The 56,412-nt window shown below is 70.9% G+C and carries 53 protein-coding genes and 2 tRNA genes (2 of these 55 running past the window's edge); 20 read left to right on the top strand and 35 right to left on the bottom strand.

All coding sequences use genetic code 11. The features are described 5' to 3' along the window. Positions 1-217, bottom strand: the 5' end (the start) of a protein-coding gene (locus tag BLR91_RS05355) for a TetR/AcrR family transcriptional regulator (protein WP_231918825.1). It extends 431 nt beyond the left edge of the window; the window shows 217 of its 648 coding nt (coding positions 1-217); it begins with the start codon at positions 215-217; its stop codon lies off the left edge, out of view. Positions 218-381: 164 nt separating this feature from the next. Here BLR91_RS05355 and BLR91_RS05350 point away from each other — a divergent pair, with 164 nt between their 5' ends. Together BLR91_RS05350 and BLR91_RS05345 are read left to right on the top strand one after the other, a co-directional pair. Beyond that, the gene (locus tag BLR91_RS05350; RefSeq protein WP_018191575.1) at positions 382-948 is read left to right on the top strand and encodes a LemA family protein; all 567 of its coding nucleotides are present in this window, start codon (positions 382-384) and stop codon (positions 946-948) included. 7 nt (positions 949-955) lie between these two features. Continuing rightward, positions 956-1,840 carry a M48 family metalloprotease gene (locus BLR91_RS05345; protein WP_089876569.1) on the top strand — a complete coding sequence of 295 codons (885 nt, stop codon included), beginning with the start codon at positions 956-958 and terminating at the stop codon, positions 1,838-1,840. 71 nt (positions 1,841-1,911) lie between these two features. Here BLR91_RS05345 and BLR91_RS05340 read toward each other — a convergent pair whose 3' ends face one another. From BLR91_RS05340 to BLR91_RS05325, 4 genes are read right to left on the bottom strand one after another with little or no spacing between them, the layout of a single operon-like run. Next, positions 1,912-3,225: a D-arabinono-1,4-lactone oxidase gene (locus tag BLR91_RS05340; protein WP_089876571.1), complete on the bottom strand. Its 1,314-nt coding sequence runs from the start codon at positions 3,223-3,225 to the stop codon at positions 1,912-1,914. Further along, entirely contained in the window at positions 3,222-4,514 is a 1,293-nt protein-coding gene (locus BLR91_RS05335) for an amino acid deaminase/aldolase (RefSeq protein WP_089876573.1), read from the bottom strand. The genes BLR91_RS05340 and BLR91_RS05335 overlap by 4 nt, the downstream gene beginning before the upstream one ends. Then, positions 4,514-5,770 (bottom strand): MFS transporter, encoded by a 1,257-nt coding sequence (locus tag BLR91_RS05330; protein ID WP_020077215.1) that lies wholly within the window; start codon positions 5,768-5,770, stop codon positions 4,514-4,516. The genes BLR91_RS05335 and BLR91_RS05330 overlap by 1 nt, the downstream gene beginning before the upstream one ends. Beyond that, positions 5,767-6,435: a TetR/AcrR family transcriptional regulator gene (locus BLR91_RS05325; RefSeq protein WP_089876575.1), complete on the bottom strand. Its 669-nt coding sequence runs from the start codon at positions 6,433-6,435 to the stop codon at positions 5,767-5,769. The genes BLR91_RS05330 and BLR91_RS05325 overlap by 4 nt, the downstream gene beginning before the upstream one ends. A gap of 194 nt (positions 6,436-6,629) precedes the next feature. On the opposite strand from BLR91_RS05325, the gene BLR91_RS05320 reads away from it, so the two are divergent. After that, entirely contained in the window at positions 6,630-8,939 is a 2,310-nt protein-coding gene (locus BLR91_RS05320; protein WP_089876577.1) for an Ig-like domain-containing protein, read from the top strand. Between the two features lie 6 nt (positions 8,940-8,945). Here the strand turns inward: BLR91_RS05320 and BLR91_RS05315 are convergent, their stop codons facing one another. Continuing rightward, positions 8,946-9,323, bottom strand: a complete 378-nt coding sequence (locus BLR91_RS05315; protein WP_089876579.1) for a YchJ family protein — start codon at positions 9,321-9,323, stop codon at positions 8,946-8,948. 364 nt (positions 9,324-9,687) lie between these two features. Between BLR91_RS05315 and BLR91_RS05310 the strand changes: the two genes are divergently transcribed. Then, positions 9,688-9,761, top strand: a tRNA-Leu gene (locus BLR91_RS05310). A 19-nt stretch (positions 9,762-9,780) separates the two neighbouring features. Here the strand turns inward: BLR91_RS05310 and BLR91_RS05305 are convergent. The 8 genes from BLR91_RS05305 to hisS form a co-directional block, all read right to left on the bottom strand. Beyond that, a complete protein-coding gene (locus BLR91_RS05305; RefSeq protein ID WP_089876581.1) occupies positions 9,781-10,554 on the bottom strand; it encodes an MmpS family transport accessory protein in 774 nt (257 codons plus the stop codon). 137 nt (positions 10,555-10,691) lie between these two features. Then, entirely contained in the window at positions 10,692-12,107 is a 1,416-nt protein-coding gene (locus BLR91_RS05300; RefSeq protein WP_018191586.1) for an NAD(P)/FAD-dependent oxidoreductase, read from the bottom strand. Between the two features lie 40 nt (positions 12,108-12,147). Next, complete coding sequence (locus tag BLR91_RS05295) at positions 12,148-13,533, bottom strand: S8 family peptidase (protein ID WP_231918824.1); 1,386 nt, start codon at positions 13,531-13,533, stop codon at positions 12,148-12,150. 8 nt (positions 13,534-13,541) lie between these two features. Next, the gene (locus BLR91_RS05290; protein ID WP_089876587.1) at positions 13,542-14,057 is read right to left on the bottom strand and encodes a DUF501 domain-containing protein; all 516 of its coding nucleotides are present in this window, start codon (positions 14,055-14,057) and stop codon (positions 13,542-13,544) included. 4 nt (positions 14,058-14,061) lie between these two features. After that, entirely contained in the window at positions 14,062-14,595 is a 534-nt protein-coding gene (locus BLR91_RS05285; protein WP_089876589.1) for an FtsB family cell division protein, read from the bottom strand. A gap of 109 nt (positions 14,596-14,704) precedes the next feature. Then, positions 14,705-14,950, bottom strand: a complete 246-nt coding sequence (locus BLR91_RS05280) for a hypothetical protein (protein WP_089876591.1) — start codon at positions 14,948-14,950, stop codon at positions 14,705-14,707. Between the two features lie 153 nt (positions 14,951-15,103). Further along, positions 15,104-16,384, bottom strand: coding sequence for a phosphopyruvate hydratase (gene eno, locus BLR91_RS05275; protein ID WP_026307240.1), 1,281 nt, complete (start codon positions 16,382-16,384; stop codon positions 15,104-15,106). 66 nt (positions 16,385-16,450) lie between these two features. After that, a complete protein-coding gene (gene hisS, locus BLR91_RS05270) occupies positions 16,451-17,743 on the bottom strand; it encodes a histidine--tRNA ligase (RefSeq protein WP_089876593.1) in 1,293 nt (430 codons plus the stop codon). A 442-nt stretch (positions 17,744-18,185) separates the two neighbouring features. Between hisS and BLR91_RS05265 the strand changes: the two genes are divergently transcribed. Genes BLR91_RS05265 through BLR91_RS05245 form a run of 5 tightly spaced genes read left to right on the top strand, consistent with a single transcriptional unit; the run spans position 18,186 to position 22,758 of the window. Further along, a complete protein-coding gene (locus tag BLR91_RS05265; RefSeq protein ID WP_020077195.1) occupies positions 18,186-19,241 on the top strand; it encodes an iron-siderophore ABC transporter substrate-binding protein in 1,056 nt (351 codons plus the stop codon). Positions 19,242-19,246: 5 nt separating this feature from the next. Continuing rightward, positions 19,247-20,320: a FecCD family ABC transporter permease gene (locus tag BLR91_RS05260; RefSeq protein ID WP_018191595.1), complete on the top strand. Its 1,074-nt coding sequence runs from the start codon at positions 19,247-19,249 to the stop codon at positions 20,318-20,320. Further along, positions 20,317-21,414 carry a FecCD family ABC transporter permease gene (locus BLR91_RS05255; RefSeq protein ID WP_231918823.1) on the top strand — a complete coding sequence of 366 codons (1,098 nt, stop codon included), beginning with the start codon at positions 20,317-20,319 and terminating at the stop codon, positions 21,412-21,414. The genes BLR91_RS05260 and BLR91_RS05255 overlap by 4 nt, the downstream gene beginning before the upstream one ends. A gap of 1 nt (position 21,415) precedes the next feature. Continuing rightward, positions 21,416-22,231: an ABC transporter ATP-binding protein gene (locus tag BLR91_RS05250; RefSeq protein ID WP_089876595.1), complete on the top strand. Its 816-nt coding sequence runs from the start codon at positions 21,416-21,418 to the stop codon at positions 22,229-22,231. Positions 22,232-22,290: 59 nt separating this feature from the next. Then, positions 22,291-22,758, top strand: coding sequence for a heme-degrading domain-containing protein (locus BLR91_RS05245; RefSeq protein WP_089876597.1), 468 nt, complete (start codon positions 22,291-22,293; stop codon positions 22,756-22,758). A gap of 14 nt (positions 22,759-22,772) precedes the next feature. Here the strand turns inward: BLR91_RS05245 and BLR91_RS05240 are convergent, their stop codons facing one another. Continuing rightward, positions 22,773-23,480, bottom strand: a complete 708-nt coding sequence (locus tag BLR91_RS05240; RefSeq protein ID WP_089876599.1) for a MazG family protein — start codon at positions 23,478-23,480, stop codon at positions 22,773-22,775. Positions 23,481-23,593: 113 nt separating this feature from the next. Here BLR91_RS05240 and nhaA point away from each other — a divergent pair, with 113 nt between their 5' ends. Then, entirely contained in the window at positions 23,594-24,787 is a 1,194-nt protein-coding gene (gene nhaA, locus BLR91_RS05235; RefSeq protein ID WP_089876601.1) for a Na+/H+ antiporter NhaA, read from the top strand. Positions 24,788-24,874: 87 nt separating this feature from the next. Here the strand turns inward: nhaA and mfd are convergent, their stop codons facing one another. Together mfd and BLR91_RS05225 are read right to left on the bottom strand one after the other, a co-directional pair. Beyond that, a complete protein-coding gene (gene mfd, locus BLR91_RS05230; RefSeq protein ID WP_089876603.1) occupies positions 24,875-28,495 on the bottom strand; it encodes a transcription-repair coupling factor in 3,621 nt (1,206 codons plus the stop codon). Positions 28,496-28,552: 57 nt separating this feature from the next. Then, positions 28,553-29,257, bottom strand: coding sequence for an alpha/beta fold hydrolase (locus BLR91_RS05225; protein ID WP_089876605.1), 705 nt, complete (start codon positions 29,255-29,257; stop codon positions 28,553-28,555). Between the two features lie 99 nt (positions 29,258-29,356). On the opposite strand from BLR91_RS05225, the gene BLR91_RS05220 reads away from it, so the two are divergent. Beyond that, positions 29,357-29,827: a hypothetical protein gene (locus BLR91_RS05220; RefSeq protein WP_089938075.1), complete on the top strand. Its 471-nt coding sequence runs from the start codon at positions 29,357-29,359 to the stop codon at positions 29,825-29,827. A 218-nt stretch (positions 29,828-30,045) separates the two neighbouring features. Here BLR91_RS05220 and pth read toward each other — a convergent pair whose 3' ends face one another. Together pth and BLR91_RS05210 are read right to left on the bottom strand one after the other, a co-directional pair. After that, complete coding sequence (gene pth, locus BLR91_RS05215; RefSeq protein WP_020077187.1) at positions 30,046-30,660, bottom strand: aminoacyl-tRNA hydrolase; 615 nt, start codon at positions 30,658-30,660, stop codon at positions 30,046-30,048. A 9-nt stretch (positions 30,661-30,669) separates the two neighbouring features. Continuing rightward, positions 30,670-31,287: a 50S ribosomal protein L25/general stress protein Ctc gene (locus BLR91_RS05210; protein ID WP_018191605.1), complete on the bottom strand. Its 618-nt coding sequence runs from the start codon at positions 31,285-31,287 to the stop codon at positions 30,670-30,672. A gap of 229 nt (positions 31,288-31,516) precedes the next feature. Here BLR91_RS05210 and BLR91_RS05205 point away from each other — a divergent pair, with 229 nt between their 5' ends. Together BLR91_RS05205 and BLR91_RS05200 are read left to right on the top strand one after the other, a co-directional pair. Beyond that, the gene (locus BLR91_RS05205) at positions 31,517-31,951 is read left to right on the top strand and encodes an SRPBCC family protein (RefSeq protein WP_089876609.1); all 435 of its coding nucleotides are present in this window, start codon (positions 31,517-31,519) and stop codon (positions 31,949-31,951) included. Next, positions 31,944-32,408: a MarR family winged helix-turn-helix transcriptional regulator gene (locus BLR91_RS05200; protein ID WP_089876612.1), complete on the top strand. Its 465-nt coding sequence runs from the start codon at positions 31,944-31,946 to the stop codon at positions 32,406-32,408. The genes BLR91_RS05205 and BLR91_RS05200 overlap by 8 nt, the downstream gene beginning before the upstream one ends. A gap of 80 nt (positions 32,409-32,488) precedes the next feature. Here the strand turns inward: BLR91_RS05200 and BLR91_RS05195 are convergent, their stop codons facing one another. From BLR91_RS05195 to BLR91_RS05155, 9 genes are read right to left on the bottom strand one after another with little or no spacing between them, the layout of a single operon-like run. Then, entirely contained in the window at positions 32,489-32,992 is a 504-nt protein-coding gene (locus BLR91_RS05195; RefSeq protein WP_089876614.1) for a gluconokinase, read from the bottom strand. Positions 32,993-33,017: 25 nt separating this feature from the next. Beyond that, positions 33,018-34,277: a D-mannonate dehydratase ManD gene (manD, locus tag BLR91_RS05190; protein WP_089876616.1), complete on the bottom strand. Its 1,260-nt coding sequence runs from the start codon at positions 34,275-34,277 to the stop codon at positions 33,018-33,020. Further along, complete coding sequence (locus tag BLR91_RS05185; protein WP_089876618.1) at positions 34,274-35,566, bottom strand: mannitol dehydrogenase family protein; 1,293 nt, start codon at positions 35,564-35,566, stop codon at positions 34,274-34,276. Before BLR91_RS05185 ends, manD begins: the two co-directional genes overlap by 4 nt. Next, positions 35,563-36,426 (bottom strand): sugar phosphate isomerase/epimerase family protein, encoded by an 864-nt coding sequence (locus tag BLR91_RS05180; RefSeq protein ID WP_089876620.1) that lies wholly within the window; start codon positions 36,424-36,426, stop codon positions 35,563-35,565. The genes BLR91_RS05185 and BLR91_RS05180 overlap by 4 nt, the downstream gene beginning before the upstream one ends. Continuing rightward, positions 36,423-37,568 (bottom strand): Gfo/Idh/MocA family protein, encoded by a 1,146-nt coding sequence (locus BLR91_RS05175; RefSeq protein ID WP_089876622.1) that lies wholly within the window; start codon positions 37,566-37,568, stop codon positions 36,423-36,425. Before BLR91_RS05175 ends, BLR91_RS05180 begins: the two co-directional genes overlap by 4 nt. Further along, a complete protein-coding gene (locus BLR91_RS05170; protein ID WP_172823187.1) occupies positions 37,565-38,410 on the bottom strand; it encodes a sugar phosphate isomerase/epimerase family protein in 846 nt (281 codons plus the stop codon). Before BLR91_RS05170 ends, BLR91_RS05175 begins: the two co-directional genes overlap by 4 nt. 27 nt (positions 38,411-38,437) lie before the next feature. Beyond that, positions 38,438-39,310, bottom strand: coding sequence for a carbohydrate ABC transporter permease (locus tag BLR91_RS05165; protein WP_089876624.1), 873 nt, complete (start codon positions 39,308-39,310; stop codon positions 38,438-38,440). Then, on the bottom strand, positions 39,307-40,338 hold the full coding sequence (locus BLR91_RS05160; RefSeq protein WP_089876626.1) for a carbohydrate ABC transporter permease: 1,032 nt from the start codon (positions 40,336-40,338) through the stop codon (positions 39,307-39,309). The genes BLR91_RS05165 and BLR91_RS05160 overlap by 4 nt, the downstream gene beginning before the upstream one ends. Before the next feature lie 8 nt (positions 40,339-40,346). Further along, positions 40,347-41,708 (bottom strand): ABC transporter substrate-binding protein, encoded by a 1,362-nt coding sequence (locus BLR91_RS05155; RefSeq protein ID WP_231918822.1) that lies wholly within the window; start codon positions 41,706-41,708, stop codon positions 40,347-40,349. A 135-nt stretch (positions 41,709-41,843) separates the two neighbouring features. Here BLR91_RS05155 and BLR91_RS05150 point away from each other — a divergent pair, with 135 nt between their 5' ends. From BLR91_RS05150 to BLR91_RS05135, 4 genes are all read left to right on the top strand, one after another. Continuing rightward, positions 41,844-42,896 (top strand): LacI family DNA-binding transcriptional regulator, encoded by a 1,053-nt coding sequence (locus BLR91_RS05150; RefSeq protein ID WP_018191617.1) that lies wholly within the window; start codon positions 41,844-41,846, stop codon positions 42,894-42,896. Continuing rightward, entirely contained in the window at positions 42,893-44,308 is a 1,416-nt protein-coding gene (gene uxaC, locus BLR91_RS05145) for a glucuronate isomerase (protein WP_089876628.1), read from the top strand. The genes BLR91_RS05150 and uxaC overlap by 4 nt, the downstream gene beginning before the upstream one ends. A gap of 125 nt (positions 44,309-44,433) precedes the next feature. Beyond that, positions 44,434-45,891 (top strand): NADP-dependent phosphogluconate dehydrogenase, encoded by a 1,458-nt coding sequence (gene gndA, locus BLR91_RS05140; protein ID WP_018191619.1) that lies wholly within the window; start codon positions 44,434-44,436, stop codon positions 45,889-45,891. Between the two features lie 109 nt (positions 45,892-46,000). Continuing rightward, on the top strand, positions 46,001-46,351 hold the full coding sequence (locus BLR91_RS05135; RefSeq protein WP_018191620.1) for a hypothetical protein: 351 nt from the start codon (positions 46,001-46,003) through the stop codon (positions 46,349-46,351). A gap of 220 nt (positions 46,352-46,571) precedes the next feature. On the opposite strand, the gene BLR91_RS05130 is transcribed toward BLR91_RS05135, so the two are convergent. Continuing rightward, the gene (locus BLR91_RS05130; protein WP_089876630.1) at positions 46,572-47,237 is read right to left on the bottom strand and encodes a TetR/AcrR family transcriptional regulator; all 666 of its coding nucleotides are present in this window, start codon (positions 47,235-47,237) and stop codon (positions 46,572-46,574) included. A gap of 73 nt (positions 47,238-47,310) precedes the next feature. Here BLR91_RS05130 and BLR91_RS05125 point away from each other — a divergent pair, with 73 nt between their 5' ends. Continuing rightward, entirely contained in the window at positions 47,311-48,654 is a 1,344-nt protein-coding gene (locus BLR91_RS05125; RefSeq protein WP_089876632.1) for a nucleotide disphospho-sugar-binding domain-containing protein, read from the top strand. Here BLR91_RS05125 and BLR91_RS05120 read toward each other — a convergent pair. The 3 genes from BLR91_RS05120 to BLR91_RS05110 all read right to left on the bottom strand — a co-directional run bounded on the left by BLR91_RS05120 (position 48,611) and on the right by BLR91_RS05110 (position 51,133). After that, positions 48,611-49,588 carry a ribose-phosphate diphosphokinase gene (locus tag BLR91_RS05120; RefSeq protein ID WP_018191623.1) on the bottom strand — a complete coding sequence of 326 codons (978 nt, stop codon included), beginning with the start codon at positions 49,586-49,588 and terminating at the stop codon, positions 48,611-48,613. The two genes, BLR91_RS05125 and BLR91_RS05120, sit on opposite strands and share 44 nt — an antisense overlap. Then, complete coding sequence (glmU, locus tag BLR91_RS05115; RefSeq protein ID WP_089876634.1) at positions 49,589-51,031, bottom strand: bifunctional UDP-N-acetylglucosamine diphosphorylase/glucosamine-1-phosphate N-acetyltransferase GlmU; 1,443 nt, start codon at positions 51,029-51,031, stop codon at positions 49,589-49,591. It abuts the gene before it with no gap. Positions 51,032-51,061: 30 nt separating this feature from the next. Then, positions 51,062-51,133 (bottom strand) — tRNA-Gln (locus BLR91_RS05110). A gap of 67 nt (positions 51,134-51,200) precedes the next feature. Between BLR91_RS05110 and BLR91_RS05105 the strand changes: the two genes are divergently transcribed. Further along, complete coding sequence (locus tag BLR91_RS05105; RefSeq protein ID WP_018191625.1) at positions 51,201-51,704, top strand: MarR family winged helix-turn-helix transcriptional regulator; 504 nt, start codon at positions 51,201-51,203, stop codon at positions 51,702-51,704. A gap of 30 nt (positions 51,705-51,734) precedes the next feature. On the opposite strand, the gene BLR91_RS05100 is transcribed toward BLR91_RS05105, so the two are convergent. Both BLR91_RS05100 and BLR91_RS05095 read right to left on the bottom strand, forming a co-directional pair. Continuing rightward, positions 51,735-52,823: a zinc-binding dehydrogenase gene (locus tag BLR91_RS05100; RefSeq protein WP_089876636.1), complete on the bottom strand. Its 1,089-nt coding sequence runs from the start codon at positions 52,821-52,823 to the stop codon at positions 51,735-51,737. Next, a complete protein-coding gene (locus tag BLR91_RS05095) occupies positions 52,820-53,494 on the bottom strand; it encodes a TetR/AcrR family transcriptional regulator (RefSeq protein ID WP_089876638.1) in 675 nt (224 codons plus the stop codon). The genes BLR91_RS05100 and BLR91_RS05095 overlap by 4 nt, the downstream gene beginning before the upstream one ends. Positions 53,495-53,640: 146 nt before the next feature. Between BLR91_RS05095 and BLR91_RS05090 the strand changes: the two genes are divergently transcribed. Then, positions 53,641-56,139, top strand: a complete 2,499-nt coding sequence (locus BLR91_RS05090; protein ID WP_089876639.1) for a glycosyltransferase — start codon at positions 53,641-53,643, stop codon at positions 56,137-56,139. Positions 56,140-56,154: 15 nt separating this feature from the next. On the opposite strand, the gene BLR91_RS05085 is transcribed toward BLR91_RS05090, so the two are convergent. Further along, a protein-coding gene (locus BLR91_RS05085) for a ricin-type beta-trefoil lectin domain protein (protein ID WP_089876641.1) crosses the window boundary here: on the bottom strand, positions 56,155-56,412 show its 3' end. 3,009 nt of this gene lie beyond the right edge of the window; the window shows 258 of its 3,267 coding nt (coding positions 3,010-3,267); its start codon lies off the right edge, out of view; its stop codon occupies positions 56,155-56,157.

Raw genomic sequence — 56,412 nt, 5'->3', positions numbered from 1 at the left:
GCGTCGCGGTGAACAGGTCGGCCTTGTCGTCGAAGTAGTGGTGGACGAGCGCCGGGTCGACGCCCGCACGTCGGGCGACCGCCCGCAGCGACGCCGCCTCGTACCCGCGCTCGGCGAACTCCTCCGCCGCTGCACGCATGATCGACGCCCGCGCGGACCCGGCCCCGCGTTCCTTCCGCGGCCGTCCGGGACGTCGCCGCGTCGCTGCTTCGCTCACGGCCCCATTCTGCACGCCGCGGCGCAGATCGAGGGTGCTGTCCACAGCCGATGCGCTTGCTTCGAGTGTGATGAGAACGCGGTGAGAGCGCGCTTCGCCGAAGCTAGGATGAGGTCTGCGCATCTGCTCGACCCGGCGCCTGGCACACAAGGAGTTCTGCGAACATGGAATGGCTCATTCCGGTCATCATCGTCGTCGTGATCGTCGCGATCATCGGGATCTACCTGTGGGCCACCTACAACTCGCTGGTCACCCTGAAGGTCCGGGTGGACGAGGCGTGGAGCGACATCACGGTCCAGCTGAAGCGCCGTGCCGACCTCATCCCGAACCTGATCGAAACGGTCAAGGGATACGCCGCGCACGAGCGAGGCGTCTTCGAGTCCGTGACGCAGGCGCGCGCCGAGACGCTCTCCGCGCAGACGCCGGGTGAGGCGTCCGTCGCCGAGAACCACATGCAGACCGCGCTGAAGAGCATCTTCGCGGTGGCCGAGGCGTACCCGCAGCTGCAGGCGAGCCAGAACTTCCTGCGCCTGCAGGCCGACCTGGTCGACACCGAGGACAAGATCCAGGCGTCGCGCCGGTTCTACAACGGCGGGGTGCGCGAGTTCAACACCAAGATCAAGGTGTTCCCCAACAACCTGTTCGCCCGACGCCTGGGCTTCACCGAGCGCGAGTTCTTCGAGGTCGACAACCTCGCCGCGATCGCCGAGCCCCCGCGCGTCCAGTTCTAGGGCGTAGATGTACAGGGCGATCGCCAGGAACAAGCGCAACACCGTCTTCATCATCCTGCTGTTCCTGGTCCTCATCGGTGCGCTCGGATGGCTGGCGGCCTACATCTACCAGAGCTACACGATCCTCGTCGTGGTGCTCGTCGGAGCGGTGCTGTACGCGCTCTTCCAGTACTACCTGGCCAGCAGCCAGGCGCTGAGCATGTCGGGCGCGATCCCGATCCAGAAGGCGGACAACCCACGACTGTGGAACGTCGTCGAGAACCTGTCCATCGCGACGGGGACGCCGATGCCGGCCGTCTACATCGTCAACGATCCGGCACCCAACGCGTTCGCGACCGGCCGCGACCCGGAGCACGCCTCCGTCGCCGCGACCACGGGACTGCTCGACATCATGACCGACGCCGAGCTCGAGGGCGTCATGGCGCATGAGCTCGGGCACGTCCGCAACTACGACATCCGGCTCGGGATGATCGTCTTCGGCCTGACCGTGGCGATCGGCTTCATCGCCGACATCTTCCTCCGCATGGCGTTCTTCGGCGGCAACCGCAACAACAACAACGGCGGCGGCAACCCGGTCGTGCTGGTGTTCGGGCTGATCGCCGCGATCGTCGCGCCCCTGGTGGCGACGCTCGTACAGCTGGCCGTGTCGCGTCAGCGCGAATACCTCGCAGACGCCACCGGTGCAATGACGACCCGCCATCCAGACGCCCTGGCCAGCGCGCTGCTGAAGCTGGAGGCCTACGGCCGTCCGATGCAGAAGCAGAACTCGTCCATGGCCCACCTGTGGATCAACGACCCGCTGAAGCCGGGCCTCATGGCGCGCCTGTTCTCCACCCACCCGCCGATCCCTCAGCGCGTCGAGCGCCTGGAGGAGATGGGCGGCAGCTTCTAGCTTCTAGCGCCGAAGTGCACCTTGTGGCTGCTATTCCGGCGATTAAGCGACCACGACGTGCACCTCGGCGGTCAGGGGCCGAGGACGCGGCGCAGGTAGGCGTTCTCGAAGCGCCGCTCGGGGTCGAGGCGGTCGCGGACCGCGAGGAAGTCGTCGAAGCGCGGGTAGGTTGCACGCAGCGCGTCCGCATCCCGGCTGTGCAGCTTGCCCCAGTGCGGGCGCCCGTCGTGGGCGACCATGATCTCCTCGACCGCGGCGAAGTACTCGCGCTGATCCTCCCGGTAGTACCGGTGCACGGCGATGTAGCCCGTCTCGCGCCCGTACGCCGTCGACAGCCAGTTGTCGTCGGCCGCGGCGCTCCGCACCTCGATCGGGAACGAGATGCGCCATCCCTTCCGCTCGATGAGCGCCTTCACCTCGGCGAGCGCCTCGGGCACGACCTCCCGCGACAGGGCATACTCCATCTCCCGGAACCGCACCGTGCGGTTCGTGACGTACACCCGCGGCGCGTGGTCGGTGAAGTCGCGGTTGCCGGTGAGGCGCTGCGCGAGCCGGCTGAACGGCGGGATGACGGCGGGCGCGGCCGTACCGAGCGCGCATACTCCCCGATAGAGGCCGTTGGCGAGCAGTTCGTCGTCCACCCACCGGCCGACCCGCGGGAGCGGCTTCCGTTCGGCCGTCAGGGGCAGGCGCGTGTTCGTCTTGGTGAGGGCCGTCTCGGTGTGCGGGAACCAGTAGAACTCGAAGTGGTCCTCCCCCGCCGACCGCTCCAGGTACGACTCCATGGTCGCCTGCAGCGGTTCGGGCCGCTCGACCGCCTGCAGCAGGTAGGCGGGCACGCACTGCAGGGTGATGTCCACGATGACGCCGAGCGCGCCGAGCCCCAGGCGCGCAGCAGGGAGCAGCTCGGCGTTCTCCGTCTCGTCGATGTGCAGCAGCTCCCCCGTGCCGGTGACCAGGGTGAGCCCGACGATCTGCGTCGCCAGGCCGCCGAACGATCCGCCCGTGCCGTGTGTGCCGGTGGAGGTCGCCCCGGCGATCGTCTGCCGGTCGATGTCCCCCATGTTCTCGAGCCCCAGGCCGTGCGGCCGCAGCAGCCGCGGCAGCTGGTGGAGGTGCGTGCCGGCCGCGAGCGTCACGCGCCCGCGTTCGAGGTCGACGTCGCGGATGCCGTTCAGATCTTCGAGGTCGAGCTGCACACCCGGTGCCACGGCGATGCCTGTGAAGCTGTGCCCTGCGCCGACCGCTTTGACGCGCATCCCGGTCCGGTTCGCCGCCTGCACAGCGCGCTGCACGGCCTCCGCCGTCGCCGGGCGCTCCACGCGCTGCGGGCGCACCGCCTCGGTCCGACCCCAGGTGCGCCACAGGCCGCCGACCGCCGTCACAGGAAGACCTTCCCGTCGCCGCGGTACGTGGATGCCTCGCCGACGACGCGCGCCCGCCCGTCTACGGTGTCCACCAGCTGGAAGGCGTCGACGTGCTCGCTGAGCTCGCCGGACTTGGTGTGCCGCAGCCAGACGCGGTCGCCGATGCGCAGCACGCCGGCCGCGGCGCCGGTGAGCGGAGTCTGCACCTCGCCGGCCATCTCGCGCGCGACCATGCTCAGCCCGGTCGGCCACTCGACCTTCGGCATCCGGTCGGGCCCGGGAGGGCCGGAGGCGATCCAGCCGCCGCCGAGCAGGGTCGCGGTCTCGGGATTCGGCCGGCGCACCACCGAGAGGGCGAAGGATGCGGCCGGCGCCGGATGGAACGCCCGGTAGGTGTCGAACAGGTGGCCGCCGAACAGCCCGCTGCCGGCGGCGATCTCGGTGACCGACTCGTCGGAGGCGGTGAATTCGATGGAGCCCGTCCCGCCGCCGTTCACGAACTCCAGGTCGGCGATCTGCCGTACCGCGGCGACGGCCTCACCCCGGCGGCCGAGGAGCTCGTCGCGGGAGTTCTTCTGCATCCACCGCAGCGTCGCACCCCAGGCCGGCTTGCCGGGCGGGTTGTCGCCCTGGCCGGCGATCTGCGCTTCGTACCCCATCATCCCGACGAGCGCGAAGCCCGGGCGCCGCACGATCTCCTCGGCGACCGTGCGCACCGACGCCGCCGAGTGCAGCGGCGACCGGAACACGCCGACGTGACCGAGCACCGGCGCGAACCAGGAGGAGTCGAGCTCGAGGCACAGCCGGATGGTCTCCCGCTGCGCCGGCGGAACCACCGCGTCGATGAAGTCCAGGTGGGCGATCGAGTCGACCATGAGCGTGACGCGCGCGGCGAGCTCGGGTGACGCGGCGAGGCGGGCGATCGCGGCGCGGTCGGCGGTCGGGTAGCCGACGACGACATCCTCGATCGGCGGGTGCTCCGCGTCGCCCTCCGCGAGCCACAACGCCTCCGGAAGCGTGTAGGCAAGCACGCCCGCGTATCCCGGGAGGGCGAGCACCGCATCCATCACCGAGCGCACCCGCACCGACTTGGAGGCGACCCGGATGGCCTTCGCCGACCGGTCGGACGGCCCGGCCGCCCGACGCAGCAGGTCGTGGACGTTGTGCCGGAGCGCGGGCAGGTGGAGCACCGCGAGCGGAGGGTCGAGCCGCGCGGTCGCCGCGGAGAGCGACGGCCAGAAGACGTCGGGCGTCGTCCACGTCCGCTCGGACGGAGCCGGCGGAGTGGACAGGTCGAGGTCGCTCATCAGCGCACCGCTTTCACTCGGGCGACCGCGAGCGCTCCCGCGAACGCGAACACGGCCGACAGGACGAACAGACCGGCGAAGCCGCCCAGAGCCGCCACGATCATCGCGCCGAACAGGGGCGCGACCGCCTGCGGAACGGCCAGGGCGATGTTCATGATGCCGAGGTCCTTCCCGCGGCTCTCCGGGTCGGGCAGCACCTGGGTGGCGAGCGCCTGATCCACCGACAGGAAGCAGCCGTAGCCGATGCCGAGGAGCGCGGCGGCGACGATGGCGACCGACAGCTGCGGGACGAACGCGAGCAGCAGCGCTGCGACGCCCTGCACGGCGGAGGACGCGAACACGAACGCCTTGCGGCGGCCAAGACGGTCGGACAGCCGGCCGAGCACGAGCGAGGCCACGATCACGAACACCATGTAGACGAGGATGAGGATGAGCAGATCGTCGTCGGCGTTGGGGTCGCGCAGCCCGAACTCGAGGAAGTAGAGCAGCAGCGACGTGCCGAACGCGTTGCCGAAGTTGACCAGCACGCGGCTGAGCAGCGTCCAGCCGAAGTCGGGATGCTCGCGCGGGCTGATCCACAGGCCCTCGATCACGCCGCGGAACGACATCCGCTCGCGCAGCTCCACCGGCAGCACCGCGTCCGGCAGGAATAGGAACGGCAGCACGAGCACCACCAGCAGCACCGCCATGGCCGTGTAGCCGACGAACGCGCCGACGAAGACATAGGTGACCAGGGCGACGCCGAGGATGATGCCGATCGCCTGGGGTGCACTGATCCAGCCGCTCACGTAGCCGCGCTGGTCCACTGGCACCTGGTCGCTGATCGTGGCAGTCAGCGCGGCGGTGAGGATGCAGAAGCCGGTCAGCGCGAGCGACCAGAACACGCCCATCCCGACCATGGTGGTCTGCAGCCCGAGCAGCACCAGCGAGACGGCGAAGACCACGGCTCCGGCGGCGATCCACGGACGGCGGCGGCCGAAGCGGCTCGTCGTGCGGTCGGAGAGAGCCCCGGTCAGCGGGTAGGCGACGATGGCGCACACGCCCGAGATGCCCGAGATGACCCCGAAGGCGATCACGTTGTCCACCCACCAGTCGGAGTGCAGCTGCGCCTGCACCTGGTCGGGCAGGAGCTTCTGGATGGGCGCGAGCTGCGCCATCCACACGCCCAGCCAGGCGACGGCGAAGGCGGCGATCCACCGTCCGGGGACCTTGCGCACCGGCTCGGCGAAGACCGCCGGCGTCGTCGTGTTCGTCATCGTGCACCTGCGTTCGTCGAGGGGGCGGGGGTGTGGTGCGTGGTGCGGTGGTGCGGTTCGGAGGCCGGGACGGCGAGCGCGGCGAGCGCGTCGGCCGCCACATCCATCACGGCGGCGGCTGCCGCGTCGTCGCGGGTGACCAGCCAGCCGACGGTGAGCCCGTCGGTGAAGGAGACGAGGATGCGGGCGATCTCGTCGAGCGGACGCGTCCACTCGTGACCGGCGAGACGCGCGGTCTCGGCGGCGGCCTGCGCCGCGACCTCGTGGTAGCGCGCGTACTGCCGGCGCGCGAGCGGTTCGAATCCGGGCTCGCGGAGTGCCCATTGGGTCAGCTCGAACATGGCCTTCTCGCGGCCGGGATCGGCGCGGACGCCGTCGAAGTAGTGCTGAAGGCCCGCGCGAACGGCGTCGCGCATCCCTCCCCCGCCTGCGTCGGCGGTGAGCGCGGGCGCGAGGTCGGTCTGCTCGCTGCCGACGGCCGCCTCGATCAGCTCGGCCATCAGCTCGTCGCGCGAGGCGAAGACGTAGTGGAAGCTGGCGAGCGGCATGCGGGCCTCGGCGACGATCCGGCGGGTCGTCGCGGCGGCGACACCGTCGCGGGCGATCACGCGCAGGGCGGCCTGGACCAGGGCGGTGCGACGGTCTGCGACCGGGATGCGCGTCATCCGGACTCCTCGGGCTCCACCCGGGCTCCGTCGCACGGGAAGAAAAGTGGGACAGTTGACCCAGATCACAGTATGCCGCAAATCCGGGCGATTCGTTTGACACCGGCCACCCGTACCCCCTGGAATGGGGTGGAATGCGGGGATTTACGAGCGACGTGTCACCACCAGTCCGGCCACGGGGGTCGCGCCGACTGGTGTCGGTCGCTGCCGTCGCAGCGCTCGCCGTCCTCCTGCTCAGCGCGGCCGGCCTGATCGGCGCCGCTCCCCCGGCGACCGCGTCGCCGCCCCCACCCGGCGCATCGGCGTCCGCATTCGCAGCATCCGGTTCCACCGCAGCATCCGGCTCCACCGCAGTCCACTCCTCCGCAGCCTCGTCCGCTGCAGCCTCCTTCTCTTCCGGCTCCGGCTCATCGCCGGCGTCCGCTGCTGCGCGCCCGGCGGCCGTTCCGACGCCGTCGGCCGTCTCGCCGACGGACACCTCGTCACCGTCCGACACCCCGACCCCGACGCCGACGCCCAGCCCCGTGAGCATCGACCGCCTCCCGGACCTGGTGCGCAGCTTCCCGCTGGCGGTCTCGGGCACGGCGACGCCGACCGACACGATCTCCGTCTCGGCCGGCTCCTCCCCCGGAAGCGCGCAGAGCTGCACCGCCACGGTGGATGACGATGGCGACTGGCGCTGCACCCTCGCCTCGCTGCCCGATGGTCCCGGCGTCTCCGTCCGCGCCGAGTCCACCCTCAGCGGGTCCGACAGCGCCCGGGTGGATGTGCTGCACCCGCCCGTGATCGCCGGGACCGGCGTCGTCTCGACCGGCGGCAGTGTGCGCGGGACGGCCTACCCCGGCGCGAGCGTCACGGTCACTGCCGATACCGGCGCGAGCTGCACCTTCCCCGTCGACGCGAACGGCGGCTGGGCGTGCGTGCTCAGCGGCTCGTTGCCCGACGGACGCCACACCGTGACGGCGACGCAGACGGCTCCGTTCTCGTCGCAGTCGTCGGCGGCCAGCGGGCGGGTCACGATCGATGTGGACCGCACGGCTCCCGCCGCCCCGGGCATCACCTCCCCACCCAGCGGCACCTCTGTGCTCGCCGGCACGGCAGTAGCATTCGGTGGCACGGGCGAGACCGGCGCGCACGTGACCCTCTACGCGACCACCGCCCAGGGCACGACCGTGGTCTGCACCGCGGACGTCGCCGCCGGCGCATGGTCGTGCCAGGGCGCCCTCCCCGAGGGCGCGTACACGCTCTCCGCCCTGCAGCGGGATGCCGCGGGGAACGTGAGCGCTGGGAGCAACGCCGTCACCCTCGGCGTCACGGCGGCCACCACGCCGTCCACACCGTCGCCGACGCGCACGCCGACCCCGACGCCGACCCCCGCGGTGCCGGTGCCGCCCGCCGCCGGTGGCGGGACGGGTGCCGGACCACTCCATCCCGACACCCGCGGGTGGATCGCGACGCCCTTCTCCAACGCCTCCGCACCGGTCGTGACGGCGGCCTCCCTGCCCGGGTGGATGCGCTCGGTCGGTCTCGCCGTCGCCGCACTTCTCCTGCTGGTCCTGCCGGCGCGGCTGCTGACCGCAGCGCTCGCCCGTGGTCGCGCAGCCCGCGCGGATCGGGAGCGCCGCCGCGTGTCCGTGTTCGGGCGCAACCGGCCGCGTTCCGACGTCGCGGAGGCCTCGGCGCTGTTCGGGGCGGCGGCGCGATCGGAACGCGCTCGGACGGGTCACAACGGGGACGCCGTGCCCTCGTCGCCGTCCGTGCGGGCTCAGCCGCGCTGGCTCGTGCCCGTGGTGGGGATCGCCGCGGCGGTGCTGGTGACCCTCTCGACGCCGCTCTCCGACCCGGGAGCGTATCTGCGGGTGCTGCTCGCGATCGGGATCGCCGTCGCCGCCGTCAACGCGGTCTGGGTGCTCGCCGGTCGCGCCCTGGCGCCGCATTTCGGCCTCCCCGTGCCGCGGATCACTGTGCGGCCGGAGCTGCTCGTCGTGGTCGCGGTCGCGGCGTTCGGCTCCCGCCTGCTCGGACTGTCGCCCGCTCTGCTGTTCGCCCTCGTGCTCGGGCTCTCGATGGCGCCGCACGCCGGCCGCGCGCGCCGCGGCCGGATCGCGGCCGTGCAGATCTCGGCCGTCGCAGCACTGGGCGTGCTCGCCTGGCTCGCGGTGGGGCTGCTCCCCACGCCCACCGGGGCGTTCACCGCCTTCCTGGTCGAACTCGTCAACGCACTCGCCCTGATCGGCATCGGCTCGGCCTCCGTCATGCTGCTCCCCCTCGGCGGGCTCGCGGGCCGTGCCGTCGCCCAGTGGTCGCGCTGGCTCTGGGGCGGGCTGAGCCTCGTCGTGTACACCGTCCTGTTCGCCCTGCTCCTGCCCGTGGCATCCCTCGTCGAACGGGGTGTCGGCGTGATCGTCATCGTCGGTGTTGCGGCCGGCTTCGCGGCGGCCAGCGTCGCGGTGTGGCTGTGGGAGCGCTACGTCGCGCCGGCCCTCGACCGCACGGTGCCGTAACCGGCGTCAGGATGCGCTGAGCGCATCCACGTAGAACCAGTCGCGCCCCTCGCGCGCGAACCGCGAGACCTCGTGGAGACTCCCCCGCTCGCTGCCCTTGAAGTACGCGACGAACTCGACCACGCCGTCCCGGTCGAACGGACCTCCGCGCTCGGTGCGCTCGATGTCGAGGCGGTACCAGCGGAGCCCGGGGTCGAGCTCCAGCTCGTCGGGTCGCGTGGACGGATGCCAGCTGCGGAGCAGATACGCGGCGTCGCCGAGGGCGAAGGCACTGAACCGGGACCGCATCAGCCGCTCCGCGGTCGGGGCCGGCTCGCCGCGGTGCAGCGGACCGCAGCAGGCGTCGTACGTCTCGCCGCTCAGGCAGGGGCACCGGGTGGTCACGCATCGAGCCTAACCGGCCGCGCTGAGCGTGGTGGAGGCCCGGCCGGAGCCCGCGTCGGGGGATCCCGGGCACCGGCCGGACCGAGGACACCTCACCAGAAAGGGTGTCTGCGACGAGTGTGCCGCAGAACCTTGGAGAAGGACTCCGGAACGGCTGAAGGAGTTCGCAGACGCGGCGTGAGGCGGCGACGGTGTAGCGTTGATCGCATGGAAGGTCTGCTCATCGGATTCATCTGGCTCGTCGTGATCGTCGGCGGCGGGATCGCCGCAGCCGCGATCGTCCAGATGGTCAAGTCGCCCTACCGCGACCGCTAGACCGCGACCGGCGGCCGTCCGCGCCGCCCGTCGGCCCGCTGCACCACCGGCCCCCATAGCCCAATCGGTAGAGGCAGGCGACTTAAACTCGCCCGAGTGTGGGTTCGAGTCCCACTGGGGGTACTCGACCGCTCTGTGTGCCTCAGAATGACGAGTGAGAGCAGGTCACTATTGTGTAGGGGCCCGTCGAGGTCTGTTGGTCGACGATCTTCCCATTGATCGTGATGGCACACGAGATCGAGTCGCCGTCGCCCGCTTGAGCAAGCACTACGTACGCGTTGTACCTTCCCGTGATCGGGAGGGTGACGCTCCACGGGATGCTGGCGCCTGCGACCTGCGACTGGGAGAAGGCTCCGTTCGGGATGCTGTAAGTCACACTCGAGGCCGAGGTTCCGCTTCCCCAGACCGAGTACTGCACGGTATCCACGGGAGGCGGAGCGGGAGCCGGGACGGGTGTCGGCGTCGGCGTCGGCGTCGGCGTTGCGGCCGAGAACCTCAGGGAGACGATCTCGCCGACTTCGGCTTCCGCCGACGCTCCCGGGTCCTGCCCGATGACGACGTCGTCCTCGCCTCCGGGGACGCTGCCGTCGACGACGGCGAACCCGTTGCGCTGAAGCAGCGCGCGCGCATTGGCTCGAGTCATCCCGACAACGTTGGGAACAGCTGCCGTTTCAGCTTCCTCGACCGGAGTTGTGGGTTCACTGGATGGTGCAGCCGCAGCAACGCTATGTTGTCGCGGTGGTGGATTGAATGCCGCACGAGCGGTGGCGATCGACACGGGAACACCGAGGGCGACGATCAGCAAAGCAATAAGCGCGGCGGCGACGACGACGATGGTATTTGCCCGCTTTCGACTGGCGTCACGATCCCGGGGGCGTCGTGGCGGCCTAAAGGGAATCAAGCCATCGCCGCTCATGCGCACACTCTATCGACGCAAGTCGAGAGATCCTCAGTCCCAAGATGGGGGGTGGCATAGGACATCTGATGGGCCCAAACGCCGAAGGCCCGGTCCCCTGAGGGGACCGGGCCTTCGTGCGGTGTTCGCTCCGCGAACTACTTCGCGGTGACCTCCGCCGGCTGCTTCTCGGCAGCGGGCTTCTTGCGGGCCGGAGCCTTCTTCGCCGGCTCCTCCGGAGCGGCCTCGACGGCCGGCTTCGGGCGGGCGGCGAACTCCTCGAAACCGGCGCGCGGGTGCTGCACGGCCTCGAGGGAGACGATGTCGCGTCCGAGCCAGAAGTTGTTCCACCAGCCCCAGATGACGCGCCACTTGCGCTCCCACGACGGCATGGCCAGGCCGTGGTAGCCGCGGTGCGCGAGCCAGCCGATGACGCCCTTCATGGCGATCTTGCCGGACTGGAGCACGCCGACGCCGACGCCGAGGCCCGCGACCGCGCCGAGGCTCTTGTGGTAGTACTGGCGCGGCAGCTCACCGCGCAGCGACGCCACGATGTTCTTCGCGAGCAGCTTGCCCTGGCGCACCGCGTGCTGGGCGTTCGGCACGCAGTAGCCGCCGACACCCGCACCGGTCAGGTCGGGGACGGCCGAGACATCGCCGGCGCCCCAGGCGTCCTCGACGATCTCCTCGTCGGTGCCCACGCGGAGGTCGGCACGGACGCGGAGGCGGCCGCGCTCCTCGATCGGGAGGTCGGTGTGACGCACGATCGTCGGGTTCGCCATGACACCGGCGGTCCAGACGATGAGGTCGGTCTCGAAGCTCTCGCCGGTCGACAGCTGGATGACGCCGTCCACCGCGCTGGTGAGCTGCGTCTCCAGGTGGATCTGCGCCCCCCGCTCCGCGAGGTTCTTGATCACCCAGTGGCTGGTCTTGAGCGACACCTCCGGCATGATCCGGCCCATGGCCTCGATCAGGTGGAAGTGCGTGTCCTCGAACGACAGCTCCGGGTAGCGCTTCAGCAGCGTGCTGGCGAAGGAGCGCAGCTCGGCGAAGATCTCGATGCCGGCGAAGCCACCGCCGACGACCACGACGGTGAGGAGGCGGTCGCGCTCCGGGCCGGCCGGCATCCCGGCGGCCTTGTCGAAGTTGGTGAGGAGCTGGTCGCGGATGTACACGGCCTCCTCGATGTTCTTCAGGCCGACCGCCTGGTCCGCGACACCCGGGATCGGGAACGTGCGCGACACGGCACCCGCCGTGACCACGACGATGTCGTACTCGAACTCGTACGCCTCGCCGACGGGCGGCTGGATGGTCGCCACCTTGCGTGCGTGGTCGACGTACGTGACCTTCGCGGTGATGATGTTCGTGGTCTTGAGGTGGCGGCGGTGCGCGACGACCGCGTGACGCGGCTCGATCGAACCCGCGGCGACCTCCGGGAGGAACGGCTGGTACGTCATGTACGGCAGCGGGTCGACCATGGTGACCTCGGCCTCGCCCGGGCGGAGCTGTTTCTCGAGCTTCCACGCGGTGTAGAAGCCGGCGTATCCGCCGCCGACGATCAGGATTTTGGGCACAGTGAAGCGTCTCCTCTAACCGATAAGTTTGGGCCTTACATTACTCCTTGCTGCGCATCCGCCTGAAATGCGACCAGACGCCGACGCCGCCGAGGGCGACGAGAGCGAGAAAGCCGGCAATCAGACCGAACGGCAGCCAGAATGCGGTGAGGACGCTCCATTGCGGCCAGAAGAACCGATTCCATGGTAGCGCGCGCTCGGGGGTCAGTTTCGCCGGGACGGGCGCGGCCTGCGGATCGCCGCCCGGAGCGGGGGTCGACGGCGCAGGCGTCGAGGGCGATTCCGCCCGTCGGTGGATGCGGATCCAATCGCCGAGATCGCCCATCGGATTCGCGGTGACATGCGAGACGGAGGCCGTGACCGCGGCCGCCGCATCCAGCAGTCCGTAGCCGTAGATCGGGCTCGGCACGGTGCCGCCTGCGGGTTTCGCTGTGCGAATGATCCGCTCGATCACATCCGGGGCCTTCAGCTCGGGATGCGCGGCGCGCACGAGCGCGACAGCGCCCGACACGAGCGGCGCGGCGCCGCTGGTGCCCGCCCACTGCACGTACCCTCCGCCCGGGTTCGCGCCGACGAGCTGCTCGCTCGGCGCCGAGACGCCGATCGTGATGCCCTGGGCGGACGCGTCGAAGCTGGCCTTGCCCGCCCGGTCGACCCCGGCGACGGTGAGCACGCCGGGGATGGTCGCCGGCGCCCCGACCTCGCTGGTGCCGCTCCCCCGGTTGCCCGCCGCGGCCACGATGACCACGTCGTGCGAGAAGGCGTACTGGAACGCCTCATCCCAGCTGGTCGGCCAGTCGAGCGTGTTGCGGGTCAGCGACATGTTGATCACCGACGCGCCGTTGTCGACCGCCCAGCGGACGGCCTCGGCGATCTGCTCGTCGCTGCCGACCGGTCCCATCGCCTTGCCCAAAGCGACGGACGCGCTGAGGATGGTGGCGTCCGGCGCCGCGCCCAGCACGCCGCTGTCCGGCCCGGTCCCCCGGCCAGCCAGCAGGGAGGCGACCCAGGTGCCGTGGTTGGCGCTCTCCGCGTCGCCGAGCGGCTTCTGGCCGGAGGCGGCGCCCACCCCGGAGACATCCGTACCGCCGACGACAGCGCCGGCGAGGTCGGGCACGGAGCCGTCGACGCCGGTGTCGATGACGGCGACCTTCACTCCCGCGCCGCGGGTCGTGTTCCAGGCCTGGGCGAAGCCGTAGTCGTTCAGCCAGTACTCGAGGTCGCGCACCTGGTCGGCGCGGGCGGCCGTGGCGGGGACGAGGGTGGATGCGATGGCGAGCGCGGCCGCGGCGATGGAGGCGAGGCCGCGGGCCGGGTGGGTGCGGGCCGTCCGGGTGCGAGCGCCGCGCGGGCGGACCGAAGCCGCCGGGCCGCCTGCGGCGACTCGGGGCTCACGTGCGGCCGACCGCCGCATCCGGTCCCCCACCAGGCGTCCTAGCCGGCGACGTCGATGCGGCACTCGCACACCGCGGGCGACCAGTCGCCGCGGGCGAGCGCCAGGTCGCCGATCGGGTTGACTCCTGGGCCGGCGGCGAGGGCGTGTGCGGCGAGGGCGTGCAGGCACTTCACGCGGGAGGGCATGCCGCCCGCCGAGATGCCGGCGATCTCCTCCACCACGGCGATGGACTCGCGGTCGGCCAAATACTGCTCGTGCGCCGCGCGGTAGGCGGTCGCGACGTCGTCGGCCTCCGCGAGGAGGTCGTTGTACTCGGCCATGACCTGGGTCGCCTCGAGCGCCGACATGGCCGCGGTCGCGGCGGGATGCGTCAGATAGTAGAACGTCGGGAACGGCGTCCCGTCGTCCAGGCGGGGCGCCGTGGAGACCACCGTCGGGCGGCCGCACACGCAGCGCGCGGCGATGCCGACGACGTTGCGGGCGGAACGGCCCAGCTGCTCGGAGACGACGGCGATGTCCTCGTCGGTCACGGGGTCGAACGGGGGTCTGGTCATGGCGTTACTTCTTCGGGGTGGGCGACCCGGTGGCGGGAGCCGTCGGGTCGGGAGCCGGGGTTCCGCTCAGCTGCTGCGGGGTCGCCTGCGTCAGTCCGGCGCCCATGAAGGAGCCGAACAGCGAGCCGACCCAGTCGGTCTGCGTCTTCACCAGCTTGGAGCTGACGGGGGTCGTATCCTGCTTCGCCGCCGGCGGACGGTCGTCGATGACGAGGTAGCTGACCTCGCCGGGCATGACGTAGTACAGCCGGTCGCGGGCCTGGGCGCGCAGGTAGCTGGGGTCGTTCCAGCGCGCGCGCTGGTCCTTGAGGGTGTTGACCTGAGCGGCGAGCTGGTCGACCGCGTGCTGCTGGTCGGCGATCTGCTGCCGCTGCGACAGGAACGCCTGGACGGTCGGCGCCAGGATGAGCACCGCGAGCACGAGGACGCCCATCATCACGAGCGAGAACGCCGAGAAATGCAGCTGGCGCAGCCAGCGGCCGGTACCGGTCGGGCGTGACATGCGCACCGGGACGCGTTGCGTGCGCGGCTTCGGCATGGGCCCTCCGGTTCGGGATGCTGGTGGCGGATCGGGACCGGGCGGCCCCCTCCCATCGTAGGCGATGACGTCACTTCGACCCGTGGCGGCACGGGGTGTCGGGATGCGCTCAGCCGGCGGCCAGGATGCCCACGAGACGCACAGCGCCGAGCGCGACCAGCGCCCCGCCGCCGACGAGGAAGACCAGGCCGAGCGCCCGCGCGTCGCGTGCCCGGAAGCGGCGGTGCGAATCCTCCTCGGAGAAGAACTCGGCGCTTCGGTCAGGACGCAGCAGGAGGAACAGCCCGAGGAGGGCGAACAGCGCCGCGAGCGCGAGGAACAGGACGAGCGGGACGACCTCCGACTCCGTGGTCACCCCAGCACCCTACCGTCGGGCGCCCTCCCGCGGCCTCGAGGTGCACGTAGTTGCGCGCGACACGCCGTGCGGAGGCGCAACTACGTGCACCTCACGCAGCCGGAGACGCGGACGGCCCCCGGGGGAACCCCGGGGGCCGCGCGGTGGGTGCGGTTACGCGGTGAAGCGCGGGAAGGCGCTGCGGCCGGCGTAGACGGCGGCGTCGCCCAGCTCCTCCTCGATGCGGAGCAGCTGGTTGTACTTCGCGACGCGCTCGGAGCGGGCCGGGGCGCCGGTCTTGATCTGGCCGGCGTTGGTGGCGACGGCGAGGTCGGCGATCGTGGTGTCCTCGGTCTCGCCGGAGCGGTGCGAGAGCACCGCGGTCATGCCGCTGCGCTGGGCGAGCGACACGGCGTCGAGCGTCTCGGTCAGGGTGCCGATCTGGTTGACCTTGACGAGGATGCTGTTGGCCGCGTGCTTGGTGATGCCCTCGGCGAGGCGCTTCGGGTTGGTGACGAACAGGTCGTCGCCGACGAGCTGCAGCTTGGTGCCGAGCTCGGCGGTGAGGTGCGCCCAGCCCTCCCAGTCGTCCTCCGCCAGCGGGTCCTCGATGGAGACGAGCGGGTAGTTCGCCGCGAGCTCCTGGTAGTAGGCGCTCATCTCGGCGGCGGTGCGCTCCTGACCCTCGAAGCGGTACACGCCGTTCTCGAAGAACTCGGTGGAGGCGACGTCGAGGCCGAGGGCGATGTCGCGGCCGACGGTGAAGCCGGCCTTCTCGATGGCTTCGGAGATCAGGTCGAGCGCCGCGCGGTTGTGCTCGAGCTCCGGGGCGAAGCCGCCCTCGTCGCCGAGGCCGGTGTTGAGGCCCTTCGACTTCAGCAGAGCCTTGAGCGAGTGGTAGGTCTCGACGCCCCAGCGGAGGCCCTCGGAGTAGGTCTCCGCGCCGAGCGGGAGGACCATGAACTCCTGGATGTCGACGCCGGTGTCCGCGTGCGCGCCGCCGTTGATGATGTTCATCATCGGGACGGGCAGGACGTGGGCGTTCGGTCCGCCGACGTAGCGGAACAGCGGCAGGTCGGCCGAGTCGGCCGCGGCCTTGGCGACGGCGAGGCTGACACCGAGGATGGCGTTGGCTCCGACGCGCTTCTTGTTGTCGGTGCCGTCGAGGTCGATCAGGGCCTCGTCGACCAGGCGCTGCTCGGAGGCCTCGAAGCCCTCGATCGCAGGTCCGAGCTCGTCGAGCACCGCATCCACGGCCTTGAGCACGCCCTTGCCCTGGTAGCGCTCCTTGTCGCCGTCTCGCAGCTCGTAGGCCTCGAACGCCCCGGTGGACGCGCCGGACGGGACGGCGGCACGGCTGACCGTGCCGTCCTCGAGGAGCACCTCGACCTCGACGGTCGGGTTGCCGCGCGAGTCCAAGATCTCGCGAGCGCCTACAGCTTCGATTGCAGCCACAACTGTCTCCTTGCGTGGTTTTTCGTGGGTTTTACGACGTCAGTCTAGTGATGCGAGGTGAGCCGCTCAGTTCAGCGGCTTGACCTCGAGGGCAGCCGCATCCGCCGTGTCCGCGTTGACGAACGCGAACGAGCGGAAGCCGGCGGAGGCCGCACGGTCGAGCACGGCCTTGAGGTTCTTCGCCCGCCGGTCGAGGCGGACACGCTGCCCGCGCGCGATCAGCTCCGACTTGATCGCGACGAGGCGGTCGAGCGGCACGGCGGGATCGTAGACGAGCACGACGGACTCCGCGGAGGCGTCCTCAGGCAGCTCGATGAGGTCGACGACCCGCTCGAAGCCGATCGAGAAACCGGCGGCGGGCACGTCGGTCCCGAGGAAGCGGCCGATCATCCCGTCGTAGCGCCCGCCGCCGCCGACCGAGCTGCCGGAGCCGGGGTGCGCGATCTCGAAGATGGTGCCGGTGTAGTACCCCATGCCGCGCACGAGCGTCGGATCGAACCGCAGGGCGACGCCGGGCGGAAGCGTGTCGAGCGCGTGCGCGAGCGCCTCCAGGTCGGCGACGGCGTCGGTGTCCATCCCCTCGGGGAGGATGCCGGTGATCGCCTCGACGGTGAGTGCGACGCCGCCGTCGGCGAGGTGCGGCTCCAGGTCGGCGAGGATGCCGCCGAGCACGGCCGCGGAGTCCGCCCCGCCCTCGGCGAGCTCGGCGACCACGCCCTCCGCGCCGATCTTGTCCAGCTTGTCGATGGAGATGAGCACCTGCGGCCACCGCGTCTCGTCGAAGCCGCAGTACTCGAGCAGCCCGTTCAGGATGCGCCGGTCGTTGATGCGGATCGTGCAGTCGCTGAGGCCCAGCGCTTCGAGCGCCGCAGCGGTCGCCGTGATCAGCTCCACCTCGGCCAGCTGGGTCGCCTCGCCGATGATGTCGATGTCGCACTGCACGAACTGGCGGTAACGGCCCTTCTGCGGACGCTCTGCCCGCCACACCGGCGCGATCTGGATGCTGCGGAACACCGGAGGGAGCTCGGCCCGGTGGGTGGCGTAGAAGCGGGCGAGCGGAACCGTCAGGTCGAACCGGAGCCCGAGGTCGGCGAGGCTCAGCAGGTCGCCCGAGTCGATGGCGGCGGTGAGGTCGTCGCCGTCGAGCCCGCGTTTCAGGATGCTGAACGACAGCTTCTCGTTGTCGCCGCCGAGTCCCGAGTGCAGGCGCTCGATGTCTTCGACGACCGGGGTCTCGATCTCGTCGAACCCGTGCGCGGCGAAGCTGCGGCGGATCACCCCGAGAGCATGCTCGCGGCGGGCCTTCTCAGCGGGGAGGAAGTCGCGCATGCCGCGGGGCGGGGTGATCGGTGAGGCCATGCGTCGATTCTTCCATGAAGGCGGCCCGCGGCCGGTGCCGGAGGGTATGGTGCGCATCCACCCGCGGGCGTAAAATCCAGGCGTTGCCACCCTGAGGCTCCGCCATTGTGCGAGGCTCGGTGGCGTCCTCAATACAGGACCTGGCATGAGTCGCATCCGTCCGACCACGGCGCTTGCTCGCTGCCAGACACGGGCCGACAACGCGTCCGCCGAGACCAGGAGTGCGCCGCCGCGAGGCGCCGCCTCACCCGAATGGCGACCTGAACGGGCGGATGCGCTGCCGGCCATCCCTGGCGCTCCGCCGGTTACGTGCGCTCTCCGATCGACCGCGCGGGTCGATGGACGGGTCTTGGTCGCCCGCGATCCCTTAGGTTAGGCTTGCCTTACATCGCGCCGACCATGTCGTCGGCAGCCGCCCATCCCATCCCTCCCGAGGAGAACCATGCTGCCTGTCCCCCGCGCCGCCCGTCGCCGGTCGCGTCTCGCTGTGATCGCCACCGCGATCGTGGCCTCCGCCGCCCTCGCGCTCACCGGCTGCAGCGCCGGCGGATCCGCCGCGCAGAGCAGCTCGGACAGCGGCACCGGCGCCTTCCCCGTCACGGTGAAGAGCGCCCTCGGCGAGGCGAAGATCGACGAGAAGCCGAAGCGCATCGCGACCTGGGGATGGGGTGCGCAGGACATCGTCCTGGCTCTCGGCATCGTCCCGGTCGCCATGCCGGCGTTCGCCTACGGCGGCACCGCGGACGGCATCCTGCCGTGGGACGCCGATCGGATCAAGGAGCTCGGCGGGAAGACGCCGAAGATCATCCCCGCCGACACCGGAGAGGTGCCGTTCGAGGACTTCGTGACGGCCAAGCCGGACGTCATCCTCGCCCCGTACTCCGGGCTGACGCAGGCGGAGTACGACACGCTCAGCAAGATCGCCCCGGTCGTCGCCTACCCGGAGAAGCCGTGGTCCACCAGCTGGCGCGACCAGACCGAGATCGTCGGCAAGGCGCTCGGCATGACGAAGGAGACGGACGCCCTCGTCACGAAGACCGAGGACTCGGTGACCGCGCTCGCCGGGAAGTACCCGGTGCTCAAGGACAAGACCTTCTTCTACGCCGCCGCCAACGAGCCGGGCAAGCTCAACGTCTACCGCGCCGACGACCCGCGCGTGCAGCTGCTCAACGACCTGGGGCTCAAGAATTCCCCGAGCATCGCCTCCCTCGACTCCTCGAAGGGCGACGGCAGCTTCTTCTACCAGCTCAGCTACGAGAACCTGTCCAAGATCGACACCGACCTGCTGGTGATGTACTTCGAAGACCAGGCCGCGGTGGATGCGTTCACCTCCGACCCGCTCGTCGCCGCGATGCCGACGATCAAGGAGGGCCGTTTCGCCCCCATCATCGGACGGTCGTTCGTCGCCGCGACCAGCGCGCCCAGCGTGCTCAGCATCCCGTGGATGCTCGACCGCTACGTGCCGCAGCTGGCCAAGGCCGCCGACAAGGTCAAGTAGCGCGGATGTCCGCGAGCGTCGACGCGCCCGCCGCCGCCGGCGGGGCGGGTACCGGTCGCGCGGGGTCGTCCCCGCGCGCCCGGCGCCGCCGCCTGCTCGCGGGCTTCGCCGTCGCGGCCGTCCTGCTCGTGGTCGTCTCGGTGCTGAGCCTCATGGTCGGCGCGCGTACGATCGCCCCGGCCGACGTCGTGCACGCCCTGCTGCACTACTCGCGCAGCGACCCTGACTCCCTCGTGGTCGTGGACAGCCGCCTCCCCCGCACTCTGCTGGGGCTGGTCACCGGGCTCGCCCTGGGGCTCGCCGGCACGGTCATGCAAGGGCTGTCGCGCAACCCGCTGGCCGACCCCGGCATCCTCGGCGTCAACTTCGGGGCGTCGCTCGCCGTGGTCGTCGCCATCGCGTTCCTGGGCATCACCGCGCCGACGGGGTACCTGTGGTTCGCGTTCGCCGGCGCGGCGCTCGCCTCCGTGCTCGTCTACGCCGTCTCCTCCCTCGGGCGCGAAGGGGCGACGCCGGTCAAGCTGGCGCTCGCGGGAGCGGCCGTCTCGGCCGCCCTGGGTTCGCTGATCACCGCGGTGGAGCTGACCAGCCGCGCCTCGCTCGACGCCATGCGCTTCTGGCAGGTGGGATCGCTCGCCGGCCGCGGATTCGGGGTGCTGTGGCAGATCCTCCCGACGCTCACCGTCGGCGCGATCCTGGCGCTCGGGCTCGGGAGGCTGCTGAACGGCCTCGCGCTCGGCGACGACGTCGCCCGCGGTCTCGGACAGCGCGTGGGTGTGACGCGCGTGCTCTGCGGGGTGGCGATCGTCCTGCTCTGCGGCTCGGCCACCGCGGCGGTCGGGCCCATCGCGTTCCTCGGCCTGATCATCCCGCATATCGCCCGGCGCGTGGTCGGGGCGGACTACCGCTGGATCCTGGCGTACTCGGCGGTCGCCGCACCGACGCTGCTGCTCGCGTGCGACATCCTCGGCCGCGTCGTCGCCCCTCCCGGTGAGCTGCAGGTGGGCGTCGTGCTGGCGTTCGTGGGCGCGCCGGTGTTCATCGCGCTGGTGCGGCGCCGACGGCTGGTGAGCCTGTGAGCGCCGCACCGGTGTCCCCGCCGTCACGGGCCGGGGGCACGTCGGACGGGGGCACGTCGGCCGCCGGCACGGTGGATGCGGTGCGCGCCGACCGGCGCCACGGCCGTTCGCGCGCGCTCCGGGTTTCGATCGTGCTCGCCGTGCTCGTCCTCCTCGTCGCGGCCGTCTCCCTGACGCTCGGCGCTGTGGCGGTCTCGCCCGCGGACGTGCTGGCCGCACTGGTCGGCCGCGCCGACCGGCTGACGTCGTTCGTCATCCTCGAGCTGCGGCTGCCGCGGCTGATCGCGGGCGCCCTGGTCGGAGCGTGCCTCGGGCTCTCCGGTGCGCTCATCCAGTCGGTCGCCCGCAACCCGCTCGCGAGCCCCGACATCATCGGCATCACCGCGGCGGCGAGCGCGACAGGCTCCGTCGCCCTGATCTGGTTCGGGCTCACGGGTCTCGCACTCTCCGGCATCGTGCTCGCTGGGACGCTCGTCGCCGCCGCGGCCATCTACCTGCTGGCCTGGCGCCACGGTGTCAGCGGCTACCGCTTCGTGCTGGTCGGGATCGGGATCGCGGCCTTCTGCGCGGGCATCGTCTCGTACGTGCTCACCCGCGCCGACCTCTCCGACGTGCAGCAGGCGCTGGTGTGGATCACCGGGAGCCTCAACTCCGTCGACCCCACCTCGCTGCTGGTGCTCGGCATCGGGACGGTGCTGCTGGTGCCCTGCGCACTGCTGATCGGCCGTCCGCTCGGAGCCCTGTCCCTCGGCGACGACCTCGCCGCCGGGCTCGGTGTGCGGCCGGAGCGCACCCGCCTCCTGGTGGTCGCCGTGGCCGTCGCGCTCGCGGCTCTCGCCGTCGCCGTCGCCGGTCCGGTCTCCTTCGTCGCGTTTCTCGCCGCGCCGATCGCCCGGCGGCTGCTGGGCCGCGGGTCGCTCGCGCTCGTCCCGTCGGCGCTGCTCGGCGCGCTCATCCTCGTCGTCTCGGACATCGTCGCCCAGTTCGCGCTCCCGGGCGTCGTGCTGCCGGTCGGCGTCGTCACCGGGATCGTCGGCGCCCCCTACCTGCTCTGGCTGCTCGCCAGGACCAACCGCATCGGCCGTGGAGGCTGACATGACATACGAGACCCCTTCCGCCGTGCCGGAGCTGGCCGCCCGCGATCTGTCGCTCGCCTACGAGGGACGGGTGGTGGTCGACGGACTCGACCTCGACATACCGGCCGGCCGCGTGACCGCCATCGTCGGGCCGAACGCCTGCGGCAAGTCGACCCTGCTGCGCGGGCTGTCGCGGCTGCTCCCGCCGGCCTCCGGCAGCGTCCTGCTCGACGGCTCCGACATCCACTCGCTGCCGACCAAACAGGTGGCGCAGCGCCTCGGACTGCTGCCCCAGACGCCGACCGCGCCCGACGGCATCACCGTCGCGGACCTGGTCTCGCGCGGCCGCTACCCGCACCAGGGCTGGTTCCGGCGTTGGACGGCCGAGGACGACGAAGCGGTGGCCGAGGCCATGACGGCGACCGGGATCACCGACCTCGCCGACCGTCCAGTGGACGAGCTCTCCGGCGGTCAGCGGCAGCGCGTGTGGATCGCGATGGCGCTCGCCCAGCGCACCGACATCCTCCTGCTGGACGAGCCGACGACCTTCCTCGACCTCAGCCACCAGCTGGATGTGCTCGATCTCCTGCTCGACCTCAACGCCGCCCGTGGCACGACGGTCGTCATGGTGCTGCACGACCTCAATCTGGCCGCGCGGTATGCCGGACACCTCATCGCCATGCGCTCGGGGTCGGTCGTGGCGGCGGGAGACCCGGCCGCGGTGGTCACGGCGGAGCTCGTGCGCGACGTGTTCGGCGTCGAGTCGGTCATCGCCGACGACCCGGTGACCGGGACGCCGCTCGTTGTACCGCTCGGACGGCACCACACGGCGTAGGCCCACTCGGCTAGTGTCGGCGTGACGCGCCGTGCGGCGGCCCCGAGCGAAGGACCACGATGACCGACCTCTCGATCCCGTTTCTCGAGCAGCAGGAGCGGGAGCTCGTCCTGCCGTCGTTCGACCTCGCCGCAGCGTGGCGCCTGGGGAGCCTCATCATCGAGCGCGCGCTCGCGGCCGACGCCGGTGTGGCCGTCGACATCCGGCGCGGAGATCACATCCTGTTCCGCGCCATGCTGCCCGGAACGACGGTCGATCAGCAGGATTGGATCCGCAAGAAGGCTGCCGTCGTGCACCGGTTCGAGGCGAGCAGCGCCCTGGTGGCTCTCCGCCTGGCCGACGTGGATGTGGAGGGTCTCGGCTGGCTCGATGCACGCGACTACGCGCTCACCGGTGGCTCGTTCCCGATCCGGGTCACCGGCACCGGCGTCGTCGGAGCGGTCACCGCGTCGGGCCTCACCTCGGAGGAGGACCACCTGCTGGTGACGGACGGCATCCGCGAATACCTGGCTTCGCTCAGCGAGTGAGATAGCGGCGGGGCCTAGACGGCCTCCTGGTCGCGGATCTCGTCCTGCAGGTCGCGCAGGGTCGAGCGCAGCGCGCGCTCCGCATCCAGCCCCTGCGCCTTGGCCGACGCGACGATCGCGAGCAGCAGCGGCCCGAGTTCGTCCTCGCTGGCCACCTGCACGCCGCCCGACTCCTGCAGGTCGAGCAGACCGACCTTCTGCGCGCGGCCGAGCAGCTTGTCGGCCAGCGCGAGCGAGGGCATGCTCTGGGGGATGCCGTCGAGCACGCTCGTGCGGCCCGGCTTCTCCTGCTTCTTCAGCTCGTCCCAGAACCCGACCACGTCGTCCGCGGTCTCGGCCCGGCGGGCGTCGGCGGCGGTCCGGTCGCCGAAGACGTGCGGGTGGCGGCCGACCATCTTCGCAGTCATGTGCGCGGCGACATCCTGGATGTCGAAGTCCTCCCCCGGCGTGTGCGCCGCGATATCGGCGTGGAAGAGCACCTGGTACAGCACGTCGCCCAGCTCCTCGAGCAGCTCGTCGCGGTCACCGGTCTCGATGGCGTCGATGAGCTCGTAGGTCTCTTCGATCAGGTACTGCACCAGCGACTCGTGGGTCTGGTCGGCATCCCACGGGCACCCTCCCGGAGCGCGCAGGCGGGCCATCACGGCGACCAGCTCGTCGAGCTTCGTCGCGGCCTCCGGTACGACCACCGGACCCGGATCCTGACCCACTGCCTCGCCCATGCCGACCTCCTCGCTCTACGATTCATCCATCCTGCCACCGGGTAGAGTCATGAGCGGTGTGCCGGGAAGTCTGGTCGGCGTCGTTTCCGTGACCCCGCATGATTGGTGACCGCATGAGCATCATCCGATCCGAGCGCACCGCCGCCGGACTCCTCCTCGGAGCGGCCGCGCTCGGCCTCCTCCTCGCCAACACGGCCCTCGGCCCCGCGCTGCTCGACGTTCAGCACGCCCACCTCGGAGCCGGGCCGCTCGACCTGAGCGTCGGCCATTGGATCAGCGACGGCCTGCTCGCGATCTTCTTCTTCATCGTCGCGGTCGAGCTCAAGCACGAGCTCGTCGTGGGCGAGCTCAACAGTGTGCAGAAGGCCATCCATCCGGCGATCGCGGCGGTCGCCGGCGTGGTCGTGCCTGCGGGGATCTACCTGGCGCTGACCGCGGGCACCGGCGTGTCGCAGGGGTGGCCCATCCCGACCGCGACGGACATCGCCTTCGCGCTCGGCGTGCTCGCCGTCTTCGGCCGCGGGCTGCCGAACCGGCTGCGCGTCTTCCTGCTGGCCCTCGCGGTGCTCGACGACCTCATCGCGATCGTCATCATCGCCGTGTTCTTCACCACCGACCCGAACCTGCTGGAGCTGGCGCTCGCCGCCGTCACGGTCGCCGTGTTCGGGGTGCTGAGCCGGAGGCTGCGCGGGCGGATGCGCTGGCCGCTCGGTGTCCTCATGGTGCTGCTCGCTCTGCTCACCTGGTGGCTGGTCTACGACTCCGGCGTGCACGCGACCATCGCGGGCGTCGCCCTCGGGCTCGTCATGGCGCGCCGGCCTGCCGGGAAGGTCACGCACGCCCTCGAACCGTGGTCGAATGGGCTCATCCTGCCGCTGTTCGCGTTCTCGGCGGCGCTGGTGCCCATCCCCGCCGTGTCGCCGTCGCAGCTGTCGCCGGCGTTCTGGGGCATCCTGGTCGCCCTGCCTGTCGGCAAGCTCATCGGCATCACCCTGGGTGGATGGCTCGGCTCGTTCACGAAGCGCGGTGCCGAACGCGGGCGCATCTCGCTCTTCGGGCTCGTCACCGTCGCCGCGCTCGGCGGGATCGGCTTCACCGTCTCCCTGCTCATGAACGAGCTGGCGTTCGCCGGGTCGGAGGAGGTCCGGGCGGAGGGCACGCTGGCCGTGCTGCTCGGGTCGGCGGTCGCGATCGTCGTCTCCGGGTTCCTCGTCAGCGCGCTGGCCCGGCGCAACCGACGGGAGCACCCGCACCCGGATCCGCGGAAGCGGGCGGAGCCGGAATCACAGGCGGAGCCGTCTGCCTGACCCCGTCGCATCCGTGGGGCGCAACGCGCCGTTATGGCCGCCGCATAGCGGCGTGTTGCGACCCACGGATGCGCGGGACGGGTCGCGTCAGCTGGCGCGCTCGGCGGCGGCCTGCTCCTTCTCCGGGAACAGCGCCCCCAGCAGGTCGGCCACCCACGTGATCAGGGACGCGTCGTCGAGCGCCTCGCCGTTCACGCGCGGCAGCGGGACGGTCGCGACCTTCGGAGCCGCGTGGTACTTCGACCCCGGGTACATGCGCTGCAGGCGCACCTGCAGCGAGTCGGGCAGCACGGCCGGCGCCAGGCGCAGGTTGGAACCCATCGCCACGACCTCGCCGAGCCCGGCCTTCTGCGCCGCGCGGCGCAGCCGCGACACGGCGACGAGGTTGGTGACGGCCTCCGGCGGGGTGCCGTAGCGGTCGGTCAGCTCCTCCAGCACGAGATCGATCTGGCCGTCCTTCGCCGCGGGCGAGCTCGCGGTCGACAGCTTCTGGTACGCCTCCAGCCGCAGCCGCTCGCTGTCGACGTACTCCTCCGGGATGTGCGCATCGACCGGCAGCTCCAACCGCAGCTCCGTCTGGCCCTCGGCGACCTCGCCGCGGAACGTGGAGACGGCCTCGCCGATCATCCGGAGGTAGAGGTCGAAGCCAACGCCCGCGATGTGACCCGACTGCTCGCCGCCGAGCAGGTTGCCCGCTCCACGGATCTCGAGGTCTTTCAGCGCGACCTGCATGCCGCTGCCGAGGTCGTTGTTCGCTGCGATGGTCGAGAGCCGGTCGTGAGCGGTCTCGCTCAGCGGCTTGTTCTCATCCCACAGGAAGTACGCGTAGGCGCGCTCGCGCCCGCGTCCGACACGACCGCGCAGCTGGTGCAGCTGGCTGAGGCCGTACTTGTCGGCGCGGTCGATGATGATCGTGTTCGCGTTGGCGATGTCGAGGCCGGTCTCGATGATCGTCGTAGAGACCAGCACGTCGAAGCGCCGCTCCCAGAAGTCGACGACGACCTGCTCCAGCGCGTGCTCGTTCATCTTGCCGTGGGCTACGCCGATGCGCGCCTCGGGAACCAGCTCGGCCAGCTTCGCGGCCATGCTCGTGATCGAGCCGACGCGGTTGTGCACGAAGAACACCTGGCCTTCGCGCAGCAGCTCGCGACGGATCGCCGCCGCCACCTGCTTGTCCGAGTACGGGCCGACGAACGTGAGGATGGGGTGCCGGTCCTCCGGGGGCGTCGCGAGCGTCGACATCTCGCGGATTCCGGTGACCGCCATCTCCAGCGTGCGCGGGATGGGCGTCGCGCTCATCGCCAGGATGTCGACGTTGGTCTTCAGCTTCTTCAGCGCGTCCTTGTGCTCGACGCCGAAGCGCTGCTCCTCGTCGATGATCACGAGTCCGAGGTCTTTGAAGCTCACGCCGTCGGCGAGGATGCGATGGGTGCCGATCACCACATCCACCGTGCCGTCGGCCATGCCGCGCAGGGTCTCGCGCGCCTCCTTGTCGGTCTGGAAGCGGCTCAGCTGACGCAGGTGGATGGGGAAGCCGGCGAAGCGCTCCTGGAACGTCTCGGCGTGCTGCTTCACCAGCAGGGTGGTCGGCACGAGCATCGCGACCTGCATGCCGTCCTGCACCGCCTTGAACGCGGCGCGCACGGCGATCTCGGTCTTACCGAAGCCGACGTCGCCCGAGATGAGGCGGTCCATCGGGATGGGCCGCTCCATGTCGGCCTTCACCTCGTCGATGGTCTGCAACTGGTCGAGCGTCTCCGCGAACGGGAAGGCCTCCTCCAGCTCGCGCTGCCAGGGGGTGTCCGGGGCGAAGGCGTGGCCCTTGCTCGCCATGCGGGCCGAGTACAGCTTGACCAGCTCCACGGCGATGTCGCGCACCGCCCGGCGGGCGCGGCCCTTCGCGGCCGCCCAGTCGCTGCCGCCCATCTTGGACAGCTGCGGCGCCTCGCCGCCGACATAGCGGGTGAGGAGATCGAGCTGGTCGGTCGGCACGTAGAGCTTGTCGCCCGGGTAGCCGCGCTTCGAGGGCGCGTACTCGAGCACGAGGTACTCGCGCTTCGACTTGACCGCATTGCGGCCGCCGCTGGAGACCTCGCGCTGGGTCAGCTCCACGAACTTGCCGATTCCGTGCGTCTCGTGCACGACGTAGTCGCCGGGCTTCAGCTGCAGCGGGTCGACGACGTTCTTGCGCCGGGCCGCCAGCTTCTTCACCTGGCGCGAGTCGTAGCCGACAGCGCGGCCGTAGAACTCGGCCTCGCTGATCAGCGCGAGCTTCGTCCCCGGCACCTCGAAGCCGTGCTCGGCCGTGGCCTTGACGAGGTAGGCGATGCCGGGCTCAGGGTCGGCCGGGAACTCGTCGACCGGCCGCGCGGGGAGCTCCGACTCGGCGAGGACGTCGGCGGCGCGCTCGACCAACCCGTTGCCGGCCGCGACGATCGCGACGCTCCAGCCGTCGCGCAGCCGCGTGGCGACGTGCTCGACGGCACCGGAGACGTTGCCCTGGAAGCTGGGGACGGCCTCGGCGTCGATGCGCACCTGCAGGTGCTCCTCCAGCTCGCGCTCCTCGGGGAGGACGTCGTTCGCCTGGAAGCCACTCATCGTCCACCACGGGTGGTCGGGGCTCGGGGAGCCCGGGCGGCTGAACTTCACCGAGTCCTTCAGCTGCTGCAGGGTCAGGAAGTCGCCCGCCGCGAGGTCGATCGGGGCGGCCGCGCCGACGGTGGCCGCGCTCCAAGCGGCGGAGAGGAACTCGCGGTTCGTCTCCGCCAGGCTCACCGCGCGCGAGGCGACGCGCTCGGGCGACAGCACGGCTACCGCCGCGCCGTCGGGCAGGTAGTGGGTGAGCGGCACCAGACGGTCGACGAGCGCGGGGGCCAGCGACTCCATCCCCTCGACCGGGATGCCCTCGCCGATCTTGGCGAGCATGGCCGACAGGCTCGGGAACTCGTGCTCCATCTCCCGTGCGCGCTGACGCACCGAGTCGCTGAGCAGCAGCTCGCGGCTCGGCGGCAGGCTCACCTCGGCGATCGGCTCGGGCATCGACCGCTGGTCGGCGACCGAGAAGGCGCGGATCGCATCCACCTCGTCGCCGAAGAAGTCGATGCGGTACGGGTGGTCGGCCGTCGGCGGGAAGACGTCGAGGATGCCGCCGCGGACCGCGAACTCGCCGCGCCGCGTGACCATGTCGACGCGCCCGTAGGCCAGGTCGACCAGCTGCGTCGACAGACCGCCGAGGTCGAACCCACGCGCTCCCGCCTGCAGGGCGACGGTGGCGTAGTCGGTGAGGTTGTCGGCGAGCGGCTGCAGCGCGGCACGCACCGACGCGACCAGGATGAACGGGGTGGTGCGGTCGCCCTCGGACCAGTCGGCCAGACGCCGGAGCGCGCTCAGGCGCTTGCCGACGATCTCGGGGCTCGGGCTCAGCCGCTCGTGCGGCAGCGTCTCCCACGCGGGGAACTCCACGATCTCCGCTTCGGGCAGGATGCACGGCAACGCACCGCGGATCGACTCGGACTCGCGACCGGTGGCCGTGATGAGGAGGATCGCCTGGGACGCGCCCTGCTCGGCCCGGCGACGCAGCAGTCCGGCGAGGAGCGGAGCCCGCAGGCCGTCCGTCAGCGAGAAGTCGGCGTCGCGCGCCGCATAGCCGAGCGCATCGTTGAACGAGGACTCGCGTGAGAGCGCGGCGACCAGACCCTGGAGTATCACTCGGTCAATTCTACGTGGGCCCACCGACACGTCGAGGGGTGCGGAATGGACGAGCGGTCAGATCCATCCCTCGAGGGCCCGCATGAAGCCGTCGTGGTCGTCGCGGTTGATGACATGGCCGGAACCGGGGACGACGCGCACCTCGTACCCTTCGGAGCGCAGCCGCTCGGCGAGCTCCGGCTTCACGAGCTGCGAGTTGTCGGCCAGCATGACCATCGAGGGCACGCTCATGACCTCGGGAGCGCGCATCGCCGACGGGGTGACCACCACCGGGAGGACGGCCCGGTCGAACGCCTTGAACGTCTCGACCTCGATGGCGACGTCGGCCGGATCCCAGCGCGGGTTGCGCTTCGCGATGCGCGCCGCCGACTGCCGAGCGAGGGTGCGCAGGAAGGCCGGCGCGAGCATCTGCTGGAACCGGTTGGCGGCCGGGCACGAGAACGCGGGATCGACGTAGATCACGCGCTGCGGGTCGAGCCGCTCGATCGCGAGGCTGACGGTCAGACCGCCGAGCGAGTGGCCCATGACCAGCTCGGGATGCGCCGGCACCGTGTCGACGATGTCCTGCGCCATCAGCTCGGCCGAGTACTCCTCCGTCCGGGGGCTGTGCCCGTGTCCGCGCAGGTCGACGGCGATGACGTGGTAGCCGCGTTCGGCGAGAACCGGCCCGACCCTGCGCCAATTGCGCGAGTCCGACATGACCCCGTGGACCAGGATCGCGAGGCGGTCTCCGCTGCCCCACTCGCGCGTGTACAACTCCATGCCGGTCACGGTACGCGTCGCGCCTGGTCCGGGGCAGAGTGTCCGCTACGCTCTGGCTGAGCATCCGCCGTGAGGCGGCCCGAACCCGAGGGGGGAACCGTGACCGACCCGAACCAGCCCGCGTACTACAACTCCTACCCGCCGCCGCCGTCGCCGTACGCGCCGGCCGGGTGGGATGCGCCGCCCGCTCCCCCGCGCTCGCGCGCGCTCGGGATCACGGCGATGTCCATCGCAATCCCGGTCTTCATCCTCTCGGTGGTCGCGTCGGTGGTCGTGGGCATGGCCGCGGGTCCGCTCGCGTCGCGCACGTCGTCCAGCTTCTCGTTCAACACGAGCGATCTCACGGCGGATCAGGCGGCGGCGTTCGCCCCCGTCGGCCTCCTCATGGGCGTCCAGATCCTGCTCGGGACGGTGCTGGGCATCCTCGCACTGGTACTCGGCATCGTGGCGGTCGCGACGAAGCGCGGACGGCCGTTCGGCGTCGTGGCCATCATCGTGGCCGCGGCAGCTCCGATCGTGTCGTTCGCGGTGTACGCGGCAGCGCTGGGGGCGACGCTCCCCGCCGCGTGACGGCCGCCGGAAACGGAGGTCATTCGCGTGCCTGACGCCCGCATCCACCTCCGTTTCCGGCCGACACGCGGGACGCCGTCCCATTTCTCCTCCCTTTCCGGCCGCCTCGACGCGTGCGGGAAAGGGAGGAGGTTCCGGCTCGACACGCCGGTGGGCGCGCGAAAGGGAGGCGTTCGGGCCGGTTGAGCCCGGGGTGTCCTCCGTTCGCGGCGGACGGGTCAGCGCGCGTGGAAGCGGTTCTGCGCGGTGGTGAGGCCGTCGGCGGCGATCTGCTCGACCGCATCCGCGGCATCCGCCACGAGGATCGGGAGGTTCTTGCGTTCGGTCGCCGAGAATCCCTTGAGGACGTGGTCGGCCGCGGCCGATGAACCGGGCGGCCGGCCGACGCCGACGCGCACGCGCGTGAAGTCGCCCGTGCCGATCGCGGCGATCACGTCGCGGACGCCGTTGTGGCCGCCGTGCCCGCCGCCGTGCTTGAGGCGGATGGTGTCGAACGGGATGTCGAGCTCGTCGTGCACCACGATCAGGTGCGACGGGTCGAGCGAGTAGAAGCGCAGCAGCTGCGACACCGGCCCGCCGGACACGTTCATGTACGTGTTCGGTTTGGCCAGGACGAAACGCGGGCCGCCGGGGGTCAGCCGACCCTCGGCGACCGTCGCGTTCGTCTTGTGGGTCTTGAAGGTGAGACGGCCGCGCGAGGCGAGCTCGTCGAGCACCATCTGACCCACGTTGTGCCGTGTGGCGGCGTAGCCGGGCCCGGGGTTGCCGAGCCCGACCACGAGCCACGGCCCGTCGGACGGTCCCGTGGACGACGCCTGACGGGTGGATTCCATGGGAGGTGCTTACTCGGCGCTTCCGGCGGCCTCGGCGTCGGCGGCGGCCTCGGCCGCTGCGGTCTCCTCGTCCTCGGCGCGGGCGGAAGCCGGCACCGCGATGTTGACGATGAGGAGGTCCTCGTCCTCGGCCAGGGTCGAGCCCTGCGGGAGGTCGAAGTCCTTCGCGAGGTACTGGGTGCCCTCCGCCGCGTCGGTGACGTCGATGACGATGCGCTCCGGGATGTGGGTCGCCTCGGTCTCGAGGCGGATGGTGCTGACCTCGAGCATGGCGATCGTGCCGGAGTAGGGCTCGCCCTCGATGTGCACGGGGACCTCGACGGTGACCTTCTCGCCGCGGCGGATCAGGATGAGGTCGAGGTGCTCGATGATCTGCGACACCGGGTCCTTCTGCACGTCCTTGACGAGCGCGAGCTCGGCCTTGCCGGCGATGTCGAGGTCGAGGACCGCGTTCGCCTTGCGGAGCAGCAGGCCGACCTGGTGCGCCGGGAGCGTGATGTGGACGGGGTCGGTGCCGTGACCGTAGATGACGGCCGGGATCTTGCCGGCGGCACGGATCTTGCGCGCCGCGCCCTTGCCGAAGCTCTCGCGCAGCTCGGCTGCGACCTTGTTGGACTCGTCTGCCATGGTGTCTCCTCGCCGGACGTGGTCCGGCTGTCGGGCGAGCCGCGAGGCCCGCAGTGTGGTTGTTGTTCGACTCGAACGCATCGAAGTGCGCGAGGAAAGACTGCGTAGCCTGCTCCACCGCGTCGATCACGGATGCTGGGGGCAGCATCCCTCGCCGAAGTTCAGTTGCCGAGTCTACCCGATGGGGATAAGCTAAGCGCGCTTATTAGTTTATGGATCGGAGATCACCATGTGGACCACTCAGTACGGCGATGTGACGGACGCCCCCGCCTCTGCGGTCTGGTCGGCGCTGCGCGACCTGCACAGCGGAACGCCGCTCGGCCCGGCGAGCGACCGCTTCGAGCTGCACGGCCCCTTCGCCGTCGGGACGGCCATCACCGTGACGCCGCAGGGGCAGGACGCCATGACCTCCGAGATCGTGGAGCTCGTGCCCGAGCGCGTCTACGCGGACCGCACCGCGTTCGGCGGGCTGACCCTCACCTTCCGGCACACGATCGCGCCCCAGGCGAACGGCCGGACGGCGGTCACGCACACCCTCGAGATCGACGGCGATGGCGCCGACGCGGTCGGCCCGGAGCTCGGCCCGCAGATCGCCGGCGACTTCCCCGTGGCGATGGCCGAGCTGCTCCACGCGGCCGAGACCCGCACGGCGGCCCGTGCCTGACGGCGGCCTCGGCAGCCGGTTCCCCGTCGCCGCGCAGAGCCCCGGCCTCCTGCTCTGGCGGGTCACCAACCGCTGGCAGGCAGCGATGCGCGCAGCACTCGCCCCGCACGAGCTGACGCACGTGCAGTACGTGCTGCTCGCCTCGCTCACCTGGCTGAGCCATCGGGAGCCCGAGCGGCTGGTGACGCAGGCCGACCTGGCCGGCTTCGCCGCGACGGATCCGATGATGACCTCGCAGGTCGTCCGCACGCTCGAACGTGCGGGGCTGGTGGAGCGGCTGCCGCATCCCACCGACGGGCGTGCGCGCGTGCTCCGCCCGACGGCGGAGGGTGTCGCGGCGGCACGCGGAGCGACGGCGGACGTCGAAGCGGCCGACGCGGCGTTCTTCGCCCCGGTCGATGCGGCCGCGTTCGCTAGCCGGCTGGCCGCCCTCGCGACGCCGCCCCAGCCGGACTGACCGCCGCACGCATCCGTGGGTCGCAACACGCCGTTATGGCCGCGCCACAACGGCGTGTTGCGGCCCACAGAGGTACGGAATCAGGCGCGGGCGGGCAGCTCTCGCGCGATGGTGTCCGCCAGCTCGCTCGGCGGGGTGGCGACGTCGAGGCGCATCCCCGTCTCGTCGTCCTGCAGCGGCTGGAGGGTCGCGAGCTGCGAGTCGAGCAGCGACACGGGCATGAAGTGGCCGGGCCGGGCGGCCATCCGCGACGCGAGCAGCTCGCGGGAGCCGTCGAGCTCCGCGAACACCGCACCGGGCGCCTCCGACCGGATCAGGTCGCGGTACGCCCGCTTGAGCGCCGAGCACGCCACGACGACGCCCTCCGGCTCAGCTGTCTCCAGCACCCGGCCGACCTCGCGCAGCCACGGGATGCGGTCGTCGTCGGTCAGCGGCACGCCCGAGGCCATCTTGGCGACGTTCGCGGGCGGGTGCAGCGCGTCGCCGTCGACGAAGGGCACCCCGAGGCGAGCCGCGAGCAGCTCCCCCACGGTGCTCTTGCCCGAACCGGACACCCCCATCACCACCACCTGCACACGCTCCACGTGCGCTCCTTCCGTGCGTCCCCGGTCACCAGTCGTGCATCGAGCCGTCGAGCAGACGGTTCACCGGCAAGTATGCCGCCTGATACGGGAAGGATTCCGCGAGCACCTCGTCGTAGTCGACCCCGAGCCCCGGCTCCTCGCCCGGCACGAGCAGGCCGTCCTCGAACCGGTAGCCGGGCCGGAAAAGCTCGTCGGTCTCCGGACTGTGCTTCATGTACTCCTGGATGCCGAAGTTCGGGATGGCGACGCCGAGGTGGATGGCCGCGGCCAGTCCGACGGGCGAGACGTCGGTCGGTCCGTGCACGCCCGACTTGATCTGGTACACCGCCGCGTAGTCGAAGATACGGCGGAGGCCGGTGATGCCTCCCGCGTGCGTGACGGGGCTGCGCACATAGTCGATCAGCTGCTCCTCGAACAGTTCCCGGTAGTCCCAGATCGTGTTGAAGACCTCGCCGATCGCGAGCGGCGTCGTGGTGTGCTCGCGCACGCGCCGCAGCACGGCCTGGTTCTCGGCGGGGGTCACATCCTCGAGCCAGAACAGGTCGTACGGCTCCAGCGACTTGCCGAGCTTCGCGGCCTGGATGGGCGTGAGCCGGTGGTGCGCGTCGTGCAGCAGCGGCAGCTCGGGTCCGAACTCGTTCCGCACCGCCTCGAAGACGCCCGGGATGTGGCGCAGATACGCGCGGGTGTCCCACTGCTCCTCGACGGGGACGGCGCTGCGCCGGGCCGGTTCGTGGTCGTACCGCGCGGTGCTGCCGCCCGCGTGGGGGTCCGCTCCGGCGATCGCGTTCGGCGAGGACGCGACGCCGTAGACGGATCCGAGGCCGGGCACCCCGGTCTGGATGCGGATGGCGCGGTAGCCCTGCTCCAGGTGGGCGCGCACCGAGTCGAACAGCTCCGGCAGCTCCGCGCCGGACGCGTGACCGTAGGTGAGGCATCCCTTCCGGCTGCGGCCGCCGAGCAGCTGGTAGAGCGGCAGCCCGGCGACCTTGGCTTTGATGTCCCACAGCGCGGTGTCGACCGCGGCGATCGACGCCATCGTCACCGGGCCGCGCCGCCAGTACGCGCCGCGGTACAGGTACTGCCAGGTGTCCTCGATCTGGTGCGCGTCACGTCCGATCAGCAGCGGGACGACGTGCTCGCTCAGGTAGGCGGCGACGGCGAGCTCGCGGCCGTTGAGGGTGGCGTCGCCGAGCCCGACCACGCCGTCGTCGGTCGTGATGCGGAGCGTGACGAAGTTGCGGCCGGGGCTGGCGACGAGGACGTCGACGGAGGTGATTCTCATGCGGGGGCTCCTTGCAGGGATGCGATGCGGTCGGCGATGAGGCCGACCAGGTCGGTGCGTTCGGTGAGGTCGGGGGCGAGGGCGTCGAGGACGAGGACGGCACGGTCGGCGTCGGTCCGTGCCTCGCGGAGTCGCGGGGCCAGGTCGGCGGCTCCCGCGTCGCGCAGGTCGCCGGCCTCCTGGACGAGGTGCAAGGCCCACGCCGCGAGCACGCCCGTCTGCGCAGTGCCGGGCGGGCGTCCGGCCGTGAGCCGGGCGCGCAGCGGATCGACGATGCGCGGCCCGAGCTTCTGCGAGCCGTCCGCCCCGATCTGGGCGACCCGGTGCTCGATGCGTCCGTTGGCGAACCGGTCGCGCAGGGCGGCGAGCGCCTCGTCCACGACGGCGTCGTCGAACGGGAGCTCGGTGCGCTGCTCCGACCAGAGCAGCTCCAGCTCGTCGCGGAGCGCGGGGTCGCCGACGGCTTCTGCGACGGTCGCGCGACCGCGCAGCAGCCCCTGGTACGCCAGCAGGGAGTGCCCGGCGTTGAGCAGCCACAGCTTGCGGCGCTCGAACGGCTCGATATCGGCGACGAACCGGGCTCCCCCGGCCTCCCAGTCCGGCCGTCCGGCGGGGAACGCGCCGGCGAGCACCCACTCCGTGAACGGCTCGGTGACGACGGGCGCCGCGTCGTCCCAGCCGGTGAGCCGGCGGACCTCCGCCCGGTCGGCATCGGTGGTGGCCGGGGTGATCCGGTCCACCATGGTCGAGACGAAGGACACCTCGGCGCGGATCCAGTCCGAGAGCTCCGCATCGGGCGCGGCGAGCGCGAGCACGGAATCCCGGAGCACCTCGCCGTTGCGCGCGAGGTTGTCGCAGCTGACGACCGCGATGCCGCCCGCGCCGGCCGCCGAGCGCGCGGCGAGGCCGTCGAGCACCCGGGCCGGAGCGCCGGAGCCCGGCCGGTACCCGGCTTCGGTGACGGTCAGCGTCAGCACCGCGACGTCGGGGTCGGCGATGGTCGCCCGCCACGCGTCGCGGTCGGCGCCGTCGTGGACGCGACTGAGCGCATCCACCGGCCGGGCCGCGTCGCCGTCCGCCCCGCGCTCGACGAGTGTGTAGACCGCGTCCTGGGCGGCCAGCACGCGGGCCGCCTCGGGGCTGCGCCCGGTGAAGGCCGCGATGCCCCAGGAGCCGCCCGCGTCGTCGGCGGCCTGCGTGTACCAGGCCTGGTGGGCGCGGTGGAAGGCGCCCAGGCCGAGGTGGGCGACCCGGACGGGGTGACGCGCGGACCGCGGCGGCGGCGTCACGCGGCCGCCGTCGGCCGGGTGCGCGCGTCGACGGCGCGCAGGTAGGCGAGGTCGTCGCGGGTGCGCTCCGCGAGCGGAACCGCGGTCGAGAAGTCCTCGCACGTGACCCAGCCGTCGTACCCGAAGGCGTGAAGCGCCCGGAAGTACGCATCCACGTCGCCGGTGCCGGTGCGGAGCGGCGCCCACTCGTGGTGCCAGCGGACGGTGCCGTCGGTGTCCGGCTCCCCCGGCACCCACGCGGCGTTCTTCACGTGCACGTGCGCCAGGTACGGGCCGAGCAGCTGGAGCGATGCCAGCGTCTCCTCGCGCCCCTCGATGACGAGGTTGCCGAGGTCGTGGATGACGCCGACGTGTTCCGGTTCGAGCCCGTCGAGCAGACGGAACGCTGCGGAGGCGGACGGCGTGATGGTCTCATGGTGGAGCTCGACCAGCGCCTTCACGCCGTGGTGCGCGGCGCGCTCGGCGGCCCACTCGATGTCGCGACGGGCGGCGGCGAACAGGGCGCGGTAGTCCCCGGAATCGGTCCGCGGCATGGTGACGCGCACCTGGCGGGCGCCGAGTCGCGCGGTCGCGGCGAGCATCCGCTCGACGTCGTCGTGCTGGTCGCAGCGGGCGTAGCCGCCGATGCCCGAGAATTCGAGTCCCGACTCGCGCGTGATCCGGGCGATGTCGTCCAGCCGCTCCTCGAGCCCGGTCAGCGGCCAGGTCGCGCGGTTGCCGGCCCAGAATCCCGGCTCGTCGGCCTCCTGCTGGTCGGTGATCCGCCACTCGATGCCGTCCCAGCCCTGCTCGGCGAGGTACTGCGCGGCCTCTTCGGGCGTCCACTCAGGGGTGGATGCGGTGAAGACGGAGAACCTCATGCCGGCACCCCCGTCGTGACCACGACATCGTCGAGCTCGCCCGCGAGCACCTCGTCGAAGCGGACCGGCCGGCCGAGGGTGGCGGACAGGTAGACGGCGCGGACGACGCAGAGAGACTCGAACGCGTCCTCCACCCGGACGCCCGGCGCACGCCGGCCGTCGATGGCGTCGACGATGTCGTCGTACTGCCGCAGGTGCCCGATGACGAAGGCGTCCGGCCCGCGGTCGCCGCCGCGCAACTCGGCCGCGGGAACGACATCGGCGGCGCGCTCGGCGGTGTCGCCGTCGGCGAAGAACGTCTCCAGCTGGTCGTCGTGCACGATCGCCGAGCCGCGGTCGCCGTGCACCTGGATACGCACGGCGAGCCCGGGGAACGCCGCGGTGGTCGCATGCAGCACGGCGAGCGCGCCGGACTCGAAGCGGATGGTCGCGACCGCGATGTCCTCCACCTCGACCCGCTCGTGGGCGAGCAGGGCGGTGTGCGCCGTGATCTCGACCGGGCGGCCGAGGAACCAGACCAGCAGATCGACGGTGTGGACGCCCTGGTTCATGAGCGCGCCTCCGCCGTCGAGCTCCCAGGTGCCGCGCCACTGCCCGGAGTCGTAGTACTCCTGGCTGCGCCACCAGGCCACCGACGCGACGCCGCTCGTGACCCGGCCGAACCGGCCCGTGTGCGCGGCCTCCGCGACGGCCCGGGAGGCCGGGTCGAAGCGGTGCTGGCTGATCACGGAGATGACGAGACCGTCGCGCTCGGCGGCGCGGGAGAGCTCGAGGATCTCGCGGGCCCGCCCCATCTCGGTGTCGAGGGGCTTCTCGATGACGACATGCGTGCCGGCGGCGATCGCCTCGCGCGCCACCGCGACATGCAGCCCGCTCGGCGTGCAGATCACGACCACGTCGATCGGGGCGGCGGCGAGCGCCGCGGTCAGCGTCGAGAACTCGGCCGGGCGGTCGGCGCCGGACTCGGCGACGATCGTGTCGGCGAGCGTGCGCGCGGCCGCGGGCACCGCATCCACCAGCGCGGTGATCGCGAGGCGCGGATGACGCAGGATCGCGCGGGCGTGGTTGAGGCCGATGATGCCGCAGCCGACGATGGCGACGCGCAACGGCGACGCGGGTGCGGTGGTGGCGGGGTCTGTCATACGAGGGTCACTCCGATCCGGTCGGTGAGAAGGCGGAACGCGCGTCCGGCCCGCCCGAAGGCCGCCGGCCCGGAGAAGCCGCCGAGCGCGTTCACGTCGGTGAGGTGGGGTTCGAGGGAGGCGAAGCCGGTGTAGCCGTCGTCACGCAGGGCGGTCAGGGTCTCGAGTACCTGGCCGTCGCCCTCCCCGGCCGGGGTGACCTCGCCGGTGGCGGACAGCGCGTCCTTCACCTGCAGGTACTCCAGGTGCGGGCGCAGCAGCGCGTACCCGTCGTCGAAGGGATGCGCGACACCGACCTGCACGAAGTTCGCGCTGTCCCAGGCCAGACGGAGGGACGGGGAGCCGACGGTCTCGACGATGTCGAGGCAGCGCTCCGGAGTGTCGCCGTAGATGTCCTTCTCGTTCTCGTGCAGCAGGATCACGCCGGCCGCCTCGGCGAGGTCGGCAAGAGCGCGCATCCGCACCATCACGTCGTCGCGGATGCTCTCCACCGCGACGCCGTCCGCGCGGAAGAAGGAGAACAGCCGGATGTGACGCGCGCCCAGCCGTTCGGCCGCGGCGATCGCGCGGCCGAGTCGCTCCACTTCGTGCTCCACCGGCAGCGCCACATCCACCTTGCCGACCGGCGAGGCGATGGCCGAGACGCCCATCCCGCGCTCCTCGAACACAGCGGAGAGCCGGTCGAGCTGCCCCGCGTCGAGGTCGACGATGTTGACGCCCCACGCACTCCGCACCTCGATGAAGCCGGCGCCGAGCGCTTGCAGCACGGCCGTCTGCACGACGGGGTCCGCGTCGATCTCGTCGCCGAACCCCGAGAGTGTCCAGCTCACGGGTGTCGCCATTCCTCCACTGTTCACGTCACTCACTGGTTACTTCACTCCTCCGGATGTCAATCCGCCCACCAGGTACCGCTGGAAGACGAGGTACAGCACCACCACCGGCAGTGCGCAGATCAGGGATGCGGCCATCATCTGGCCGTACAGCGGCACGGCGCCGCCCTCCTGCGTCGCGCCGAACACCTGCAGGGCCACCGCGGCCGTGCGCGTCTCGGGATTCGTCAGCACCGAGGCGAACAGCACGTCGTTCCAGCCGAGCAGGAAGGCGAAGATGCCCGAGACGACGATGCCCGGCCAGCTGAGCGGGACGACGATGCCCGTGAGGATGCGCCACGACGACGCGCCGTCGATCCTGGCCGCCTCCTCCAGCGCCTTCGGCAGGCCGCGCAGGTAGGTCACCATCACCCAGGTCGAGAACGGCAGAGCGAACGTGAGGTAGGTGATGAACACCGCCCAGCGCGTCCCGATGATCTGCACGCCGAGCAGCGACGCGGTGGACGAGAACAGCACGAACACGGGCAGCAGCATCAGCGTGCCCGGGATCGACTGCAGCCCGAGCAGCGCCCGCAGGAACGACAGCCGCCCGCGGAATTCGTACCGCACGAGCACGTACGCCGTGGCCACCGCGAGGAACGCGCACACGACCGCCACCGCGCCGCAGATGAGCACGCTGTTGGCGAGCCCGGTGCCGAGGTCGACGGTCGTCCACACCTTCAGGTAGTTGTCGAGGTGCAGCTCCGTCGGGAGGAACGCGCCCGACGCGACGGACACATCCGAGTTGACGGAGGCGAACAGCATGTACAGCACAGGGCCGAGCACGATCACGAGCAGCACGGTGATGATCGTGACGATGAGCCAGCGCGGGAGCAGCCGGTGGACGTCGGCGCTGGAGGTGACGGCCGTCATCGCTGCGCCTCCTCTCCGGAGTCGAGCCGCACGGCCCGCAGGTAGACGAACAGCGGGATGGCGATCAGCACGAGCGAGCAGATCGCCATTGCCGCGCTCAACCCGAACCGGAAGCTCTGGAAGCTGGTCGTGTAGGTGAGCACCGGCAGCACGTCGACGTCCTGCGGCGCCGGAATGCCGAACAGCACGAACGGCAGCGTGAAGGCGTTGATGTTGTGCAGGAACGCGATGATCAGCGCCAGCAGGATGGATCCCCGCAGGTACGGCAGGATCACGTAGCGGAGCTTGATCCACCAGGTCGCGCCGTCGATCGCCGCGGCCTCATGCACCTCCGGGTCGACGCTCTGGAGGCCCGCGACGACCAGCAGGTAGAAGAAGGGCCACGACGTCCACAGCTGCACGATGATCAGCGACCAGTAGCTCAACGGGCCGTTCAGCCAGAGCCCGGGATGCACGCCGACCGCGCCGAGCATGCTGTCCACCACGCCGCCCGGCTGCAGCATCGTCCGCCACAGCGTGCCGACGACGAATGCGGGGAGCACGTACGGAATGAGGAACAGCGAGCGCACCAGCGCGCGGCCGCGGAAGCGGTTCTGCGTGGCGAGCGCCGCCGAGAGCCCGATCGGGAGCGTGACGACCGCGGCGATGACCGCGAACGAGACGCTGATCCCGATCGAGCGGAGCAGCGGCGACGCGGTGACGGCCTCGACGTAGTTGCCGAACCCGAGGAACGGCGCCTGGAGCCAGCTCTGCAGCGTGTACTGGTCGAGGTCGAGCGTCGACATGACGACGGCCACGATCAGCGGGACGACGATGATGACGAGCATCAGGATGCCGCCGGGGAGCAGCATCCAGAGCGGTCGGTTGCGTCGTTCGAGGCCGCGGCGGCGCGGGGCCCGGGGTGTGCGGTCGCCCGCGCCGCCGTTCCGGCTCGACCGGCCGGAGCGGCCGCCCGCGGGAGCGCGTCCCGCGGGCGAGCCGTCGGCCGGCGCCGGGCCCTGCGGCGCGGCGATGGTGGGATTCGACATCGGTCCGGCTACTTCGCCTTGCTCAGCGCGGCCTGCGCGGTCGCCTGCGCGGCCTTCAGCCGGGCCTGCAGGTCGGACGACGAGACGCCTCCGGACGACAGGGCCGGGATGGACTGCACCACCACGTTCACGAGCGCCAGCTGGGTGTCGCCCCAGGCGCCGGAGAACGGCGTGCCGTAGGCCTTCGTCCCGGCGTCGAGGATCGGGCCGAGGAGCTCGTTGCCGTCCTCGATCTTCTTGGCCGCGGCGGCGTTCGTCGGCAGGTCGCCGAACGTCTTCGTGTACGCCACCTGGTTCTCCTCGCTGGTCAGCATCTTGATCAGCGCGAACGCGAGGTCCTGGTTCTTCGAGTACTTGGCGACGACCATGTTGTCGCCCGAGATGATCGTGGCCGCGGCCTTGCCGTCACCGGGCAGCTTCGAGGCGCCCGGCGGGACGGTCGGCATGACGGCGTAGGCGTACTTGCCGGCCACACCCGACTTGTCGAGGGAGACCTGGGACGACGAGGAGACCATCGGCAGGAACGCGGCTTTGCCCGAGGCGAAGGCGGCGACGGCCTGCGCGTTCTTCCATCCGATCGCGGCCGGGTCGACCACCTTGTCCTCGGTCAGCCAGCCGAAGTACGTCTGGTACGCCTTCTTCACGGCGGCGTCGTCGATGGTCGCCTTCTTCGTCTTCAGGTCGAGGATGGTGTTGCCCTGCTGCATCGACATCGCCCAGACGAACTTCCACGGGTCGAAGCTGTCAGCGTAGGCGACGGCGATGCCGTGCACGTCGCCGCTGGTCAGCTTCTTCGCCTGCTCGGCCAAACCGTCCCAGGTGTCCGCGGGCTTGTCGATGCCCGCGGCCTTCAGCAGATCCTTGTTGTACGCCATCACGAACGGGCGGCTGAGGAAGGGGATGCCGACCTCGTCGGACTCGCTCGGGCCGGAGATGCCGAGAGTCGCCGGCACGAAGCGGTCGCGGCCCCCGATCTTCTCCCAGTCATCCTTCGTGAGCTTCACGAACGCGCCGGTCGAGTAGGCGGTCGGGGTGAACGTGGTGCCCAGGTCGTAGATGTCCGGGCCCTGACCGCTCAGCACCGAGGTCTGGATCTTGGTGAGCTCGTCGTTCGCCGACGCGAACGTCTCGAACTTGACGGTCGCCCCGGTCTCCTTCTGGAACTGGGCGGAGACGTCGGAGAACCATTTCTGCTGCTCCGTCGGATAGAGCGTGTTGGCGGCGATCATGACGTCCAGGGTCTTCCCCGTTCCGTCGATCTTCCCGCCCGCGGAGGACGAGGACGTGGAGCCGGAGCCGGAGCATCCGGTGAGGGCGAGCGTTGCGGCCGCGAGGGCCGCCACCGCGCCGAGCGCAAGACGTGATCTCATTCGTGACTCTCCTTTGAGCAGGGATCGTGTGACCTCGACCCGGTGGGCCGGGCAGGTTGGCTGCGACTCTAGAAGCGCGGCAAATCGGACTGCAAGCGATTGCCACAATTTGCCATCGTGTGCTCTGATATCCGCATGAGCCCTCTCACCGGTGCGGGGAACGACCGCCCCGCGACCCTGGCGGACGTGGCTGCGCTCAGCGGAGTCGCCACCTCCACGGTCTCGCGCGCGCTCTCCAACCCGGGCCGCGTGAACGCCCTCACCCGGGAGCGGATCGAGCGCGCCGCCCGGGAGCTCAACTACGTGCCGAACTCGCAGGCGCGGGCGCTGACGAGCGGACGGACCCGCGCCATCGCCGTGCTCGTCTCGGACGTGACGAACCCGTTCTACTTCGGCATCATCCGGGGCACCCAGCACCAGCTGAAGGCCGCCGGCTACACGCAGCTCCTGGTCGACACCGAGGAGTCGGACGAGCTGGAGGACGGCACACTGCACAAGCTCCGGCGCTCGTTCGACGGCGCCATCCTCGCCGCCTCCCGTCTCACCGACCGGCGGCTCACCGCCCTCGCCAAGGAGATCCCGCTCGTCGCCGTGAACCGGCAGACGCGCGGTGTGCCGAGCGTGTTCATCGACACGCCCAGCGCGATCGAGCAGGCCGTCGGTCACCTCGTCTCCCTCGGCCATCGCCGGATCGCGTACGCCGCCGGCCCGGCGACATCCTGGCCCAACGAAGGTCGCTGGCGGGCGCTCGTCCGTGCCGCCGAGCACTACGGGGTCGAGGCGGTCCGTGTCGGCCCGTTCGCGCCGCGGCAGTACGCCGGAGCCGCCGCGGCCGACGCCGTCCTCCACGCGGGCGTCACCGCCTGCATCGCCTTCAACGACCTGCTGGCGATCGGGATGCTTCCGCGCTTCCGCGAGCGCGGCGTCCGCATCCCCGAAGACCTCAGCATCGTCGGCTGCGACGACATCTTCGGCGCCGACTTCTGCAACCCGCCGCTGACGACCCTCACCGCGCCGATCGAGCAGGCGGGGCGCACTGCTGTCGCCATGCTGCTGTCCCGGCTCGACGGCGGTCCCTCTCCTGTCACGCGGCAGGCCGTCACCCTCCCGACGCACCTGACCGTCCGCGACTCCACCGGACCGGCACCCCGGAACGCACCGACCACGAACGGAGCATCGACCGCATGACCGCCCTCGCGCCCCATCCCGACCGCCTGTTCCCCGCCGACCCCGGTGTGCGCGACCTCGCCCGGCGTCTGCACGCGGAGGTGGCCACGGCGCCGATCCTCTCGCCGCACGGACACGTGGATGCGCGCATGCTGGCCGACGACGAGCCCTTTCCCGATCCGGCAGCCCTCCTCATCACGCCAGACCACTACGTGACGCGGATGCTGCACGCGGTCGGCGTGCCACTCGACGACCTCGGGCTCGCGCGCGACGGCCGTCCGTCGACGGCCGATGGACGCTCGATCTGGCGGCGGCTCTGCGAGCACTGGGACGTCTTCCTCGGCACGCCCGTACGGCTCTGGTTCGAGACGGAGTTCAGCGAGGTCTTCGGCCTCACCGAGCAGCCGTCCGCCGCGACCGCCGACGCGCTGTACGACCAGCTGAGCGCGACGCTCGCCGACCCCGCGTTCCGGCCCAGGGCGCTGTTCGAGCGCTTCAACATCGAAGTCCTCGCGACCACCGACGACCCCGCCGACGACCTGGCAGCGCACGCCCGGCTCGCCGCCGACCCGACGTTCGGCGGCCGCGTCATCCCCACCTTCCGCGCCGACCGCTACATGCACCCCGACGAAGCAGGATGGGCCGGTCGGCTGGAGCGCCTGGCCGCCGTCGCCGACGTCGACACCGCCACGTACCCCGGACTGCTGGAGGCGCTGCGGCGCCGTCGCCAGGCGTTCATCGAGGCGGGCGGCACGGCCACCGACACCGGCGTGATCGACGCGGGGAGCGATCCCCTCGACGAGGCCGAGGCGTCGCGCATCCACCGGGCCGCCCTCGACGGCACGCTCACCGCGGGGGAAGCCGTCGCCTACCGCCGCAACCTGCTCTACCGGCTCGCGGAGCTCTCAGCCGAGGACGGGCTGGTGATGCAGCTGCACCCGGGCGTCCACCGCAACCACCACCGGCCCACGTTCGACGCCTACGGCCCGGACACCGGTCACGACCTGCCCGCCGTCGGGTCGTTCACGCAGCCGCTCACGCCCATCCTGCGCGACTTCGGGACGCATCCCGTCTTCCGGCTCGTGCTGTTCACGGTCGACGAGACGACCTTCTCGCGCGAGATCGGGCCGCTGGCGGGGTTCTACCCGTCCGTGTACGCGGGCGCTCCATGGTGGTTCATCGACACCCCGGACGCCATCCTCCGCTACCGCCGGGCGGTCACCGACAGCGCCGGGTTCACCAAGACCAGCGGGTTCATCGACGACACGCGTGCCTTCTGCTCCATCCCGGCACGGCACGACATGTCGCGTCGAGTGGATGCGTCCTATCTCGCCGGCCTCGTCGCGGAGCACCGGCTCGGCGAAGAGGACGCGTTCGTCCTCGCCCGGCGGCTCGTCGACGACATCCCGCGCACCACGTTCCGACTCGGCTGACCGGGCATCGCGCTACGCTGGTGGGAGTGCTCGAATCTTGCCACCAGCGGGAGAGCTGACCCCCGACTACATCCCCGTCGTGGCGGACGGCCTCCGTCCGTCGCGGCTACACGAAGGAGCAATACGTGTCACAGGAAGCAACCGCGAACATCGGCGTCGTCGGCTTGGCGGTGATGGGGTCGAACCTGGCCCGCAACCTCGCCTCGCGCGAGGGCAACACCGTCGCCGTCTACAACCGCACCTACACGCGGACGGAAGACCTGATGAACGCGCACCCCGAGGCCGGCTTCGTCGGCTCGGAGGAGATCGACGACTTCGTCGCGTCGCTGTCGAAGCCGCGCACCGCGATCATCATGGTGCAGGCCGGTAAGGGCACCGACGCCGTGATCGACCAGCTGGTGGAGCGGTTCGAGCCGGGCGACATCATCGTCGACGGCGGCAACGCCAACTTCCACGACACCATCGAGCGCGAGAAGCGCATCGCGCCGACGGGCATCCACTTCGTCGGCGCCGGCATCTCCGGCGGCGAGGAAGGTGCACTGAACGGCCCGTCGATCATGCCGGGCGGCTCGGTGGAGTCGTACAAGACGCTCGGACCCATCCTCGAGTCCATCGCCGCGGTCGCCGAGGGCGAGCCGTGCGTGACCCACGTCGGAACCGACGGCGCCGGCCACTTCGTCAAGATGATCCACAACGGCATCGAGTACGCCGACATGCAGCTCATCGCCGAGGCGTACGACCTGCTGCGCACGATCGGCGGGCTGGAGCCTGCGGAGATCGCGGACGTGTTCGCCGAGTGGAACAACGGCTACCTCGAGTCGTACCTGATCGAGATCACCGCCGAGGTGCTGCGCCAGGTGGATGCGGAGACCGGCAAGCCGTTCATCGACATCGTGCTCGACCAGGCCGGCTCCAAGGGCACCGGGGTCTGGACCGTGCAGAACGCGCTCGACCTGGGCGTCCCGGTCGGCGGCATCGCGGAGGCCGTGTTCGCCCGCGCCGTGTCGTCGAAGCCGGCGCAGCGCGCGGCCGTGCAGGCGACCATCCAGTCGCGGCCCGACGTGCAGAAGGCGTCCGACGTGGCCGCGTTCGCCGACGACGTCTCGAAGGCGCTGTACGCCTCGAAGGTCGTCGCCTACGCGCAGGGCTTCGACGCGATCATCGCCGGCGCCGAGAAGTACGGCTGGGACATCCACAAGGACAAGATCGCCAAGATCTGGCGCGGCGGCTGCATCATCCGCGCCCAGTTCCTCAACCGCATCGCCGACGCCTACGACGAGAACCCGAACATCGCGACGCTGCTCGAGGCGCCGTACTTCGCCGACGCCGTCCGCGAGGGCGAGGCCGCCTGGCGTCGCATCGTCGCCACCGCCGCGCTCTCGGGCGTCCCGGTCCCCGGTTTCGGCTCGGCGCTGTCGTACTACGACTCGCTCGCCTCGAAGCGCCTCCCCGCCGCCCTCGTGCAGGGCCAGCGTGACTTCTTCGGCGCGCACACCTACAAGCGCGTCGACAAGGACGGCGTCTTCCACACCCTCTGGTCCGGCGACCGCACCGAAATCGAGACCGAGCCCTCCACCCACTGACCGTCTCGGGCCTCCGCCCCCCGTCGAGTCCGCAAAAATTGCACGCTGATCGCGCGATCGGCGTGCAATTTTTGTGTACTCGACGGCGGTGGCGAGGGAGGATGGGAGGGTGACGTACGACGACCATCCGGAGCTCGCGGAGTACGAGCCGCTCGGGGAGCGACCGCTCCGCGGGCGGACGATGACGGTCGCCAGCCGGGTCTTCGTCGTCGTCGCGCTGAGCGCGCTGCTGCTGCCCGGCATCCTGCTGACGATCAGCATCCAGACGCAGACCGCCGACTACACCTGCTCCGTGTACGCGCAGCACTACCAGCCCGAGGCGCAGGGCTCGTCCGCGCGCTTCGAACTCGCCGGGCCGGTCGGGCCGGGATGGCAGTGCTACGCGCTCAACACCGAGGGCGACGCGACGTGGGTCGCGCCGCTGGGCCTCATCCCGTCGACGCCGCACCGGCTTCCGTAGGCGTCACGAACGGAGGCGTTCCCGGCTGCGGGCAACCGCCACATCCTCCGTTCGTGGCGGCACGCCGGGGCCGGCACGCGCATCTCCTCCGTTCGCGCGAGCGGAGGCGGTGAGGAAAAGGGAGGTGGAAGCGGCAGCAGCCATCCCGAAAGGCGCAGAACGGAGGGTGACTCGGCGCGGCACGGCGGAATGTCCTCCGTCCGCGTAGCGCCGCTGGGCCTCATCCCGTCGACGCCGCACCGGCTTCCGTGATGAGCGTGCGCACCGTCGCGAGCACCCACGTCGAGTAGCGCTCGACGCTCCATCCGCTTTCGCCGACGAGCTGCTGGTGGCCTTCGGGCGACATGACGAACGAGAGGGCGTCGGCGAGCTCACGGCGCCCGGCCGGAGGGAGGGCCGCGATGGAGGCGATCCCGCGCTCTCCCAGGAGACCCACCATCGCCAGGTAGTCGGCATGGCGGCGCCCGAGCAGTTCCGTGTACGCGGCGCGAACCGCCTCATCGTCGCGGGACGCGGCGGTGAACGTCGCCCAGAGGCCCGCCGTCCGCGCGTTGGCCGCGGCGATGAACGGAACGAGCCGGTCGAGCATCTCCTGCGGATCGTCGAGGGCGGCGATCGCCGCGATCTCGGGCCGCTCGGTGAGCGACGCCTCCCCCGCCTCCCCGCCGAAGCTCAGCTCGAAAGCGGCGAGCAGCAGCGCCCGCTTCGGCCCGTGCACCTTGACGCTCTCCACCGAGACGCCGGCGGCCGTCGCGATGTCCGCGAGCGAGGCGCTCGCATAGCCGCGTGCGGAGAACACCTCGGCGGCGGCCTCCAGGATGCGGCGCCGCGTCTGCTGCGCATGCTCCTGCCGGAGGGTCGAACGGTACGGGCGCGTGCCGGCCACTATTGACTACCTTTCGGGTGTAGTGAATACTGTTGACGTTTATTCGACTCTACCCGAAACGAGGACCCGGACCATGAACGCCCGCCCGCTCGACATCCTTCTCTGCAGCACGCCCGTGCACGGACACGTCACGCCCCTTCTCGCCGTCAGCCGCGCCCTGGTCGACCGCGGCCACCGCGTCCACTTCCTCACCGGCGAGCGGTACCTCGAGCGTGCCGCCGCGACCGGCGCGTCGGTGCTCCGGCTGCCGGCCGAGGCCGACTACGACGACACCGACATCGACGCCGCCTTCCCCGGCCGCGTCGGGCTCACCGGCCCGGCCGGGATCCGGTGGGACATGACCGAGATCTTCCTGCGCCCGGCGCGGACGCAACTGGGGGCGATGGATGCGGTCATCCGCGAGCTGGACATCGACGTCGTGCTCGCCGAGAGCCTCTTCCTCGGAGCCGCCCTCCTCGCCGCCCGCCCGCCCGCGGACCGCCCGGCACTGCTCAACCTCGGCATCGTCCCGCTCGGGGTCAAGAGCCGCGACACCGCGCCGTTCGGGCTCGGTGTTCCGCCGCGACCTGGTGCCCTCGGCCGTGTCCGCAACGCCGCTCTGACGGCGATCGCCGAGAAGATCGTGTTCGCTCCGGTCCAGCGGGCCGCACAGCGCATCGGGCAGGAGGCTGGCACCGGCCTGAACGGCTTCGTGCTCGACTGGCCGTCCCACGCCGACGGCGTCGTGCAGTTCACCGTCCCCGAGTTCGAGTACCCGCGCGCAGACGTCCGCGTACCCATCCACTTCGTCGGGCCCGTCTCCCGCACGCAACCCTCCGACACCCCGCTGCCGGCATGGTGGGGCGATCTGGACGACGGCCGCCCGGTCGTCCACGTCACCCAGGGGACGGTGGCCAACCGCGACCTGAACGACCTCATCCTGCCCACCATCCACGCGCTCGCGGACCAGGACGTGTGGGTGGTGGCGAGCACCGGAGGACGCCCCGTGGCCGAACTGGGCGTCGACCTGCCGCGCAACGCACGCGTCGCGTCCTACCTGCCCTACGACCGGCTGCTCCCGCGGACGGCGGTGTACGTCACGAACGGTGGATACGGCGGCATCCACTACGCCATGGAGAACGGCGTCCCCGTGGTCGTCGCGGGCACCACGGAGGATAAGACCGAGGTCTCCGCGCGGGTGGCCTGGTCGGGTGTCGGGGTGAAGCTGCCGACCAACCGCCCGGAACCCGCGGCGATCGCACGGGCTGTGCGGACCGTGCTCGACGACCCCGCCTACGCGGAGCGCAGCGCGGCGATCGGCCGGGCCATCCGCGCATCCTCGGGGCTGGACGGCCTGGAGCGCGCGGTGGTCGACACCGTCCGCGAAGCGGCTGCTACGCGGCCCCGTCGAACATCGACGTCACCGAACCGTCGGTGAAGACCTCGCGGATCGCGTTGGCCAGCAGCGGCGCGATCGGCAGGACCGTGAGGCCCTCCCAGCGCTTGTGCTCCGGCAACGGGAGGGTGTCGGTCACGACGACCGAGTCGATCGCGTCGCTCTGCAGCAGCTCCACGGCCGGGTCGCTGAACACGGCGTGCGTCGCAGCGACAACGACGCCGGTCGCTCCGGCCTCCTTGAGCGCCTCGGCGGCCTTCACGATGGTGCGGCCGGTGTCGATCAGGTCGTCGACGAGCAGGCAGACGCGGCCGTTGACGTCGCCGACGATCTCGTGCACCGAGACCTGGTTCGGGACGAGCGGGTCGCGCCGCTTGTGGATGATCGCGAGCGGTGCGCCGAGCTTGTCGCTCCAGATGTCGGCGACACGGACGCGGCCCATGTCGGGCGACACGACAGTCAGCGTCGAGGGGTCGAGCTCGCGGCGCATGTGCTCGAGCAGCACCGGCATGGCGAAGAGGTGGTCGACCGGGCCGTCGAAGAAGCCCTGGATCTGCGCGGCGTGCAGGTCGACGGACATGATGCGGTCGGCACCGGCAGCCTTGAACAGGTCGGCGACCAACCGGGCGGAGATCGGCTCGCGACCACGGCCCTTCTTGTCCTGACGGGCGTACGGGTAGAACGGGGCGACGACGGTGATGCGCTTCGCCGAGGCGCGCTTCAGCGCATCCACCATGATGAGCTGCTCCATGAGCCACTCGTTGATCGGCGAGGTGTGCGACTGGATGACGAACGCATCCGAGCCGCGGACGCTCTCGTCGAAGCGCGCGTAGATCTCGCCGTTGGCGAAGGTGCGCGCGTCGGTCGGGATGAGCTCGCTGCCGAGGCATTCGGCGATCTCCTGGGCGAGCTGAGGATGCGCGCGACCGGAGATGAGGACGAGTCTTTTCTGGCCGGTCGCGGTGATCCCTGACACTTACGCTCCGCTCTCTTCCGACGCGTCGCTTTCGCGAGCCGCTCTGTCGGCGTCCGTGCCCGGCCGCTTCTCGGCGACCCAGCCTTCGATATTGCGTTGAGGAGCGACGGTGATGGCGAGGGCTCCGGCGGGGACGTCCTTGCGGACGACCGTGCCCGCACCCGTGTACGCTCCGTCACCCATCCTAACCGGCGCGACGAGCACGGTGTTCGTGCTGATCCGGACATGGGAGCCGATGACCGTGCGGTGCTTGTTCACCCCGTCGTAGTTCGCGGTGATGACGCCGGCGCCGAGGTTGCCCTTCTCCCCCACCTCGGCGTCGCCGACGTAGTTGAAGTGCGCGAGCTTGGTGCCCTCGCCGATGACCGCGTTCTTCGTCTCGGTGAATGTGCCGATCTTGCCGCGGGCGCCGAGCACGGTGCCGGGACGGAGGTACGCGAACGGGCCGACCGTCGCGCCCGCGCCGATCACGGCGAGCGTCGCGTCCGTGCGGGTGACGGTCGCGCCTTCGCCGACCTCGGTGTCGGTCAGCGTCGTGTCCGGTCCGACGGTCGCACCGGTCTCGATGACGGTGGCGCCGCGGAGCTGCGTGCCCGGGAGCACGGTGACGTCGGGGGCGAGCTTCGCCTTGACGTCGATCCACGTCGTCGCGGGGTCCTGCACGGTCACACCGGCGAGCTGCCAGGTGCGGACGATCAGCGCGTTCAGCTTCGCCGCCGCGTCGCTCAGCTGGGCGCGGTCGTTGATGCCCTCGACCAGCCACGACTCGGCGACGGGGAGCGCATCCACGTCGAAGCCGGCCTCGCGGAGCAGCCCGATCACGTCGGTCAGGTACTTCTCGCCCTGGGCGTTGTCGGTGGAGACCAACGCCAGCCTGTCGCGGAGGGCGGCGAGGCCGAACAGGTAGATGCCGGCGTTGATCTCGCCGATCGCCCGCTCCTCCTCGCTCGCGTCCTTGTGCTCGACGATGCGGTCGAGGTGGCCCTGCGGGGTGCGCACGATGCGGCCGTATCCGGTCGCGTCGGCCGGGAACGACGAGAGGATGGTCGCGGCCGCCTCACCCGCACGGTGCCGCTCGATGAGCTCGCGGAGGGTGCCGGCGTCGAGCAGCGGGACGTCGCCGTTCACGACCAGCACATCCCCGGAGAAGTCGGCCGGGAGGGCCTCGACGGCCAGCTCGACCGCGCGGCCGGTGCCTGGCACCTCGTCCTGGTCGACGATGACGGCTTCGGGAAGGTCGGCCTCGATCACCTCGGCGAGACGGTCGCGTTCGTGACGCACGACGGCGACGACGTGCGCGGCGTCGAGCTCGCGCGCAGTGGCCAGCACGTGGGACACGATCGGGATGCCGCCCAGCGGGTGCAGCAGCTTCGGGGTGGCGGACTTCATCCGCGTGCCCTGCCCCGCCGCGAGAACGACGATGGCGAGATTCTGGTCGGTCAATGTCCCTCCAGGGGGTCGGGCTGTCGGTCGCTCCGCCTCCAGGACTCGAACCTGGACCTCACAGCTCCAAAGGCTGTCGTGCTGCCATTACACCAAGGCGGAACGCGCGTTTCGCGCAGATGACAGTCTGCCAGACGTGTCCCGACCGAACCCCCAATAGCATGGGGGGATGGCCGACGCACGAGACGAGGTGGACCGCATCGTGGACGCCTGGCTGCGCGAGCGTCCGGACCTCGACTTCGCCCCGCTCCAGGTGCTCTCGCGGGTCGACCGGCTCTCCCGCCACCTCGACCGCGCGCGCCGCGGGGCGTTCGAGCGCTCCGACCTCGACTCGTGGGAGTTCGACGTGCTGGCGGCCCTCCGCCGCGCGGGAGCGCCGTACCAGCTGAGCCCCAAGTCGCTGCTGCAGCAGACGCTCGTCTCGTCCGGCACCATGACGAACCGCATCGACCGCCTGGTCGCGCGCGGGCTCGTCGAGCGCCGCACCGACCCGAACGACGGCCGCGGCATCCTCGTCCAGATGACCGCGCAGGGTCTCACCCGGGTGGATGCGGCCATCACCCGCCTGGTGGATGCCGAGGCCGAGCTGCTCGACGGCCTCTCGCCCGCCGACGCCGAGCGTCTGGCCGGGCTCCTGCGCAAGCTGAGCCTCGGGTTCGACACCGAAGGGTGACGCGGCTCGGCGCCGCGCCACCCGCCACGCTCAGAGCGCGGTGACGACGACCCGGGTGATGTTCGGGTCCTTCAGGGCCTCGTAGCCCTGCTCGATCTCGTCCAGCGCGATCTCCTTCGACAGCAGCGCGTCGAGCTCGAACCGCCCCTCCAGGTAGAGCTTCGCGTAGAGCGGGATGTCGCGCTTGGCCGTGGTCGAGCCCATGTAGACGCCCTGGATGCGGCGCTGCGAGCCGATCAGGCCGACTTGGTGCACGGCGATCTCGGAGGTCGGGTCGATGACGCCGATGAGGTACAGCCCGCCGCCTGGCGCGACCATCTGGAGACCCTGCTCGGCGACCTGCTTGATGCCGACGAAGTCGAAGACGGCATCGGCGCCCCGCCCGGTGATCTCCAGGACAGCGGCCACCGGGTCGCCGCTGGACGAGTTGACGACATGGGTGGCACCGAAGCTGCGCGCCTTCTCGAGCTTGTCGTCGGCGATGTCGACCGCGATGATCGTTGCCGCACCCGCGACGAGGGCGCCGTTGATCGCGTTGAGGCCGACCCCTCCCGCGCCGATGACGACGACGGAGTCGCCCGCCTGCACGTCGGCGGTGTTGATGACCGCGCCCGCCCCCGTCACGACCCCGCAGCCGAGCAGAGCCGCCTGGGCGAAGGGGATCTCGTCTGGCACCTTCACCAGCTGGTTCTCGTGGATGAGCGCCTGCTGGGCGAAACCGGCGAGGCCGAACGCCTGGAACACCGGGGCGCCGTTCTCGGTGAGGCGGGCGGGCTCGCCTTCGGTGCGGAGCGTCTTCTCGGGATGGAGGCACTGGTACACCCGGCCGGAGAGGCACTTCTCGCACGCGCCGCAGTACTGCACGAGACAGCCCACGACGTGGTCGCCGACGGCCAGCTCGGTCACGTCGGGACCGACGGCGGTGACGACCCCGGCGACCTCGTGGCCGAAGACGGCCGGCAGCGGATTGCCCATCTCGTAGCGCGACATGGTGAGGTCGGTGTGGCAGAGCCCGGACGCCTTGACGTCGAGCAGCACCTCCCGACCCAGCGGCGACGCGATCTCAAGCTCGGCGGTTTCGAAGCCGGCACCGATCTCGCGCACGACGACTGCTTTCATGAGTGATTCCTTTCGGGTGGGATGTCGCCGGCGTCTCCGGCGGCGCGGTGCCCGGCGTGCATCCACACGGGCATCAAGTGGAGGAGGTGCTCGGCGAGCTGCTCGGCGTCGGCGTCGATCTCGCCGAGCACCCACGAGACCAGGAGCCCGGTGGCGGCGTTGGCGATGTACGTGGCAGCGAGGTCGGGGTCGAGCCCGGGCGGCAGCATCCCGGTGTCCAGGATGTGCGATCGGATGGCGCCCGCCATGACCCAGGCGACACGCGCCTGCACGCCTCGGCCGGCCGGGAGGCGATACACGGCGGCATAGAGGGAGCGGTGGTCGGCGTAGTGCTCGACCAGACGCCGCTGCGACGCGCGCATGGACTCCGTCGGATCGCCCTCCTGGTCGGTGCGCGCGGAGGCCGCGATCGCTTCGAAAGCGGACTCCTGAATACGCAGCGCGAGTTCGTCGATGTCGGCGAAGTGCGTGTAGAACGTCGCCCGGCTCACGCCGGACTCAGCCACGATCGCGCTGACGGTCACCTCGGCCGGTTGCACGGAGAGCCGCTCGACGGCGTCGAAGAGCTTCTGCCGTGTGCGCTGGACGCGCGGGTCAGCCGAGTCGCGAAGTCCGCCGCGCACGCCGGCGAGGGCGGGTTCGGACGGCGTCGTCCTCTCGGAGAGGGTCACGGCCTCACTCTACGCCTCTTCTAGACAGTCGTCCAGAAAGTCTGCGTCGTGCGAAGAGTGAGGACCGCGAACAGGAAATGACTTCACGGCCGCCGCATGATCCGCTCCCAGGATGCTGTTATCCCGCTCTCATAAACTCGGGCGCGATGAGACTCTCCCGACTGAAGCGACTCCCCTCTCGGGTCAAGCGCGCCGCGCGCTATGAGATCCACGCGCACTGGCGCCGCCAGCCGATCGTGCAGGGCTCCGTCTTCTACGAGTCGTTCTCGGGCAACGGGATGCTCGACAACCCCGAGGCGATCTTCCGCGAGCTGCTCGCGAGCCCCGATCTCGGCCACCTGACCCACATCTGGGCTCTGTCGGATCTGACGCAGTACCGCGCCGCGGTCGAGGAGTTCGCCGGCGACGACCGCGTCAGCTTCGTCCGCTACGGCTCCGCCGCCTACTACCGCGCGCTCGCCACCAGCCAGTACCTCGTCAACAACGCGACCTTCCCGCCGGACTTCTCGAAGCGTCCCGGCCAGGTCTACCTCAACACCTGGCACGGCACGCCTTTGAAGCGGATGGGCTACGACATCGAGGACGGCGCCCTCGCCACCGCGAACATCATCCGCAACTTCGTGCAGGCCGACTACCTGCTCTCGGCGAACCCGTTCATGTCGGAGCAGATGTACGAGACCGGCTACAAGCTGACCGGGATCTACAGCGGCACCCTCGTCGAGGAGGGGTACCCGCGCATCGACCGGCAGTTCCTCGACGGCGCAGGGCGCGAGACGGTGCGGCAGCGGCTCATCGCCGCCGGGATCCCGCTCGGCGACCGGAAGATCGTGCTCTACGCGCCGACCTGGAAAGGGCAGACGTTCGGCCGTCCGGAGGACGACCTGGACGCCCTTCTCGCCCACATCGCGCAGATCGAGGAGCGCATCGACACCAGCCGGTACGCGGTGCTGCTGAAGACGCACCAGACCGTGCACTCCCTGGCCGCGCACCGGCCGGAGCTGAAGCGGATGCTCGTCCCCAACGAGATCCCGACCAACCTGGTGCTCGGCGCCACGGACATCCTCATCTCCGACTATTCCAGCATCTTCTTCGACTTCCTGCAGACGGGCCGGCCGATCGTGTTCTTCACGCCCGATCTCGCCGACTACGCGGGCACCCGCGGGCTCTACTTCGAGCCCGAGGAGTGGCCGGGCCCTGTGCTGCTGTCGGCCCGCGAGGTCGGCGACGAGCTGCATGCCATCGCCGAGGCGGGCGACACCGTCCCGGTCGAGTCGCAGGAGCGCTACCTGGACATGCAGCGGCGGTTCACCCCCTATGAGGACGGCGAGGCGTCGCGCCGGGTCGTCGACATCGTGTTCCGTGGTGTGCGCGACGGGTACCGCCTGCGCACCGACCTCGCGGACGACGGGCGGCAGAAGATCCTGCTGTACCTCGGCGGGATGCGCCCCAACGGCATCACGACCTCCGCGCTGAACCTGCTCAACAACCTCGACCACGACCGCTACGACGTCTCCGCGTTCTTCGCCCAGAGCCGATCGCAGGTGGTCATCGGGAAGCAGCGGCAGATCCATCCATCGGTCCGGCAGTTCCCGCGCGTCGGCGGGATGAACGGCACCAAGCTGCTGCATGTCGCCCGGCACCTCGACTTCCGGCGCGGCCGCATCGCCCAGCATGCCGACATCCCGGCCCAGAACCGCCTGTGGGACGACGAGTGGTACCGTTGCTTCGGCGAGAGCCGGTTCGACTACGTCGTCGACTTCTCCGGCTACGGGCCGTTCTGGGCGACGCTCCTGCTGCACTCCCCCGACGCCCAGCGCGCGATCTGGCTGCACAACGACCTGGCGTCGGACGCGCACCGCGAGGTCAACGGCGAGAAGCGGATGCTGCACAGCCTCACGCAGATCTTCACCCTGTACGGCCAGTACGACCACCTCGTCTCCGTCTCGCCCACGCTGTCCGAGATCAACCGCACGTCGCTCGCCGAGTACGCGGCGCCCGAGAAGTTCGTGTCGGCGCTGAACACGGTCGACGCCGAGCACATCCTCGAGAACGCGGGCGCCGACCTGCACGAGCTGACCTTCGACGAGGAGACCGGGAGCATCCCGGACTGGGCCGAGCTGCTGCTCGCCGACGACGACGTCACCACGTTCGTCAATGTCGGCCGCCTGTCGCCCGAGAAGAACCAGGCGCGGCTGATCCGCGCGTTCTCCGCGGTGCATGCGGACAACCCGCGGACACGGCTCGTCGTCGTCGGGTCCGGGCCTCTGGCGGGCGAGCTGGAGGGTCTGGTCGCCGAGCTGGGTCTCGAGGGTTCGGTGTTCCTGACCGGGATGCAGCGCAACCCGCACGCGATCATGGCGAAGGCCGACTGCTTCGTGCTCTCCAGCGACTACGAGGGGCAGCCGATGGTGCTGCTGGAGGCGTTGGTGCTGCAGCTGCCGATCGTGACGGTCGAGTTCGCCTCGGCCAAGAACGCCCTCCCCGCGGGCAGCGGCATGATCGTGCCGCAGACCGTGGACGGCGTGGCGGACGGGATGCGCGCCTTCCTTCGTGGAGACGTGCCGGACAGCCACTTCGACTACCACGCGTACAACCGCAAGGCGGTCGGCGAGTTCTACCGGGCGATCGGCGCGCCGGGCGCCTGACCGCCCGGCGGCGGTTCAGTAGTACGCCGAGACGGGCGTGTACCAGCCGTAGCCGTCCGTTCCGCGGGCGAAGAGCTGCGCGGTGTAGCCGTACGCGACCAGGGCGGGCGAGTCGGTGAACGTCCCTCCGGTCGGACCGGGGATGGCCTTCCACCCGGACCAGTCGGCGTTCCACCTGTTGAGGTACGCCTTGCCGTCCGCGCCCTTCACCGCGACCAGGTAGACGTTCGCCGCCGGGTCGTACGCGGCCGCCGGACTGCCGGTCAGCCCGCC

Origin of the sequence: Leifsonia sp. 466MF (assembly GCF_900100265.1) — a bacterium.
Taxonomy (GTDB): Bacteria; Actinomycetota; Actinomycetes; order Actinomycetales; family Microbacteriaceae; genus Leifsonia.
This window is presented reverse-complemented; position numbering and strand designations above follow the sequence as displayed.

Bases quoted from the DNA above. Each gene is read 5' to 3' on its own strand.
- pth (WP_020077187.1), bottom strand. From the start codon at position 30,660: ATGGAATCCACCCGTCAGGCGTCGTCCACGGGACCGTCCGACGGGCCG.
- BLR91_RS05290 (WP_089876587.1), bottom strand. From the start codon at position 14,057: ATGACCAGACCCCCGTTCGACCCCGTGACCGACGAGGACATCGCCGTC.
- BLR91_RS05345 (WP_089876569.1), top strand. From the start codon at position 956: ATGTACAGGGCGATCGCCAGGAACAAGCGCAACACCGTCTTCATCATC.
- BLR91_RS05240 (WP_089876599.1), bottom strand. From the start codon at position 23,480: ATGGGCGAGGCAGTGGGTCAGGATCCGGGTCCGGTGGTCGTACCGGAG.
- BLR91_RS05210 (WP_018191605.1), bottom strand. From the start codon at position 31,287: ATGGCAGACGAGTCCAACAAGGTCGCAGCCGAGCTGCGCGAGAGCTTC.
- BLR91_RS05335 (WP_089876573.1), bottom strand. From the start codon at position 4,514: ATGAGCGACCTCGACCTGTCCACTCCGCCGGCTCCGTCCGAGCGGACG.
- BLR91_RS05260 (WP_018191595.1), top strand. From the start codon at position 19,247: ATGTCCGCGAGCGTCGACGCGCCCGCCGCCGCCGGCGGGGCGGGTACC.
- BLR91_RS05250 (WP_089876595.1), top strand. From the start codon at position 21,416: ATGACATACGAGACCCCTTCCGCCGTGCCGGAGCTGGCCGCCCGCGAT.
- uxaC (WP_089876628.1), top strand. From the start codon at position 42,893: ATGACCGCCCTCGCGCCCCATCCCGACCGCCTGTTCCCCGCCGACCCC.
- BLR91_RS05265 (WP_020077195.1), top strand. From the start codon at position 18,186: ATGCTGCCTGTCCCCCGCGCCGCCCGTCGCCGGTCGCGTCTCGCTGTG.
- BLR91_RS05155 (WP_231918822.1), bottom strand. From the start codon at position 41,708: ATGAGATCACGTCTTGCGCTCGGCGCGGTGGCGGCCCTCGCGGCCGCA.
- BLR91_RS05330 (WP_020077215.1), bottom strand. From the start codon at position 5,770: ATGACGAACACGACGACGCCGGCGGTCTTCGCCGAGCCGGTGCGCAAG.
- BLR91_RS05205 (WP_089876609.1), top strand. From the start codon at position 31,517: ATGTGGACCACTCAGTACGGCGATGTGACGGACGCCCCCGCCTCTGCG.
- BLR91_RS05325 (WP_089876575.1), bottom strand. From the start codon at position 6,435: ATGACGCGCATCCCGGTCGCAGACCGTCGCACCGCCCTGGTCCAGGCC.
- BLR91_RS05180 (WP_089876620.1), bottom strand. From the start codon at position 36,426: ATGAGGTTCTCCGTCTTCACCGCATCCACCCCTGAGTGGACGCCCGAA.
- BLR91_RS05105 (WP_018191625.1), top strand. From the start codon at position 51,201: ATGGCCGACGCACGAGACGAGGTGGACCGCATCGTGGACGCCTGGCTG.
- nhaA (WP_089876601.1), top strand. From the start codon at position 23,594: ATGAGCATCATCCGATCCGAGCGCACCGCCGCCGGACTCCTCCTCGGA.
- hisS (WP_089876593.1), bottom strand. From the start codon at position 17,743: ATGGCCTCACCGATCACCCCGCCCCGCGGCATGCGCGACTTCCTCCCC.
- BLR91_RS05225 (WP_089876605.1), bottom strand. From the start codon at position 29,257: ATGGAGTTGTACACGCGCGAGTGGGGCAGCGGAGACCGCCTCGCGATC.
- BLR91_RS05245 (WP_089876597.1), top strand. From the start codon at position 22,291: ATGACCGACCTCTCGATCCCGTTTCTCGAGCAGCAGGAGCGGGAGCTC.
- BLR91_RS05285 (WP_089876589.1), bottom strand. From the start codon at position 14,595: ATGCCGAAGCCGCGCACGCAACGCGTCCCGGTGCGCATGTCACGCCCG.
- BLR91_RS05350 (WP_018191575.1), top strand. From the start codon at position 382: ATGGAATGGCTCATTCCGGTCATCATCGTCGTCGTGATCGTCGCGATC.
- BLR91_RS05125 (WP_089876632.1), top strand. From the start codon at position 47,311: ATGAACGCCCGCCCGCTCGACATCCTTCTCTGCAGCACGCCCGTGCAC.
- BLR91_RS05165 (WP_089876624.1), bottom strand. From the start codon at position 39,310: ATGACGGCCGTCACCTCCAGCGCCGACGTCCACCGGCTGCTCCCGCGC.
- BLR91_RS05150 (WP_018191617.1), top strand. From the start codon at position 41,844: ATGAGCCCTCTCACCGGTGCGGGGAACGACCGCCCCGCGACCCTGGCG.
- BLR91_RS05090 (WP_089876639.1), top strand. From the start codon at position 53,641: ATGAGACTCTCCCGACTGAAGCGACTCCCCTCTCGGGTCAAGCGCGCC.
- BLR91_RS05100 (WP_089876636.1), bottom strand. From the start codon at position 52,823: ATGAAAGCAGTCGTCGTGCGCGAGATCGGTGCCGGCTTCGAAACCGCC.
- manD (WP_089876616.1), bottom strand. From the start codon at position 34,277: ATGAGAATCACCTCCGTCGACGTCCTCGTCGCCAGCCCCGGCCGCAAC.
- BLR91_RS05170 (WP_172823187.1), bottom strand. From the start codon at position 38,410: ATGGCGACACCCGTGAGCTGGACACTCTCGGGGTTCGGCGACGAGATC.
- BLR91_RS05305 (WP_089876581.1), bottom strand. From the start codon at position 10,554: ATGAGCGGCGATGGCTTGATTCCCTTTAGGCCGCCACGACGCCCCCGG.
- BLR91_RS05160 (WP_089876626.1), bottom strand. From the start codon at position 40,338: ATGTCGAATCCCACCATCGCCGCGCCGCAGGGCCCGGCGCCGGCCGAC.
- BLR91_RS05175 (WP_089876622.1), bottom strand. From the start codon at position 37,568: ATGACAGACCCCGCCACCACCGCACCCGCGTCGCCGTTGCGCGTCGCC.